General features: G+C 59.1%; 51 protein-coding genes and 2 pseudogenes (1 of these 53 running past the window's edge). 34 read left to right on the top strand and 19 right to left on the bottom strand.

The genetic code is table 11. The features are described from left to right. The 12 genes from FYJ85_RS02270 to FYJ85_RS02215 form a co-directional block, all read right to left on the bottom strand. A protein-coding gene (locus FYJ85_RS02270) for a hypothetical protein (RefSeq protein WP_106055014.1) crosses the window boundary here: on the bottom strand, positions 1-525 show its 5' portion. It extends 21 nt beyond the left edge of the window; 525 of the gene's 546 nt are visible here — the first part of the coding sequence; the start codon lies at positions 523-525; its stop codon lies off the left edge, out of view. Then, positions 518-1339 carry an NAD(+) diphosphatase gene (gene nudC / locus FYJ85_RS02265; protein ID WP_154416862.1) on the bottom strand — a complete coding sequence of 274 codons (822 nt, stop codon included), beginning with the start codon at positions 1337-1339 and terminating at the stop codon, positions 518-520. Before nudC ends, FYJ85_RS02270 begins: the two co-directional genes overlap by 8 nt. Then, complete coding sequence (locus FYJ85_RS02260) at positions 1336-2157, bottom strand: TatD family hydrolase (RefSeq protein WP_106055016.1); 822 nt, start codon at positions 2155-2157, stop codon at positions 1336-1338. Before FYJ85_RS02260 ends, nudC begins: the two co-directional genes overlap by 4 nt. 3 nt (positions 2158-2160) lie before the next feature. Next, the gene (locus FYJ85_RS02255) at positions 2161-5781 is read right to left on the bottom strand and encodes a hypothetical protein (RefSeq protein ID WP_154416861.1); all 3621 of its coding nucleotides are present in this window, start codon (positions 5779-5781) and stop codon (positions 2161-2163) included. A gap of 30 nt (positions 5782-5811) precedes the next feature. After that, a complete protein-coding gene (locus FYJ85_RS02250) occupies positions 5812-6261 on the bottom strand; it encodes a hypothetical protein (protein ID WP_106055018.1) in 450 nt (149 codons plus the stop codon). Continuing rightward, positions 6258-7817 carry a ribosome biogenesis GTPase Der gene (der, locus tag FYJ85_RS02245; protein ID WP_154416860.1) on the bottom strand — a complete coding sequence of 520 codons (1560 nt, stop codon included), beginning with the start codon at positions 7815-7817 and terminating at the stop codon, positions 6258-6260. Before der ends, FYJ85_RS02250 begins: the two co-directional genes overlap by 4 nt. Positions 7818-7832: 15 nt before the next feature. Next, on the bottom strand, positions 7833-8648 hold the full coding sequence (pyrF, locus tag FYJ85_RS02240; RefSeq protein WP_106055020.1) for an orotidine-5'-phosphate decarboxylase: 816 nt from the start codon (positions 8646-8648) through the stop codon (positions 7833-7835). 15 nt (positions 8649-8663) lie between these two features. Beyond that, complete coding sequence (locus tag FYJ85_RS02235) at positions 8664-9662, bottom strand: serine/threonine protein kinase (RefSeq protein ID WP_154416859.1); 999 nt, start codon at positions 9660-9662, stop codon at positions 8664-8666. After that, positions 9659-10264, bottom strand: coding sequence for an HD domain-containing protein (locus tag FYJ85_RS02230; RefSeq protein ID WP_154416858.1), 606 nt, complete (start codon positions 10262-10264; stop codon positions 9659-9661). The genes FYJ85_RS02235 and FYJ85_RS02230 overlap by 4 nt, the downstream gene beginning before the upstream one ends. A gap of 75 nt (positions 10265-10339) precedes the next feature. Then, the gene (locus FYJ85_RS02225; RefSeq protein WP_154416857.1) at positions 10340-12991 is read right to left on the bottom strand and encodes an MGH1-like glycoside hydrolase domain-containing protein; all 2652 of its coding nucleotides are present in this window, start codon (positions 12989-12991) and stop codon (positions 10340-10342) included. Further along, the gene (locus tag FYJ85_RS02220) at positions 12988-13542 is read right to left on the bottom strand and encodes a hypothetical protein (protein ID WP_154416856.1); all 555 of its coding nucleotides are present in this window, start codon (positions 13540-13542) and stop codon (positions 12988-12990) included. Before FYJ85_RS02220 ends, FYJ85_RS02225 begins: the two co-directional genes overlap by 4 nt. 21 nt (positions 13543-13563) lie before the next feature. Next, positions 13564-15552, bottom strand: a complete 1989-nt coding sequence (locus FYJ85_RS02215; RefSeq protein WP_206212931.1) for a ribonuclease R family protein — start codon at positions 15550-15552, stop codon at positions 13564-13566. A gap of 200 nt (positions 15553-15752) precedes the next feature. Between FYJ85_RS02215 and panB the strand changes: the two genes are divergently transcribed. Beyond that, positions 15753-16541 carry a 3-methyl-2-oxobutanoate hydroxymethyltransferase gene (gene panB, locus FYJ85_RS02210; protein ID WP_106055026.1) on the top strand — a complete coding sequence of 263 codons (789 nt, stop codon included), beginning with the start codon at positions 15753-15755 and terminating at the stop codon, positions 16539-16541. An 85-nt stretch (positions 16542-16626) separates the two neighbouring features. Here the strand turns inward: panB and FYJ85_RS02205 are convergent, their stop codons facing one another. The 3 genes from FYJ85_RS02205 to FYJ85_RS02195 form a co-directional block, all read right to left on the bottom strand. Beyond that, on the bottom strand, positions 16627-17511 hold the full coding sequence (locus tag FYJ85_RS02205) for an LD-carboxypeptidase (protein WP_154416854.1): 885 nt from the start codon (positions 17509-17511) through the stop codon (positions 16627-16629). A gap of 10 nt (positions 17512-17521) precedes the next feature. Then, entirely contained in the window at positions 17522-18379 is an 858-nt protein-coding gene (locus FYJ85_RS02200; RefSeq protein WP_106055028.1) for a helix-turn-helix domain-containing protein, read from the bottom strand. A 63-nt stretch (positions 18380-18442) separates the two neighbouring features. Next, positions 18443-19069 (bottom strand): BamJ family beta-barrel-assembly machinery protein, encoded by a 627-nt coding sequence (locus FYJ85_RS02195; protein WP_106055029.1) that lies wholly within the window; start codon positions 19067-19069, stop codon positions 18443-18445. 351 nt (positions 19070-19420) lie between these two features. On the opposite strand from FYJ85_RS02195, the gene FYJ85_RS02190 reads away from it, so the two are divergent. The 4 genes from FYJ85_RS02190 to FYJ85_RS02175 are packed head-to-tail and all read left to right on the top strand — an operon-like array spanning position 19421 to position 24827. Next, complete coding sequence (locus FYJ85_RS02190; RefSeq protein WP_154416853.1) at positions 19421-20146, top strand: pilus assembly FimT family protein; 726 nt, start codon at positions 19421-19423, stop codon at positions 20144-20146. 20 nt (positions 20147-20166) lie between these two features. Beyond that, a complete protein-coding gene (locus tag FYJ85_RS02185; RefSeq protein ID WP_206212930.1) occupies positions 20167-20829 on the top strand; it encodes a type IV pilus modification PilV family protein in 663 nt (220 codons plus the stop codon). Between the two features lies 1 nt (position 20830). Next, on the top strand, positions 20831-21625 hold the full coding sequence (locus tag FYJ85_RS02180) for a PilW family protein (RefSeq protein WP_154416851.1): 795 nt from the start codon (positions 20831-20833) through the stop codon (positions 21623-21625). Positions 21626-21647: 22 nt separating this feature from the next. Then, entirely contained in the window at positions 21648-24827 is a 3180-nt protein-coding gene (locus FYJ85_RS02175; RefSeq protein WP_154416850.1) for a hypothetical protein, read from the top strand. A 683-nt stretch (positions 24828-25510) separates the two neighbouring features. On the opposite strand, the gene nrdG is transcribed toward FYJ85_RS02175, so the two are convergent. Together nrdG and FYJ85_RS02165 are read right to left on the bottom strand one after the other, a co-directional pair. Continuing rightward, positions 25511-26125, bottom strand: coding sequence for an anaerobic ribonucleoside-triphosphate reductase activating protein (gene nrdG, locus FYJ85_RS02170; protein ID WP_106055034.1), 615 nt, complete (start codon positions 26123-26125; stop codon positions 25511-25513). A 1-nt stretch (position 26126) separates the two neighbouring features. After that, positions 26127-28460, bottom strand: a complete 2334-nt coding sequence (locus tag FYJ85_RS02165; RefSeq protein ID WP_106055035.1) for an anaerobic ribonucleoside triphosphate reductase — start codon at positions 28458-28460, stop codon at positions 26127-26129. Between the two features lie 376 nt (positions 28461-28836). Between FYJ85_RS02165 and FYJ85_RS02160 the strand changes: the two genes are divergently transcribed. The 23 genes from FYJ85_RS02160 to FYJ85_RS02050 all read left to right on the top strand — a co-directional run bounded on the left by FYJ85_RS02160 (position 28837) and on the right by FYJ85_RS02050 (position 50892). Then, positions 28837-29814, top strand: a complete 978-nt coding sequence (locus FYJ85_RS02160; protein ID WP_177994603.1) for an RluA family pseudouridine synthase — start codon at positions 28837-28839, stop codon at positions 29812-29814. Positions 29815-29849: 35 nt separating this feature from the next. Further along, positions 29850-30347, top strand: coding sequence for an LA_2272 family surface repeat-containing protein (locus tag FYJ85_RS02155; protein WP_154416848.1), 498 nt, complete (start codon positions 29850-29852; stop codon positions 30345-30347). Positions 30348-30374: 27 nt separating this feature from the next. After that, the gene (locus FYJ85_RS02150) at positions 30375-31109 is read left to right on the top strand and encodes a hypothetical protein (protein ID WP_154416847.1); all 735 of its coding nucleotides are present in this window, start codon (positions 30375-30377) and stop codon (positions 31107-31109) included. Positions 31110-31172: 63 nt separating this feature from the next. Next, complete coding sequence (locus tag FYJ85_RS02145; protein ID WP_154416846.1) at positions 31173-31451, top strand: hypothetical protein; 279 nt, start codon at positions 31173-31175, stop codon at positions 31449-31451. Beyond that, positions 31451-32833 (top strand): DEAD/DEAH box helicase, encoded by a 1383-nt coding sequence (locus FYJ85_RS02140; RefSeq protein ID WP_106055040.1) that lies wholly within the window; start codon positions 31451-31453, stop codon positions 32831-32833. The genes FYJ85_RS02145 and FYJ85_RS02140 overlap by 1 nt, the downstream gene beginning before the upstream one ends. Beyond that, the gene (locus tag FYJ85_RS02135; protein ID WP_154416845.1) at positions 32830-34878 is read left to right on the top strand and encodes a peptidase U32 family protein; all 2049 of its coding nucleotides are present in this window, start codon (positions 32830-32832) and stop codon (positions 34876-34878) included. The genes FYJ85_RS02140 and FYJ85_RS02135 overlap by 4 nt, the downstream gene beginning before the upstream one ends. Before the next feature lie 497 nt (positions 34879-35375). After that, on the top strand, positions 35376-35570 hold the full coding sequence (locus FYJ85_RS02130; protein WP_154416844.1) for a hypothetical protein: 195 nt from the start codon (positions 35376-35378) through the stop codon (positions 35568-35570). 93 nt (positions 35571-35663) lie between these two features. Next, positions 35664-36227, top strand: a complete 564-nt coding sequence (locus FYJ85_RS02125; protein WP_154416843.1) for a hypothetical protein — start codon at positions 35664-35666, stop codon at positions 36225-36227. A 277-nt stretch (positions 36228-36504) separates the two neighbouring features. Beyond that, positions 36505-36690 (top strand): hypothetical protein, encoded by a 186-nt coding sequence (locus FYJ85_RS02120; RefSeq protein WP_154416842.1) that lies wholly within the window; start codon positions 36505-36507, stop codon positions 36688-36690. 55 nt (positions 36691-36745) lie between these two features. Further along, entirely contained in the window at positions 36746-38032 is a 1287-nt protein-coding gene (locus FYJ85_RS02115) for a nucleotide sugar dehydrogenase (protein WP_154416841.1), read from the top strand. A 658-nt stretch (positions 38033-38690) separates the two neighbouring features. Beyond that, positions 38691-39347: an RraA family protein gene (locus FYJ85_RS02110; RefSeq protein ID WP_106055793.1), complete on the top strand. Its 657-nt coding sequence runs from the start codon at positions 38691-38693 to the stop codon at positions 39345-39347. Between the two features lie 2 nt (positions 39348-39349). After that, entirely contained in the window at positions 39350-40576 is a 1227-nt protein-coding gene (locus FYJ85_RS02105; RefSeq protein ID WP_106055046.1) for an ATP-grasp domain-containing protein, read from the top strand. Beyond that, a complete protein-coding gene (locus FYJ85_RS02100; protein WP_106055047.1) occupies positions 40573-41262 on the top strand; it encodes an amidohydrolase family protein in 690 nt (229 codons plus the stop codon). The genes FYJ85_RS02105 and FYJ85_RS02100 overlap by 4 nt, the downstream gene beginning before the upstream one ends. Beyond that, positions 41253-41663 carry a sugar 3,4-ketoisomerase gene (locus tag FYJ85_RS02095; RefSeq protein ID WP_106055048.1) on the top strand — a complete coding sequence of 137 codons (411 nt, stop codon included), beginning with the start codon at positions 41253-41255 and terminating at the stop codon, positions 41661-41663. The genes FYJ85_RS02100 and FYJ85_RS02095 overlap by 10 nt, the downstream gene beginning before the upstream one ends. Beyond that, on the top strand, positions 41660-42769 hold the full coding sequence (locus FYJ85_RS02090) for a DegT/DnrJ/EryC1/StrS family aminotransferase (RefSeq protein ID WP_154416840.1): 1110 nt from the start codon (positions 41660-41662) through the stop codon (positions 42767-42769). The genes FYJ85_RS02095 and FYJ85_RS02090 overlap by 4 nt, the downstream gene beginning before the upstream one ends. 4 nt (positions 42770-42773) lie before the next feature. After that, on the top strand, positions 42774-43373 hold the full coding sequence (locus tag FYJ85_RS24360) for an acyltransferase (protein WP_420856439.1): 600 nt from the start codon (positions 42774-42776) through the stop codon (positions 43371-43373). Between the two features lie 6 nt (positions 43374-43379). Then, the gene (locus FYJ85_RS02080; RefSeq protein WP_154416839.1) at positions 43380-44165 is read left to right on the top strand and encodes a DUF1796 family putative cysteine peptidase; all 786 of its coding nucleotides are present in this window, start codon (positions 43380-43382) and stop codon (positions 44163-44165) included. Positions 44166-44169: 4 nt separating this feature from the next. After that, positions 44170-45660, top strand: coding sequence for an O-antigen translocase (locus tag FYJ85_RS02075; RefSeq protein WP_154416838.1), 1491 nt, complete (start codon positions 44170-44172; stop codon positions 45658-45660). Then, positions 45650-46591, top strand: a complete 942-nt coding sequence (locus FYJ85_RS02070) for a glycosyltransferase (protein ID WP_154416837.1) — start codon at positions 45650-45652, stop codon at positions 46589-46591. Before FYJ85_RS02075 ends, FYJ85_RS02070 begins: the two co-directional genes overlap by 11 nt. After that, on the top strand, positions 46492-47826 hold the full coding sequence (locus FYJ85_RS02065; protein WP_154416836.1) for an O-antigen ligase family protein: 1335 nt from the start codon (positions 46492-46494) through the stop codon (positions 47824-47826). The genes FYJ85_RS02070 and FYJ85_RS02065 overlap by 100 nt, the downstream gene beginning before the upstream one ends. A 35-nt stretch (positions 47827-47861) precedes the next feature. Beyond that, positions 47862-48923, top strand: a complete 1062-nt coding sequence (locus tag FYJ85_RS02060) for a glycosyltransferase family 4 protein (RefSeq protein WP_154416835.1) — start codon at positions 47862-47864, stop codon at positions 48921-48923. Further along, positions 48920-50125 (top strand): CapA family protein, encoded by a 1206-nt coding sequence (locus FYJ85_RS02055; protein ID WP_154416834.1) that lies wholly within the window; start codon positions 48920-48922, stop codon positions 50123-50125. The genes FYJ85_RS02060 and FYJ85_RS02055 overlap by 4 nt, the downstream gene beginning before the upstream one ends. Continuing rightward, a complete protein-coding gene (locus FYJ85_RS02050; protein WP_154416833.1) occupies positions 50125-50892 on the top strand; it encodes a glycosyltransferase family 39 protein in 768 nt (255 codons plus the stop codon). The genes FYJ85_RS02055 and FYJ85_RS02050 overlap by 1 nt, the downstream gene beginning before the upstream one ends. Here FYJ85_RS02050 and FYJ85_RS02045 read toward each other — a convergent pair. Beyond that, entirely contained in the window at positions 50871-51230 is a 360-nt protein-coding gene (locus tag FYJ85_RS02045; RefSeq protein ID WP_154416832.1) for a hypothetical protein, read from the bottom strand. The two genes, FYJ85_RS02050 and FYJ85_RS02045, sit on opposite strands and share 22 nt — an antisense overlap. A gap of 99 nt (positions 51231-51329) precedes the next feature. On the opposite strand from FYJ85_RS02045, the gene FYJ85_RS02040 reads away from it, so the two are divergent. From FYJ85_RS02040 to FYJ85_RS02015, 6 genes and pseudogenes are all read left to right on the top strand, one after another. Next, on the top strand, positions 51330-52142 hold the full coding sequence (locus FYJ85_RS02040) for a hypothetical protein (protein ID WP_154416831.1): 813 nt from the start codon (positions 51330-51332) through the stop codon (positions 52140-52142). Positions 52143-52250: 108 nt separating this feature from the next. Then, positions 52251-53510: a phenylacetate--CoA ligase family protein gene (locus FYJ85_RS02035; protein ID WP_177994636.1), complete on the top strand. Its 1260-nt coding sequence runs from the start codon at positions 52251-52253 to the stop codon at positions 53508-53510. Positions 53511-53514: 4 nt separating this feature from the next. After that, a complete protein-coding gene (locus FYJ85_RS02030; protein WP_154416829.1) occupies positions 53515-54714 on the top strand; it encodes an NAD/NADP octopine/nopaline dehydrogenase family protein in 1200 nt (399 codons plus the stop codon). Between the two features lie 132 nt (positions 54715-54846). Continuing rightward, positions 54847-55983 carry a glycosyltransferase gene (locus FYJ85_RS02025; protein ID WP_154416828.1) on the top strand — a complete coding sequence of 379 codons (1137 nt, stop codon included), beginning with the start codon at positions 54847-54849 and terminating at the stop codon, positions 55981-55983. A gap of 56 nt (positions 55984-56039) precedes the next feature. Then, the gene (locus FYJ85_RS02020) at positions 56040-56951 is read left to right on the top strand and encodes a glycosyltransferase family 2 protein (protein WP_154416827.1); all 912 of its coding nucleotides are present in this window, start codon (positions 56040-56042) and stop codon (positions 56949-56951) included. Positions 56952-56988: 37 nt separating this feature from the next. Beyond that, positions 56989-57579, top strand: a pseudogene (locus tag FYJ85_RS02015) (polysaccharide biosynthesis protein); the annotation flags it as partial. Here the strand turns inward: FYJ85_RS02015 and FYJ85_RS23530 are convergent. Beyond that, positions 57556-57671: pseudogene (locus tag FYJ85_RS23530) on the bottom strand (IS5/IS1182 family transposase); the annotation flags it as partial. The pseudogenes FYJ85_RS02015 and FYJ85_RS23530 overlap by 24 nt on opposite strands.

Raw genomic sequence — 57671 nt, 5'->3', positions numbered from 1 at the left:
GGCGCTCCAGAAGAGCGCCAGCGTCAGGATGCACCAGAACGCGGCACTGACCGAACGCCAGGTTTTCGACCCGGCGCAAAGCCGGATCCAGTCCCGCAGCGCGCACGGCTTGCCCGACACCCAGATTCCGGCGATGCCGAAAATCCACGCCGGCACGACCAGAGCGCCGAGAAGCGGCGTATGCCATTCGAAGCTTTTGTGGATGAAGTAATACGCGCCGAGAATGGAAATTCCGCCGAGCGCCCGCGCCAGCGGATAATCGACGAAAAAGTAGCCGAGGATCGGCACCGCAATCGCCAGCGGCCACAGAAGCGGCACGAGGAAGCCCGGCGAAACCACTTCCGCGTGCGGGACGCAGATCGCCAGCGCCGCCCAGCCGATCAGCATGCCGGGCAGCCGCCGCCGCGGCCATGCTTCGAAACGGGAAAGATTTCCCGGCGACAGCCGGAAGGTCCACGCCGCGAACAGTGCGAAGAGAATCCCCGCGGCGCCGAGTGCGATCCGATAAAACAGAAGTTCATTCATCCGTATGCGTTCTCCCATAAGTTTGCAACCAGTTGTCGATCAAGGTCCGTGAAATCGAGCCGGGCGGCGGGACCGCCGGCATTTCCCGCGGAGTGAAGAAACCGGCGTCGGTGATTTCAACGCCGTCCGGCCGGAGAACTCCCCCGGCATATTCGGCCGTGAAGCCGATCATGAGCGAGTTCGGGAACGGCCAGCTCTGACTGCCCATGTAACGGAGATTTTTCACTTCGACGCCGACCTCCTCGCGGATTTCACGGTGAACCGCCGACTCCATCGATTCGCCCGGCTCGACGAATCCGGCGACCAGGCTGTACAGCCCCTCCCGGAATTTTCCGTTGTGCGCCAGAAGCAGCCTTCCCGCGGCATCGGTCACGGCGACGATCACGGCCGGGGAGATCTGAGGATAGAACACGGTTCCGCAGCCGGGACACTTGCGCGCACATTCGTCGGCAAGATCGACAAGTTCGAGTCCGCACGCTCCGCAGAACCGGCGGTTGCGCCGCCAGTTCGCCAGCGTGCGCGCGCGGCAGACCGCGATCTGCTCCGGTTCGGGCAGGACCGTGAAAGCGAAGCGGACCTCAATCTCCCGGAACGTCTCCGGCACGCGCAAATTTTCTTCGCCGACGAGTGAACAGGCCGCCCCGTCGAGACGGCCGAACTCCAGCCGGTCGCCGTCGACCGGCCACTCGGCGGCACGCGGCAGATGTCCGGTGCCGGAGAGGATCACCCGGTCGCCGGGCAGCGCGATCAGAACCTCGTCCGGAGCGGCCGGGACCGTCCGGACCGCCGCCGCCGCGGGGAAGAAAATGCTCATGGCTCCACCTCGATCCGGAAAAACCGGCGCGCGTTTTCCGTGGTGAGCCGGGCGATCGATTCGAGTTCGCGCCGCCGTTCGGCGGCGACGCGGGCCGCGATCAGCACGAGAAAGCCGGGGTGATTTTCGACGCCGCGGTGCGGCACCGGCGCGAGATACGGCGAATCGGTTTCGATCAGCAGCCGGTCGTCCGGAATCACGGCGAGCGTCTCGCGGATATTGTCCGCACGGTTGAAGGTGACGAGCCCGGTCACGCCGAGACAGGCGCCGAGCGCGAGAAACTTCTCCGCCCACGCCGGCGTGCCGGAGAAGCAGTGGACGACGAAACGGCCTCCCGCCGCCGCGAACGGCGTCAGCAGCGCAAGGCCGTCCTCGTAAGCGGTCCAGACGCCGTCCTTGTCGCGCAGATGGACGATTGCCGGCAGGTCCCAGGCGAGCGCGAGCTCCAGAAAGCGCCTGAACACTTCCATCTGCTCGGCGCGCGACGAGTGTTCATAAAAGTAGTCGAGCCCGAGCTCTCCGATCGCTTTCAGCTTCGGGTGGCCGCGGAAAACGGCGAAATCGTTCGCTTCGGCGAGAAACTTGTCCGCGTTGTGCGGATGCACGCCGGCCGCGAAATAAGCGGTTTCGATGACCTGCGCGAACTCGCGCGACCGGCAGCTTTCGAGGTAGTCGCCGCCGGCCGCCATCAGGTAAAGTTTCTCCGGCACGCCCGCATCGCTCTGCGGCGGAACGGCCGCTTCCGCCATGACGTTGCGGAAATATTCGACCGGCGAGGTTTCGCCGTAATAGTGAAAATGTGAGTCAAACAGTTCCATTTTTCAATTCTTCCAAAGTTCTTTGAATAAGTTCTGAAGCTCGCGGATCGTTCCGGCGCTCGGCAGCTTGTCGATCATGATCACGGGTTCGAGTTTGTCCGGGTCTTCCGGGTCGGCCGAGGTGCCGATCAGATTCAGCTCCTTGATTTTCTTGAGCAGTGCGCCGAGCGAACCGGCAGCGACCGCCTCAAGGCGGACCTCCGGGTCTTCGATCGTTCCTTCGATCGGGATCGTCGTCTGAATGCCGCCGACGGTCAGGACCGAAGTCAGCTCCAGCCGTCGCTCCCCGGCCAGGTCGAACCAGCCGGAGAAGGCGAGGCGGCTCACCCAGTCTCCGAAAAACGCGCACTCGTCGACCTGGACCCGGCCGTCGTTCGCGTGCAGCTTGACCCGCCCCTCCGCGAGCTCGACCGTCCGCAGCTGCCGCTTCAGCGACTCGCTGCTGATCACGCTTTCCTTCCAGGCCGCCAGGTCTTCCGGCAGCAGGGAATTCAGCTGCCCCGCCATCTCGATCGGGAACAGCAGCAGCTTGCCGAACGGACCGTTCGTCACCGTGTTCGGGATCACCATATCGCGCAGCTCCATCGCCAGCGAACCGGACATGGTGTCGAGCCATGAATCCGGCCGGCCGTCTTCGAGGAAGCGCAGCGTTAGATTCAGATCCCGCAGGGTTCCGGCTGCCCCCGCCTGGGAGCTGCCGACGATCAGTTCCATCAGGGGCGGCAGCGAAAGCGGCTCGCTGCCGCGCAGCGCGGTCGAAAACGCGATGCCGCGCGGCGTGTTGATTCCGCGGAACTCCCCGTCATAGCGGGCGTTGTTGACCTGCAGCAGCAGATGGTCGGTCGAAATGGAGTCGGCGCGCAGGCGCAGCCGCGTATCGAGCTCCGCCGTCAGTTCCGGCGTAAACCGGATATTCGAGAGACGACAGCCGAAATCAATCGGGCGGGGCCCGAAATCGAGCTGCGGCTTCTCCGGCGCGGCCGCGGGCGGAGGAGCCGCGCGGTCCGGAATCAGGGCGAGCAGCTTCGGCGCGTCGATCGACGAGGCCGCGAGCTGGGCCGTCACCGCCCCCCCCGGTGAAGAGAGGTCGACCCGGCACTCCCCTTCGAGGTCGAAGAGCGGCTCCTCGCCCTGCTTGAGCCCGGCAACCAGCCGGCGCAGCAGGAGGCGGCGCTCATCACGCTCCAGCGTCAGCGAAAAGCTGCCGGAAAACACATCCGCCGACGACGGCAGAACGAGTTTGGCGAGGTCGAAAGCTGCGGCCGCCTTCACCACACCGAAATTCTCCCGGGCGCTGACCTGGACCTTTCCGGTCAGCTGGGCTTCGGAAAACCGCGACGGGTCGAGCAGCGTGAGAAACTGTTCGTTCAGATAGCGGACCGCCCATTCGCCGGCATAGCTCTCTTTACCGAGATCCCACGAGCCGGGACATTCGAGACGCAGGGCCGGTTTACCCGCGCGCCGCAGATAGAAATTCAGTGTCCGGAACTCGACCAGCCGCATATTCGGCATATAACACGAAAATGCGCATTGGGCGGAGAAATCCCGGTAATCCTTCCCGTATGCCGCCGCCGCAAGCTCGTCGAACGACACTTCCCCCGAAAAAACCGCCGAGCGGAAGTCATGGGCCAGCGAACCGGCCGCCGAAAGCTTTACCTTGCCCGCGTCGAACCGCATCTCTCCGCCGAGATATTCGTTGAAAGCCGATGCGGGCAGCTCGCCGGCGAGCTGCAGCTTCAGCTCGCCGATCCGGTTCTCGCCGGTGTTGCCGAAGCGGTAGGAGCCGGTTTTGAGCTCGAGCGCCGGCTGTCCGCCGCGATCGATCCGGGCCGTCAGCTGCTTCAGGATGACCGGGTCGTCCCCGGTCGGTTTCTCCACGGAAAAGCCGACTTCGGCCGCACCGAGCTTCAGTTTCCGGTACTCCGGCAGAAACGGTCCGAGGGACGGAAAGAGCCAGGCCGCCAGCTCCGGCGTCAGCCGTTCGAGCCGGCCGGTGAGTTTTCCGGCCAGGTCGGTCAGCTCGCCTTCTCCCGAAAAATTTGCGCTTCCGAGATCGGCGTCGCGGCTTTTGAGCGCAAGGGAGAGATTCCGCAGATTCCAGTGGAAATCCCGCCGGATTTCAACATCGAGCCCGGCCAGGATCTCGGCCAGTTCGAATTTCCGCCCTTCCCAGCGGCACGAGCTGTTGTTGATCCGCCCGCTGCCGAGCAGTGAAAACGAGGAGAGGTTGTGCCGCAAGGTCAGCTGCATGCGCGATGTGAAGTAGCCCGAATCGAATTGAAACGCCGAGTCGCCCGGAATCAGGAAACGCAGCAGCTTCAGGTCGAACGCGCTGCATTCGAGGTCGAACGTCGCGCGCTGGTCGGTGGACTCGGCCCCCTCGCGCCAGGAGTAACGGATCGGCCGGCGCAGCCGGAACGAAGCGGATTCGCTCTCCTTCTCGTTCAAGGTCAGCGCAAACTTCCGCAGGTCGATCGAGCTCTCCTCCAGATCGACCGCAAAATCGTATTCGCCCTCCAGCCGCAGCGGCGGCAGCGCGATCCGCTCCAGGTCGAAAATCGCGTCGCCGGTCCGGTCCGCCCGCAGCGTTCCGGTCGCCGCCAGCCGCCGTTTTGCATAGGAAAAATCGCCGCGGTACTGAACGACCGCACGTCCGGGGTTGAAACCGAAACCGAGGTCGAACAGGAGAGACGTGACCTCTTCGGAAAGGCGTCGGATGTCGACATCCGCCCGGATTTCGAACGGCTGGTATCCGACTTCGCCCGACAGCTCGACTTCGCTCTGGACCTTGCCGCCCTGCGATTGCACGAGGGTCAGCTTCTCCAGCGCCAGCCGCCCGTCCCCCTGCCTGCCGTGAAATGCGAGCTCCAGCGCGCCGTCATTGAACGGCTCCCCGCTGATCGAACCGAACAGCCCGGAGAACCGGCAGTCGGCCCGGAAGCTCCCCGGCACGAGATCTTCCCCGAGCCCGGCTTCGAAAACGAACGCCGCCTTGCCCGCGTCGATGTGGTTGGCCCGGCTCGATGCGAGCCGCAGCCTGCCGTTCCCCTCCAGCCGGAACGGTTTCCCGTTCGCGAAGCGGTCGGTCGTGAAATCGAGCCCCGACAATTCAAAGGCGCTCCCCGCCTCGGGATCTCCGAAGATCAGCCGGAGCCTCGAGTCGCGCACCGTGACCCGGCTCAGGTCGATCCGGAACGGCTTGCGCGGCTTTTTCGACGGAGCCGCGGACTTGTCCGGCGGCATCTCCGCCGCTGCCGGAGGAAACACGTTCCAGCTTCCGTTCCCCGTGTGGTAGAGCGTCAGCGCCGCTCCGTCGAGCGTCACATCCTCGAGCTTCGGAGCTCCCCCGGCCAGCATCGCCCAGTCGAAGCCGCCCTCCGCCCGCGCCGCCTGAAAGATCGGGCTTTTTTCCGCGCCGACCCGCAGTTTTTCCATGCGGACCCGGGAGCGGAATACCGACAGCTCGACCCGTTCCGCCGTGATCTCCACCCCGGCCCGGCTGCTCAGGAACGGCAGTGCAACCGTGGTCAGGAAAAAGGAGCCGGTCAGGAAAAAAAACGCAAGGACCAGCACCAGCGCGGCGGGAAACAGCACAAAAAAGGTAAATTTAAGCAGCTTCTTCATCCGCACAGACCGGCTCCTGCTCCGCTTCTCCTACCTGCCGAGCTGTTTCTGCAGCTCGGTCTGGAAGTCGCGCACATCCTCCTCGCCCGGATTTTCGCCCTGGAGGTTTTCGATTCCGAGCCGCCCGTACGAATCGACATACCAGTCGGCCGTCGCTCCGTTCCGGAACCGGACCGTGCCCGAAAGTGCGGTGCCGGGACGCACGAGCTTGCTGATCTCGACCACAGTGCCGCCGTCGCCGGCGGCCGGAGCGGATGCCTCTCCTTCGGCCGGTTCTTTCTTTTCCGGAGCCGGGGCCGGCGCCGGGTCGAGCGCACCCCAGTCGACGTCTTCGAGTTCGGAGGCGAGAATGCGGATATCCATGAAGGTCATCCGGGTCCCGAACGCCTCGTTCACGAGTTTCTGGATGTCGGAGAGCGATTCGCCCTCTTCAAGCTTCTGCGCCATGAAGCGCTTGATTTCGATCTCTTTGCTGCTCATTTTCTCCCTCTCTTTTTCGGTGCGCCCTTACGGGGCGCGGATTTTCCTGCGGCGGGTTTCCCTGACTTTTTCTCCGGCGCGGCGGCGGGCTTGCGGGAACCGCGCTTCCGCGGCATCCCCGGCTCGCTGCGGATGCTCAGGACCTTTTTGGGCCGTTCGCGCAGCTCGATCTCGATCGGGAGCCCCGAGAGGTCGAACGCGTTGCGCACCACATTCCGGAGAAACGTCAGGTAGTTGTCCGCGCAATATTTCGGATTGTTCACGAACAACAGAATCCGGGGCGGCGTCATGCCGATCATCGACGCGTAAAAGAGCTTCAGCGGAGCCGCGCCGACCACCGGCGGCGTATGCCCCTCGAAGGCGTCCGTGATGACCCGGTTCAGCACGCCGGTCGGAATCTTCAGCTCAAGCTGCTCCATGACCCCGGCGATCCGGTCCAGCAGCCCGTCGAGGTTCCAGCGGTCGCGCGCGCTCACGAAAACAAGCGGCGCATAATTCATGCCGGGCAGCGAGTAGCGGACCTCGGACTCCATCTGCTTGACCTTGTACGTCTCCTTGTAGACGTCGAATTTGTTCGCCACCAGGACGCACCCCTTGCCGGACTGCTGGATCAGCCCGGCGATGCGGCGGTCCTGCGCGGTCACGCCGTCGGGACTCGCCTCGACGACGAATAAAATCAAATCCGCCCGCTCGATCGCGCTCTTCGCACGCATCACGCTGAAATATTCGACGACCGTGTCGACCTTGGCGGTTTTGCGCAGCCCGGCCGTATCGACCAGCGTGGCCGGATGCATTGCACCGCGGAAACGCAGCTCGAAGTCGACATCGATTGCATCGCGGGTGGTCCCGGCCACATCACTGACCATGACGCGCTCCTCGCCGAGCAGCGCGTTCACGAGAGAGGATTTGCCGACGTTCGGGCGGCCGACCACGGCGATGTTGAGCTTGCGGGCGATATTTTCGGAGTCAAGCCCGTCCACGCCGCCGTCTTCCCGCGGGCGCTCCGTCTCGGGCAGCAGCCCGATCGCGGATTCGACCAGCGCATTCACGCCGTTCCGGTGCAGACACGACACCGGGTACACTTCGGCGAAACCGAGCCGCATGAACTCCACCGCCTGGTCGGCCAGCGCCGGATTGTCGCACTTGTTGGCGGCCAGCAGCACCGGCTTGCCGGATTCGCGCAGCTTGCGGGCGACCTCCTCGTCGAGGTTCACGACGCCGTCCTGGACGTTCGCGACGAAAATCAGCACGTCGGCGTCCTCCACGGCGACCTTGACCTGGTCGGCGATTCGGCTGTCCCAGACGTCGACCTTGCGGCTTTCGCCCGGCAGCATCCCGAGCCCGCCCGTGTCGATGAGCTGAAAGCGGCGGACGCCGCGCGCAAGCGGCGCCACGACGCGGTCGCGGGTCACGCCGGGCATCTCATGCACGATCGAAACCCGCCGTCCGACGATCGCGTTGAACAGCGACGACTTCCCGACGTTCGGGCGGCCGACGATCGCGATGGTCGGCAGCGCGGCGCTTTTTTTAGTTTCCGGTCCTGATGTGATCGGCATAACGGTTCTTTCTGTTCAGTCGCGGAAGGAGTTCACGAGGTCGCGCAGTTCGCGCGCGGCGTTCCCCGCTCCCGCGGCAAAGTTTTCGGTTTTATCGGCGTAGATGATGCCGCGCGACGAGTTGATCACGATGCCGTGCCCGGTCCGGTCGCAGCCGAACTTCACGACCTTCTCGACGTCGCCGCCCTGCGCGCCGACGCCCGGCACGAGAAACGGCATGTCGGGGCAGAGCTCGCGGACATGCCGCAGCTCTTCCGGATAGGTCGCCCCGATCACCAGCGCCGCGTTGCCGTTGTAGTTCCACCTGTCGCGGGCCAGCAGCGCGACGTGCTCATAAACCATCTTTCCGCCGCAGACCAGGTTCTGCAGGTCGCCCGAATTCGGGTTTGAGGTGCGGCAGAGGATGATGACCCCTTTGTCGGCATGGTCGAGGAACGGTTTCAGGGTATCGAACCCCATGTACGGGTTGACCGTCACGGCGTCGGCGTTGTAGCGCTCGAATGCCTCCTTCGCGTACATCGTCGCGGTCGAACCGATATCGCCGCGCTTCACATCGAGGATCACCGGAATCTCCGGCGCGCGCTCATGGATGTAATCGATGGTCAGCTTCAGATCCTCGTCGGCGTTCTGCCCGGCGTAATAGGCGGCCTGCGGCTTGTAGGCGCAGACCCAGTCGGCGGTCGCGTCGATGATCGCGCGGTTGAACTCAAACAGCGCATGCTCCTTCTCCCGGACGCACTCCGGCAGCTTCGTGCGTTCCGGGTCGAGCCCGACACAGACCAGACTGCGGTTCACCTGCGACGAATGCTTGAGCTTCTCCATGAAAGTCATATTCGGAAATCCTTCTTATTGCGGGGTTATGACCACGGTACGGTCGCTGTCCCCGATCGTTTCGGGGCCGGCCGGCTCGATTCCGAACCGTCCCGGCATCAGCCGGCGCATATAATCGGCCAGCGTGACGATGGTCGGGCCGTAGCCGTCTTTGTAAATGAAATATTCGAGATCGCGCGCCAGAAGCGCCGTATCGGAATAGCGTTCACCGGGGTCCGTCGCCAGCATGCGGCGGAGCATGTCGGCCACCTCTTCCGGCAGCTCCTCCGGCAGCAGCGTCCAGTCGATGCGGTTTTCGCGCGCCAGAGCCAGCTGCTCGTTCGGCGGCAGCGTCACATCGCGCGCCATTTTGCCCGATACCATATAGAAGAGGACGATTCCGAGCGCATAGAGGTCCGCCCGGAAATCCACCTCCTCGAGCCGCGCCTGCTCCGGCGCCATGAATGCGAGCTTGCCGGAGACATGCCGCTCCGCCGCGGACTTCGAAGTGATCCGCGCAATGCCGAAATCCGTGATTTTCGGCACCCCTTCGGTGTTGATGAGGATGTTGTGCGGGCAGACGTCGCAGTGGACGATCCCGAGCGGTTTGCCGTCCGGACCGCGGCGGCTGTGCGCGTAGGCCAGCCCCCGCGCCACCCGCGCCGCGATGAAGATCGCCAGATCCAGCGGCGTGCGCTTTTTCAGCTTGGCGTGGAAATCGATGAATTCGTAAAGCGATACGCCGTCCACATATTCGATCACGAAATAGTAGACGTCGTTGAAGCGGTCGAGATGGTAGATCTGCACGATATTCTCGTGAATCAGGTTCGCGACGAGCTTCGCCTCGCTGATGAAATTCCGGACATAGGCCTCGCTGTCCGAAAATTTGTTCCGCATCATCTTGATTGCGACGACCTTCTCGAACCCGGCCACGCCGATCTTCCTGGCTTTGAAGACCGTCCCCATGCCGCCCTCGGCGATGAGGTGAATGAGTTCATACCGTTCCCGCCCCTCGAGCACCCGCAGCGTATTCATGCTTTCTCCTCGCGTTCCAGCCGGGCCACCTCGTTGAGGACCCAGGCGCGGTTCCGTTCGAGACCGGCGCCGCGGAGTCTCCGGGCGGCGGCTGTGTAAAATTCCGTTTTCCCGAGAAAGCCGGATTCGAATTGCCAGAATTCCAGATCGGTGAACTGCCGGCCGCAATGGGCCAGCTCGCGCCGCAGCAGGAGCGCGGCGCCGACGAAATCCGCCGTGCCGAGCCGGCCGATGTCGGCATCGCGCATGATCCGCTCCGCCAGCTCCGCCGGTTCCCGCTCGAGGCTGGTGGCCCGGATCAGGCCGGTGACGCGCAGGGTTTCCTCCGGGGTGCAGCCGAGCTGCGGCAGAACTTCCTGCGCCTTGCGCGCCGAGGCCTCTTCGTGGTTTGCGGGATCGATCGCATAACCCGTATCGTGCAGCCAGCCGGCAGCGCGCAGCAGCGACAGCTCAGGCTCCGGCAGCCCGGAGAGGCGCCCGAACTCGGCGGCATCGGCCACAACGTCCCGGACGTGCCCGAGGTGATGGTAGCACCAACGGCGCGGATCGAGGTTCTCCCCGATCCACTTCACCGCCCACTCTTCCACGCGCTTTTCGTCCATTCCGCCGCCTTCCGTTTGATCCTGTGGAATATACACCTTCAGACCCGATAACGCAAGGAGGAATGCGCGATTTCTTCAAGCCTGGCGGAGCACCAGCGCTCCCGAACTGCCGCGCGGAAGATCGAATTCGACCGTGCCCGGAACGCGGCCGCGCACCGGATACTCCCGATTGCCGTACCTTGCGCGCCATTCGCCCGGACCGGTCACGGCGAGGAAGGTCGCATTCCCTTCACCCGGATAACCGCCGATCTCGAGCGACGCGCGCCATTCGTTTTCCCCGGCCGAAAACTCCCGGATGGCGGCTTCGAGGCCGCCCGTCAGCCGCCCCGGCACGAAATACGCCCCGAACCAGGCCAGCACCGGACACGAAAGCGCTGAAAAATGGTGCCAGCCGCCGCCGCGCCCGGCCGCGATCGTGAAGTGCTCGTAGCAGCCGCGTGATTCGGCCGTTTCGCGCTCGTATACGGTGAGCGCGGTCCGGGCGATCCGCCACGCGAAGTCGGCCCGGCCGTCGTCGAGCGCCGCCTTCCAGAAGAACCACTGGTGCGGCATCCAGATCGAACCGTTCCAGTAACCGTCCTGCCGGTAGTACGGCGCGCTGCGGTCGACGGTTGAAATTCCGCAGGGCGTCCAGCAGTGGTCCGGGCTTTCAAGCCGCCGCCAGAGCGCCTCCTTCTGTTCCGGCGTGCAGATGCCGGCCAGCAGCGGCGCGGCGCCGTCGAGCCCGAGATTGAAGTTTGCGCCGCTCTCGTGCCGGAGAATCCCGCACGGCCGGTCTCCGGCGTCGTGCCGGACGTAGCTGAAAACGCCGGCAGCCTCGTCCCACGACTCTTTCTGAAGCAGCCCTTCGAGCATCGCGATATCGGCGTTGTACATGCCGATGTCGTCCTCAATGCCGAGCTCGGCGGCCGTGCCGCGCAGGATCTTCGCGGCGCGGATCACGTGCGAGCTGCCGACGGCCGGAGCCGCGTCGTGCAGCTTGTGCGCGTGGATGTAGAGCTGCGGCGGGTAATCGTCCCAGCCGCCCGAATTATAAAAATAGTCCCAGCTGCGGATCAGCGTATTGCGCCCGCTGCCGCGCATGGTCGAAGAGGGCGCGCGGCCCGCCATGAACCGGTAGTAATGACGGAGTTTCGGGTAGAAGTACTTCGCCAGCTCCCGGTCGCCGGTCCGGTTCATCAGCTCGGCGAACAAATAGAACTGCACCGGAACCGGGGAGCCGTGATGGATGAACGCGCATTCGTCATCCTCCGGACCGGTCAGGTAGGCGTTCAGGTTCTCGACCGCGAGCCGGGTTCCGAGCTCAAGCAGCCCGAGCCCGATGAAGCCGGAGTCCCAGGTGTAGAGGCAGTTCCAGCGCCGCCCCGGCGCATGGTGCCTGACATTCTGCCCCTTGAACCAGGTCGGGAAAACCACGTTGGTCAGCGTGACCGCCGCGAGCCGTTCCCGGCTGAACCGATAGGGCGCGCCGGCTTCGGTCGACTCGGCCCGGAAGCTTCTCCGGCGCGACTCCTCCGCCATTTCCGGAAAGCGCGGCTTGTTCTCCGCCGCTTCGCGCAGGGCCGTTTCAACCTCGCCGCGCGAGCCGGAACAGACCACGGCGTAGACCGTCACCGACTGTCCCGGAGGCGCCACGAGCGGCTGCATGACGGCATCGACCCACTCCTCTTCCCCTTCGCGCAGGGCGCTGCCGCCGAAGAACGGCTGGTGAACCTCGTCGTTGTAAAGCAGGACCTCGTTCATCGACCTTGCGCGGTAGTGGCGCACGAAATCCGAATCGAAGCTCCAGAGGATGCCGTAAACCGGGGCGACCGATTGGTACGAAAGAATCCGGCTGTTCGGGACAGGCCCCGGCGCGATTTCAGGCGTTACGCTCATCTCCGCCGGAACGAAAGCGCTCTCCGCGGCCCGGGCGCCGACGGCGATGCCGTCAATCCGCCACGCGGCGCCGCCGGTTGAAACAAGCTCAAGCTCCCCGGCTTCGACGGCGGGAAGTCCCGCCGTGACCAGCTCCCACTCTCCGGTTCCCGCAATCGCGGCCGCAACGCCGTTGATGAGAAGTTCAGCCGTTTTCCCGGCCGGGACGCGGCAGCGGAGCGCCGCGACGGTCGGTCCGGCGACCGGGGACGGCAGCCGGAAGCGCAGCCGGTCGCCCGCCTCTTCCCCCCACTCGATGCAGCCGCCGCGGACCGTGCCGGATATGCGGAGTTCGCCGCGCCGCAGCCCGTCGTAGACCAGATTGTCCTGCGGACGCATCTTTGCCCGGAGAAGCCCGGCGTGGTCGAGCGAGTCGAGCCAGACTACTCCCTCCGGCAGAACCGGGACGACCCGCTTTTCGGGAGGCGCTTCCAGGCTCGAAAGCAGATGGACGCCGAACGCCGCCGCCAGCTCGGAGTTGTTCACGCAGCGGCATTCGACCAGCCGCACCCGGTCCGTGATCCGCGCGAACCGCACGTCCGCATAAATGCGGTCCTTCGATTCGAGCTGCTGGCGGCAGCTGTAATCCTCGAGATCCGCGGAGACGTCCCACGGCAGATAGCCGGAGGGACGCAGCGCGTCCGGCACCCCGAGCTGCCGCCGGTAAATGGCGGGCGCGACCGTGAAATCGAACCGCATGCCGTTTTCCCGGTCGGCGAGGTGGGAGATTCCGAAATATTTTTTCGAGTAAGGGCCCCACTCCGGCAGAGTGAGGTCGTGAAAGCCGTCAAGCCGGTGCAAATCGTTCATTTTTCTATTTCCGCATCAAACATCTTCTTCAAATTTTCCACGCTGTGCTCCTTCTCCCAGGCGGCGCGGGCGGAGGCGAAAGCGGCGTTGTCCGCCGCCTCCGGCAGCCGCCGGGCGAGCTCGATCCGGGCGAAGCAGCATTCTTCGGTGATCCGGAACTGTTCATCCTCGTCCAGCGCAGCGAGGTTATCCTTCCACACCCGGTAGATTTCGTCCCGGAAGTAAGCGGTGACGACCGCGCGGGTGACGGCGCCGTCCCTTCCGGCCGGCGCATCGAGCGCAAAATCGTCGAGCGCCGCGAGCTGGCTGCGGAGCTCCGCCTCCCATACATCACTCAGCGGCAGTGCTCCGGCTTCATACTTCAGCTCGGCGCTCCGGTACAGGGCCGTCATTTTATCGCGGTACTCCCGCACGGCCGCGCGCAGCTCCGGCGTGACGGCCGCTTTCCCGGCCGCGACCGGCGCCGGGCCGTCCCCCTTCGGCCGCAGCAGCGGGGAGATCAGCACGACGACCGCCAGCGAAATCACGATCGTGATTCCGATATGCTTCATCGAATATCCGTGGCTCATCGGCTACCTCGCGTGTCCGGCCGGCACGAAAAGCGCGGTGCCGCGCGCGAAATCGATATGCGACAGCTGCAGATAGATGAAATCGCCCGGCTTGTAGTTCTTGTGCCCGCGCTCCTGCCGGAAGCCGAATTCGCTGCGGCGGAATTCCCCCGGCAGCCGTTCGCGTTCGACGAAGCCGTACATGCCGAGCGCGCGGATATCGACCTGAATTCCGTTCGCGACGACCTTGACGATCACCCCTTCGTAGAAATTGTCGAGCCCGGCGTCGAGGCGCTCCTCCAGATAACGGAGCTTGAGCCGGTCGTTCGCGGCGAAGTAGGCGGCGTCGTTGTTCTCCTCCTTCATCGAACAGTCGGCCGCCACGCGGGTCATGGTCGCCGCGGTGCGGGTGCGCGTTTTCGTGTCGTAATTCCAGAGCTGCTGATGCACGATGAGGTCCGGGTAACGCCGGATCGGGCTCGTGAAATGGGCGTAACGGGTTTTGCCGAGCCCGAAGTGCAGCGCCGGTTTTTCGAGGTAATACGCGCGCGGCATCGACCGCAGCATCAAACTCAGGATCACCGGCCGGCGCGGATCGTCCGGCAGCCCGGCCAGAAAGGCGTTGCACGCCTTGCGCTCGGTCAGGTCGCCCGGAGTGAGCCCGAAAGAGTCCTCCATGATGCCGGTGAATTCTGCGATTTTCTCGGGGTCCGGCTGCGGGTGGACGCGGTAGATTCCGGCGATTCCCTTTTCGCCGAGTTCGGTGCCGACGGCTGAATTGGCAGCGAGCATGCACTCCTCGACCAGCTGTTCCGACTCGCGCGGCATTTTCGAAACCATGCCGAGGATCTTGTTGTCGGCCTCGCTGCAGAGTACGCGGACTTCGGGAAGGTCGAGTTCGATGAAGCCTTCCGCCGCCTTGCGGTATTTCCGCATGTTCCGGGTTACGTCGAGCATGAGCCGGAGCTCCTTTTTGAGCCCGTCCGACCAGTCGGCCGGTGCTTTGCCGTGATCGAGGAACTCCTGCACCTCTTCATAGTTGAGCCGGTGATCGACTTTGACGACCGTGTGGCAGCGGCGGAACGAGACGACCCGCCCCGTCTCCTTCTCGACCGTCAGGAACACCGAGTGCGCATTGGAGTTCACGCCGGCCTGCAGACTGATCTTCGCGGTCAGCGCCTTCGGCAGCATCGGCAGCGTCCGTCCCGGCAGGTAGCAGCTGAACGAACGCTTTTCGGCCTGCTTGTCGAACTTCGACTTCGGCGCGATGAAGGCGGCCACGTCGGAGATATGCACGCCGATCACGACTTCGGACGGCTTTTCGCCGGGCGCAATCGACAGCGCATCGTCGAAATCCTTCGCGTCGAAGGGGTCGATGGTCAGCGTCAGCGCGCCGGTATGATCTTCGCGCGCAATCTCCCGCGGCTCGATTTTCGCGGCCTCCTCGTCATCCTTCGCGGAGTAAACCGGGGCCAGATCGTATTCCGCCATGACGGCGTCGAGGTCGGCGGCGATGACGCCGGCGCGCCCGAGCACCCTACGGACCGCGCCGCGCCAGACACCGTCCTCATGGCTCAGCAGTTTGACCTTCACCCAGTCGCCCCGTTTGGCGCCGTTCCGGGAACCGGATATCTCGATTTCGTCCGGCATGCGCTTGTTGAGCGGCCGGACCCGGTGCCCGGCCAGCAGTTCCCCGACCAGCTCCTCACGGTTCCGGCCGATTACTTCGATGACTTTCCCGGCCGGCCCCCTGTCGCGGTCGCCGGGGTGGTCGTCGCGCGGCGGCAGAAGCGCGACTTTCACGTCGTCGCCGTCCATCGCGTCTCCGACGAACTGCGGCGGAATGAAGACATCCTCCGGCTTTTCGCCCTGCTCGTTCTCCGGCAGCGTCACAAAACCGAACCCGGAGTGCGTGATCGTGATTTTCCCGTTCACCGTCTCGAGTTTCCGTTCGCGGCGCACCTTCGCCCGCTCGGCAATGCGGTGCAGCCGTTTCTTTTTTTCTTTTTTCATAAAAACCCTCCATAATCCGAATTCATCGGTGCATTCCATTCGTTTTCAACATACCACGCCAAGCTCGAAAGTGCAAAAAAAATTTGAAAAAATCCCGTTAACAACGCATATTAATAAAAAGAAAGCGGTCTGCCGGAAGCGGCAGGCTCCCGGAAAGCGGTCTTTTCAACGAATAATTCCGGGCAAAGAGGAGGTTTTTCATGAGCGTAAACAACAAAGTCACCGTCGGGACGTTCCGCAAACGCAAGGCCGCCGGCGAAAAAATTTCCATGCTGACCGTCTACGACGCCCCGGGTGCGGCCATCTGTCACTCCGCCGGGGTCGATTCGCTGCTGGTCGGCGACTCTCTGGCCATGACCGTGCTCGGCTACAAGAACACGCTCCCGCTCACCATGGAGGAGGCGCTGCACCACGCCAAAGCCGTGCGGCGCGGCGCGCCCGATGCATTCGTGATTTTCGATATGCCGTTCATGAGCTATCAGGCCAGCGATGAAGAGGCGCTCCGCAACGCCGGGCGCGCCCTGAAGGAGGCCGGCGCCGACGCAATCAAGCTCGAAGGCGGCGCGGAGGTTGCTCCGCTGATTGCGAAGCTGGTCGGCAGCGGCATCCCGGTGCTGGCGCATCTCGGGCTGCTGCCGCAGCACATCATGACCGCGGGCGGCTACAAGCTGACCGGCAAGACGCCGGAAGACGCGGCGCGGCTGCTCGAAGACGCCAGGAAAGTCGAGGCCGCCGGCGCTTTTGCCACCGTCCTCGAATGCATGCCGTCCGAAGTCGGCAAAATGATCTCGGAAAATATTTCGATTCCGACCATCGGAATCGGTTCCGGTCCGGACTGCGACGGGCAGGTCCAGGTGTTGAACGACCTGCTCGGATTGTTCGAGGAGTTCACGCCGAAGCACGCGCGCCGCTACGCCGAGCTCGGCCGCCTTTTCCGCGAAGCAGTGACCGCCTATGCCGAGGATGTCCGCACCGCGAAATTCCGCTGAACCCGGCCCGTCCGCACGTTCGTCAGGGCGGCCGCGCCGCTGCAGACTTCCTTGCCCGCTTCGATTGCGGGCGGTGAAGCGGGGGTCAGAGTATCGTGATCCGGCCGTTGTCGATGCTGAGTTCGCGATGGAAGTCGAGCGTGGCCATCGGCAGAATGTGGCCGAACGGGAAGTTGGCGATGACCGGCCCGTTCACCTTTGCCGCAAAGCGGCGGAAGAGCTTTCGAAGCTCCGCTTCATCCGCGCAGTCGGTGAATTGCCCGAAAATCACTCCGGCACAGCATTCGAAGAGGCCGTTCTGTTCGAGCATGGTCAGGCAGCGGTCGAGTTTGTAAGCCGGTTCGTTCAGGTCCTCGAGGATCAGGATTCGTCCGGCCGCGTCCGGCAGGAACGGCGTTCCGCAGAGCGTTGCGGCGACGGAGAGGTTGCCGACCAGCGGCAAGCCGGAGGCTCTGCCGCTCCTGAGTTCGGTCAGCGAACCGTATTCGCCGGCCGGCGGCAGCTCATACGCGCCGGGCCGGAAGGCGAGGGCGTGAAACTTCGCCGTATAAGGCGACGCGGCGCTTTCCGCCAGCTTGCCGAGCATCGGCCCGGCGATCGGACGCCCGGCGCCGGCTTTCTCCATCGCCCAGTGCAGCGCCGTGATGTCGCTGAATCCCGCCAGCGGCAGTTCCGGGCGGTTTTTCAGCATCCGCCAGTCGAGCAGCGGCAGCAGGTGGGCCGAGCCGAAACCGCCGCGCACGGCCAGCAGCAGGTCGATCTTCGGGTCGAGCCAGAGTTCGGTCAGGTCCGATGCGCGCGCTTCGGCATCGGCGGAAAGGTAGGCTGTGTCGGAGGGGCCGTTCACATGGGCGCCGAACCTCGGCTCCCTGCCGGTCGCGCGCAGATAGGCGACGCCCGTGTCGAATTTATCCGGCCGGAGCTTTCCGGCCGGGGCGATGATGCCGGGAACGTGGAAGATGTCGTACAACTTGATGCCTCTAGTTCGAATTCCGCTGCCGGAACGAGCGCGGCGTGCAGCCGGTTCGTTTCTTGAACAGCCGTGAAAAGTAGTTGCTGTCGTCGAAACCGCATTCGGCGGCGACTTCGGCGATCGGCAGGGACGGCTTCCGCAGAAGCAGCAGTTCAGCTTCGCTGATCCGCAGATCGTTCAGATAATTCATCGGCGACTTGCCGACGGTCCTCCGGAAAGCGCGGTTCAGGGTGGCCGGCGACATGGCGGCCCGCTCCGCAAGCCCGGCGACCGTCATGGTCTCGGTCAGGTGCTGTTCCAGATAGCTGACGACTTCGCTGAGCCGGAAGAGTTCGTCGTTCTCGCGGAACAGCGTCGAGCTGCTGAATACGCGCGCGATGCGTTCGAACAGCCGCATGAAAAGCGCCACGGCGCGGAACCGGTGTCCGGCCTCTTCCGATTCGGTTTCGAACTTCATGCGTTCGACGAGGAGCGTGAGCTCATCCAACTGGCTTTTCCCGAGCCGGAAATGCTTGCGGAAGCCGAACTGGCGACGCAGTTCCGGCTCAAGCTCGAAAAAGGCCCGGTAGCCGGGTTCGTCGGCCAGGTCGAAAAGCGGGAGATTGAGCCGCTCGGGTTCGTACAGGATGTTGAACAGCGAAAAATCGTGCTCGACCTCGTAGCCGTGCGGATTGCCCGGTTTGATCAGGAAGATGTCGCCGGCCGAAAGCGTGTACTCTTCGGCCGGAGTCACATGACGCCCCTCTCCGGCGACGACCAGGACGAGCTCGTGAAAGACATGCTCATGCACGTCGATGGTGCTCTGATGGTCGAAGTGCAGCACCTTGAGCGGAAAGGAATCCGGCTGGAATCGGGAGAGTCGCATGGCGGGTCGGGGGGCGGGCTCCGGAGGGGGGGCGGTCGTCCGCTCCTCCTCCGGCCCGCTCGGTTATTTGACGATGTCGAGCAGTTCGACTTCGAAAATCAGCGCCGCGTTCGGGGGGATCGCCTGGCCGGCTCCCTGGGCGCCGTAAGCGATGGCAGCCGGGATGTAGAGCTTGTATTTGCTGCCGACCGGCATGAGCTGCAGCGCCTCGGTCCATCCGGCGATGACCTGGTTCACGCCGAATTCGGCCGGTTCTCCGCGGTCGATGGAGCTGTCGAACTTCGTGCCGTCGAGCAGGGTGCCGACATAATGGACGCGGACGGTGTCGCTCGCGGAGGGTTTCGGGCCGCTGCCGGCTTTGATTACTTCATACTGAAGTCCGCTCGGCGTGACGGTGACGCCGGCTTTTCCGGCGTTTTCGGCCATGAAGTTCTTCTCGGCGGTCGCGTTTGCGGCGGCGAGCTGCTCCATCTGGCGGCGCCCGGCCTCCTGCATCTTCTGTTGAAGGAGCTGCATCATGGCGACGTATTCCTCCTGGGAGAGCTTCGGGGCTTTGCTGATGAAATCGGCGATGCCTTCCCGTGCGGCGTCGAGGTTGATTTCGAGCGGGGTACGGGTCAGATACTCGCCCATGTTCATGCCCATGGCGTAGCTCATCCGGTCGATTTCGTTCTTGAACTGGTCGCTCATAATACTCCTTAAGTGTTGAATGTGAAAGAGACGTCCGGATACAGTAGTCGCCGGGACGCAGGTTTTCAAGTCGCAATTGCGGAAAAAACGCACGAAGTCGGGGAAAGCTGCCGGTTTCTTCCGGAATCGGGTGTATCTGAGGGAAGGAGAACGCGATCCGTCATTTCTCCGTTACTTCCCCTCATGGGCAGGAATTGAAAAAACGGATAAGTGACGGGAGTTTTTTGAAAAAAGTTCCGGCCGGGAGATTGAAAAATTATCATCACGCTCCTATAGTAGATTCAGCGGACTGGAAATTTTTTCCAATGGAAAGCGATCAGATATGAAGTCAAATGTAGTGGAACAGGAACCATGAACAAAAGAAAACGCCGAAACTTTACGTTGATCGAACTGTTGGCCGTGATGCTGTTGATGGGAGTTTTGATGCTTCTGATGCTGCCGGCTTTCAACAGGATGATCAAAGGCAACAAGGTCGATCAACTGGCTTCGAATTTGAAGTTGGGATTGGAGCAGGCGCAATCCCTCGCCGCCGCTTCTCGGAAGTATGTCGCTTTGATTCTGCCCAGCAATCGCGCCACTTGGAAAAATGACGAGACCAAATGGTTCTGTTACGGCGGGTTCCGTCTGGCTTATGTGGAGCCGACAGGGGGCTCTGACTATACCTTCGTTAAATGGGTTCCGCAGGGAGAATGGAAGAACAGTCCGAACGGTGCGATGCTGGTCTATGCGGATGATTCCAGTCCCGGCGTTGAATCGGGAGGCGGGTGCAAAGGTGTGTTGGGCAAAACGAGCGGTAGCAACAGTGAGTTCGGCAGCGGCATGTTGAATCTGCTGGTTCCGGATACGACTGAGGCGATGCCGACCGGTACGCTCAATCACTGTGCTGTTGTATTTACCCCGTATGGCGGTTTAAAGAATCAAACAATGTATTTTGTTGTTGCGGAAGCACTTGACGCTCCCTCTGATCAGATAGTCTATCCAGTCCGGGAGTCTGGAGCCAAACTGGATGAGAAGCCGACAAACTTTCTGAAGCTGAGGGTTAATCAATTCACAGGGAAAGTGGAGTATATCCAATGAAGAGCGGAGTATATTCAATCATGAAAAAACGTTATGTGAAACACGGCTTCAATATGGTTGAGGTCGCGTTGGCGCTGGCTGTGATCGGCATCGGTATTACCAGTATTATGGTACTGTTTCCGGTCGGTATCAATGCGAACAAGGCGGCGATTGCAGACAACAACACTGCGGATGTGGCGGAATATTTACTCGGGTATGTTCAGATGCGGATCAATGACGACTTCCGCAAACCGTTGAATATGTCTTCCGGTTTGATCGGAGGTTTGAAGGACACTGACAATCGAAACGAAAAGAATATCGATTCCGATTCATTTGAAAGTATCTCCGGTTTCGACAATCTTCTGCTTTCTCCCAGCGGCGATGTATTCCGGTATGAGCAGAAGAGTTTTGTCAACGATGAGGAAGTTGTTGACTTCAGCGCAGAAGCCAGATTATGGGCCGAGGATGTGAAGATCGAGTACCGTGATTGGGCTCAGGCGGGCGCTCCTTATACGCGGGGAACACTTGCTGTTTCAGACAATTATGAGCGCTTGGTCTACCTTGAATTGAGCTGGCCGGCCGATGTTCCGTACAAGAAGGGCAGCGACTACTTGCGAGAAAGGCGCCTGTTTGTTCTGGATATCTTTAATCCGACCTTCCAACTGACTCCCGCAATCAATTCCACTTATAACGGGGTATTTTAATATGAGCAGGAAAAAATTCGGGAAACAGCGTTTTACGTTGATTGAACTGCTGGTTTCCATGGCGGTTTTTGTTATCATGTTGGCGATGATGTTGCAGTTTTTCGTTGGAGCCCAGCGGGTCTGGACCGGAATGGAAAAGCGAAACGACATCTATGCGAATGGACGTGTGGCGATGGATCTTGTGACGAATCTGCTGCAGTCGCAGGTTTCGACGGAGAAGAACTTGCCGTTTGTCATCACTTACGGCGACTATAGTGATGCAGATAACAACCGCAAGAATGATGCCATCTGTTTTTTTACCAAAACTTCATCGAATGTCGGTGGCGGTGACCGGGTGCGCGCCGTTCGATTTTCAATGGACGGTACAGATAATACGCTGATAGTCCGCACTCTATGCAGCAACGATTTAACTAATAAATACGAAAGCTATTTTCGTGCTTTTGGCTCTACGGGCGGATATGCGAGCATGAATGATTCCGCTACGGATCTGGAGAGTACTGTTCGTAGTGTAGATGGTAGTATTGTGGCGGAACGGGTGACTGGATTCACCATTGCCGATCCAGATAATCGGCGTACTTCACCGTCAGTAAATCCTCCGGATACGACGACGGAGAGGGTTCCCAAGTTGGTGGAAGTTAAGCTCTATATGCTAGATCAGAAGAGCTTCGATATCTGGAAGCAGATGCCGGCGAGCAATGCGGATCAAAAAGAGCGCCGGGCTGAATTTTTGCAGCAGAACGAGCGGACTTTTGTCCGGACGGTATTTTTCGATGATATCACTGAAACGGTCAATTAACATTGTCTGGGGATAATTTGCCATGAACAACCAAACCGACAAACGAATCCGGGAGCGTGGAATTGCCCTGCTTTTCGCTTTGGGGATTCTTTCGCTTCTGATGATTCTGGGACTTGCCTTCGTCACCAATTCGGTGATATCCCGGAAAGTGGCTTATAATAACAGTAGCCGGAGCCAGGCGAAAGTGCTGGCGCTCGGCGCGATCAACCGGGTCGCCGGGGCTGTGATGCTGTACCAGTATAATCTTGGTAATTCCAGAAAAACGAATGATGGTTCTACCGGTACCGATGACATCATTGTGTCGGATCTCTCGACAATCGTCAGTCATTACGAAAAGCGCAGTGATGACGATATTAGTATCAAAGATGACACGGAGACCAAATCAAGCATTGCTGATACCCTTGATGTGGAGTTGCCTGCTTATCAGCGGATTCGTTTCGACCATACCCCCGATGCCGATAAAGTACAGGATTCGGACGATCAGTTTTATGCGGATCTGGAAGGCGTTTCCGGGGATGAGAAGCGTAAACCGGATTGGATTTTTGTTGATAACGGCATGAGCGGGGATGACCGGCGGATCATTGGTCGTTATGCATATCGTGTTTTGCCGCCGCGGTCCGACAGCCGTATCAATCTGCATCAGGTGCTGGACATGAAGAATCCAGCGGCGACGGATCCGCTTTATGGTTCGATCGAAGAAGTTCCGCTCGGTAATACGCCGCTGTCGTTCTGGACGACGAAGCCTGAGACAATCATTGGTTCTCTGGCGCCGACTCTCGATATTTTTCGACAAGGCTGGGCGTCGGAGTGGACAACCGAAGAGATGAAAAAAACGAAGTGGCTGAAGCGTTGGTTTGATGACGGAATTTGGCCGGGCGAGATGGAGGTATTCGAATCGGCTGTTGACGGTACTTCCGGGGAACTGGTGCGCAGATATTATCATCGTTTCAATATGAACAGGGATGATTGGGGTGACTTCGAGGGGACTTCCTTGAATGGTGTCGAGCTGAATTCGGATGCGGCAGTGCAGGAGCTGATGAAGGATCCGGTCGAATTCCGTAACAGTACTACGTTCGATGTTACGGACAAGGATGCGGCCTCGCCGCTGACCTCCGGTCTGCGTTTTCTGAATATGATCGGTTCGGACAAGGGGGGGTTTACGACATTAGAATTCCGGCGCAAGCAGATTGCGGCGAATATCATCGATTATTGTGATAAAGATTCGGTCCCGACTTCGGATGTGCCGGCTTCCGAATGGAAGAACAATGTTATCTCCGGAGGCGCTTTCCCGGAATATACTGGCAATGAGAAGACCCCTTATATCAATGAATTTGCCATCGGGTTGGATATCAATCCGACGTTGACGGGTGCCAATGGCAAGGATTTGAAGGTCAACGTCACGATTACCCCGGAGATGATCGGTGAATTGATCAATATTTATGCGAAGACCAGTTCGGACAATTATAAGCTGCTCATTCATCTGAAAGCGATGACAATCAAACTGAAAATCAAGGGCACGGGAAAAGTTAGTTTCAATCCCCCGGCTGGTTCTTCAGCTGACTTTGAAAAGGAGCAGGAGTTCACATTGGCGACTGTTCCGTTTACCGAAGAAATTGAATGTACCTCAACCCTTTGGAAAGACGGTTACCTGATCGCCAGCAAGACTCTGCCGGAATTGAATGCCACATTGGATTTTGCCCAGGTGCTACAGGAGAAAACGGGAGGTGCCGCCATCACCGGAATCACTGATTTTAAGGCCAATTTTGATATTGTCGAGGCTTCTTTTGAGGTCAATGGAATTGTGCTGACTGGTCCGGACGGCGGTTCTACGGGGGAGCTGACCGGTGCCGATTTTGTCCGTTGGAGTGATGTGATCACATTGCCGGCTAAGCAATTATTTACCAAGAAAGTTACGGATGGAGCCATTCCGATGGCGGATGATTCATTTGCGCTCGAACCGGAATTCCGGAAGCTGGTGATTGCTGGCATGCAGGCGAGGGACCCGCGCCAGAATCTGTTTGCGAAGCTCAATCCTGGAAGTCCGAGCGAAAGCGATTGGAGCCCGTTGGCGGACATTAACTGGGTTGAATATGACCTTTCGGTAGTTGCCGGTTCAAATTCACTCGGGTACGATGAGACGAACTTACTGACGATGAATCTTGACTTGACGAAAGTGACATTTGCCGAATCTCTCGATCATGGGTTGGTCAACAAAGAGGCGGATCCGTCCGGTAAAGCGTCCGACGGAGATGCGGAATTGGTGACGGACCCAGCCTGGCGTGATGATGCCAAGTCCACTACGGACTCCAGCGGTAAAGTGATCGGGCATCTCTCCACTGCCTATATTCGGAATAAGCCGATGCTCTCACTTTGGGAACTCGGGGCGATTCACCGGGCGGCGCAGTGGCAGACGATCAACCTGAAGAATGCTGCTAAAGTCGGGAGTGCATCGGCGACGGCGGATGGGGATACGTTCCCGATTGAAGATCATATGGACCCGCAGTGGAATGCGGGTAATAACGTGGCCGGAACCTCGTACTATGATGGTGACGGAGCGATTCTGGATCAAGTCAAGCTTGGCAATAGAGCGCGGTCCTACGGCAAAATCGACTGGAATATGTTGAAAACCGAAGGAAGCGCATTCCCGATAGAGGATAATGCGTATTGGCTTGGCGCCATGCTGCAGGATACAGAGGCGAATTGGCGCGGTGAATATGACTTGACGATTGCAAGTACGCCGTATACAAATCTCATGGATATTCTAAATGCGGTTGGAGGAATGACAGATACACTTCTGGCCAGATCCGAAATTCTCCGACAGACCCGGGTCGGCGGAGGAAAAGTGCTGATTCCGAGTGATGCGGATACGGATCGTGAGAAAGAGGAAGTCGCTGGTAAGGTCATGAATCTGATGAAAGCCGGTCCCGCACCTCTCACGACGTTTCAGGCGGTCATCATTGCTCAGACGATTCAGGATGTGGACGGCCTGGTGTATCGGCTCGATTCGGACGGTAATTTGGTTAAACATGATGCCAAGTATGGCACATTCGATCTGAATTCCTCGAAAGGAATATATTTCGATGATATTACCGGTGAAATGAAGATTCTCGTTACATTTGACCGGAATCCTGCCACCGGTAAGATCAAGGTAAGGAACATTGAGTTTCTTGAATCCAGGAATTACAACGCTGATCTGTTGTAATTGTTTCCGGAAAAAACGGCAGAGCTGAAAGTTCTGCCGTTTTGTGGTGTGCCCGGCAGGGCGCACGACTAACGGGTGAAAGTTCCGAAGCCGCCCAACAGGGAGAAGGCTACAGCGACTGGGTAAGGGTGTCCGCCGCGAGCCGGAATCTGAAGGAAGTCCATAGCAAAGCATTGGCCCGACGAACAGGAAGCCGATAATAGGCATGAGACATGGATGAGATGGCCACAATCATCAAAGTCCGAAACCTGTCCGGAAACGTTTCATGTAGATCGGACGGGCATAAATGTGAAAGTCGTGCGCATTGTTTGGGGAGATCTGCGCTCTAGCTTAGGCTAATGCGGCAGTGATGTCGTGTGATGAGGGCGCAGAAGTCAGCAGAGGTCATAGTAGTGTGGCAATGCACAAAGGACCGAGCTGAAGGAAAATCAAGACTGTATTTTCGAAGTTGTGGGGAAGCAGAAATTCAGGTGAGGATTCCTGAAGCCGTCGAAAGAGACATGCCCGGCAGGTATGGGGGTATCTATGGTGCATCAAACAACACAGCATTTACAGCAAAGACGATGGAACTTCGGAACCGCCGGATACGGAACCGTACGTCCGGTGGTGTGAGAGGAGGGAAATTTGAGCATCACTCAAATTTCCCTCCTTCTCGATTCAGGGAGAGAGAAGCCGATTAACGGTTATGCGTTTTCGCGCCAGCGGCCGGGAGGCATCAGGATGGCCTGGCCGGCTTTGAGGGAGGCCGGGAGGTTCAGGATGCGCTGGTTCGCGCTGCCGCGGAAGCGCAGCAGAATGTTGCGTTCCCGCTCGCGGTACGGGCCGTCGACCAGGACGTCCGCCTGCTCAAGCAGCCGGCGGACGGCCGGGTTGCGCATCTTCAGCAGCTCCTCGAACCGGTAGCCGGTGTAGATCGCAATCTCGTAGCCGGTCTCCTTCAGCAGTGCCGCCAGTTCCGCAAAGCCGGAGGGCTGTGAAAGCGGCTCGCCGCCGGAAAAAGTCACGCCGCTCACCAGCGGATTGCGGCGGATGCGTTCGAAGAGCTCCCGGGGCGTGCAGTCCCGGCCGGTCCCGAAGGCGTGCGTCTGCGGGTTGTGGCAGCCCGGGCAGCCGTGCGGACACCCCTGCGCGTAAACCACGGCGCGGAGCCCCGGGCCGTTCGTGATCGACTCGTCGTCGAATCCGGCAAGGTTGATGAGGCCGGAGCGGCCGTGAGGCGCGGCGGAAAAAACGGAGGCTGCTTCAGCGGCCTCCGGCTCCTCTTCCGACGGGCGGAATATTTTCTCCTCCGGCGTCATTTCAATTGAAGCCCACTCCGTGCTTGACGCGGGAGCGCTCCTCCGCCTGTTTCGCGTTGTTGAAGCGTTCGAGCGTTCCGACCAGATAGCCGGTGATCCGGCGGATCCGCTCGAATTTCGGCATGCCCGGCTCCTCGTGGCGGTGACACTTCGGACAGGTTTCGCCGATGATGCCGTTGTAGCCGCAGACCGGGTCGCGGTCGACCGGATGGTTGATCGAGCCGTAGCCGATTCCGGCATCGTGCATGGCGCGGACGATCGCTTCGAACGCCTCGAGGTTTTCCGCCGTGTCGCCGTCGAGTTCCACATACGAGATGTGCCCGGCGTTGGTCAGCGCGTGGTACGGCGCCTCCTTGCGGATCTTGTCGAACGCCGAAATCTTGTACCAGACCGGAATGTGGAAGCTGTTCGTGTAATACTCCTTGTCGGTCACGCCCTTGATCTCGCCGTACTTCTTGCGGTCGATCCGGATGAAGCGGCCCGAGAGCCCCTCGGCCGGCGTCGCCAGCAGCGTGTAGTTCATGCCGGTCTGCGCCGACAGGTCGTCGACGAACTTGCGCATTTTCCCGATGATCTCGAGTCCCTTGGCCTGCATTTCGTCGCTTTCGCCGTGATGATGGCCGTAGAGAGCGGTCAGCGCTTCGGCCAGCCCGATGAAGCCGATCGAAAGCGTGCCGTGCTTCAGCACTTCGCGCACTTCATCGTCCATGCCGAGCTTCTCGGAGTCGATCCAGACACCCTGGCCCATCAGAAACGGGAAGTTGCGGACCTTTTTCCGCGCCTGGATTTCGAAGCGGTCGTTCAGCTGGCCGACCACGAGGCGCATCATGTCGTACAGGCTGTCGAAGAACTTCTTTTCGTCGCCTTTCGCCTCGATCGCGAGGCGCGGCAGGTTGATCGACGTGAACGAGAGGTTGCCGCGGCCGTTCGTAATCTGCCGCTCCGGATCGTAGACGTTGCCGATCACGCGGGTCCGGCAGCCCATGTAGGCGATCTCCGTTTCGGGGTGGCCGGGCTTGTAATACTGTTTGTTGAACGGAGCATCCACGAACGAGAAGTTCGGGAAGAGCCGCTTCGCCGAGACCCGGCAGGCAAGCTTGAACAGGTCGTAGTTCGGCTCGCCCGGATTGTAGTTGATTCCCTCCTTGACCCGGAAAATGTGGATCGGGAAGATCGGGGTCTCGCCGTGGCCGAGCCCGGCTTCGGTGGCCAGCAGGACGTTCTTGATGACCATGCGCCCCTCCGGCGTGGTGTCCATGCCGTAATTGATCGAACTGAACGGCGTCTGGGCGCCGGCGCGGGAGTGCATCGTATTCAGATTGTGGATCAGCGCCTCCATCGCCTGATAGGTCGCCTTGTCGGTTTCGGGCTCGGAATCGCGCAGCGCGAACTCCTGCGCCTTTGCCGCGCGTTCGCCGCTGCCGAGCATTTCGGTCAGCCGCGCGAGTTCGCGTTCCTCATAGTCGCGGTTGCCGCCGAGCTGCGGGCCGAAATCGCTCTCTTCCCTGATTGCGGCGGCCATTTTCTTGAAGTCCTCGAGCTTGAGCTCCTTCTCGGGGGCGAGGATCTGCGCCGCCTTGAAGAGGTTCATGAGATAGAACTTCCGGTAGCTTTTCGCCACGCCCGGGGCGAGGCCGTAGTCGAAATTCACGATCGACTGCCCGCCGTGCTGGTCGTTCTGGTTGGACTGAATGGCGATGCAGGCCAGCGCCGAGTAGCTCTGAATGTCGTTCGGTTCGCGCAGAAAGCCGTGACCGGTCGAGAAGCCGCCCTTGAACAGTTTCAGCAAATCGATCTGGCAGCAGGTCGTGGTCAGGGCGTAGAAATCGAAATCATGGATGTGGATGTCGCCGGAGCGGTGAGCCTGAGCCTGCTCCGGAGTCAGCAGGTACTTCTCATAGTAGTCCTTGGCGCCTTCGCAGCCGTATTTGAGCATGACGCCCATCGCGGTGTCGCCGTCGATGTTCGCATTGTCGCGCTTCATGTCCGAGGCGTTGGCGGAGGCGTTGGTCAGCTCGTCGTAAATCTTCATGAGCCCGGTTTTCATCTCGCGGGTGCGGGTGCGCCCGGCGCGGTAAAGAATGTACTGCTTGGCGACCGATTCGTAACCGTTGCGCATCAGGGCGACTTCCACCGCATCCTGAATCTCCTCCACCTGCGGAATCCGGTCGGAGAGCCGTTCTTCGATGACCCGGCCGACCTCTTCGGCGATCCGCGGCGCATCGGCGGGATTGCCTTCGCTCGATGCGGCCATCGCCTTTAAAATTGCGCCGGCGATCTTTGATTCGTCGTACAAAGCGATTCGTCCGTCGCGTTTTACGATATTTTTCAGCATGGTGGCTCCTCCTCAAAATGGTTATCTATATCTTGTGTTGTCCCCATAAGATATCACTATGGATAGTGTCTTTCAAGTGATTTTGATAGCTATTCTTGAAAATATTTTTCCTGAAAAATGCTTGACTTTTCCGGAAAACGGGCTCCCGGAACGGCTCGAATTCCGTAAGTATTGGATGTGCAAAGCGTTTGCGGGAATTTTCGTTTTTAAGGGAATAACCGGCCGGTTAAAAATGCGGAAATTCATTTTGCTTTCCGGAGTTGACCGGCGGGGGGCGAGGGTGTATAGTAAGCAAAGCGACGCGGAAATCCATATTTTTCTGAAGAAAACGTGTGCCGGACCGCCGCGGCGCCGTCCGGCAGGGAGCGCAGGGAAGATGAAAAATCAGTTTGAGGATCTGACCCGTCGGGTCATCCGCAGTTCGATCGACTGGAGCGGCGTCGGGCTGCGGCTCGACGATTATCTGGCCGCGCGCTTCACTTACCGCAGCGCGGACGAGTGGCGCGAGCGCATTGCGCGGCGCGAGATTCTGGTCAACGACCTTCCGGCGGAGCCGGAGCGGATTCTCGCGCTGCACGACAGGCTCGAATATTTTCCGGGGGACCTTCCGGAGCCGGAAGCCGAGCTGTCGTACCGGATCGCTTACGAGGACGACGAGCTTCTGATCGTGGATAAGCCCGGCAACCTTTGCGTGCACCCTTCCGGCCCGTTCTTCCGGCATACGCTCTGGCATATGCTGTGTTCGGTTTACGGGAAAATCCATCTGGTGAACCGGCTTGACCGCGAAACCTCCGGGCTGCTGATCGCCGCGAAGAACCCGAAGGTCGCGGCGAAGCTCGGCAAACCCTCCTGGCCGGTCCGGAAGGAGTATCTCGCGCTTGTTTTCGGCTCCTTCCCGGAGCCGGTCGAGGCGTACGGCTTTCTGGTGCGGGATACGGCGAGCCCGGTCCGCAAGAAGCGCCGGTTCGTCGCCGGGGAACGTCCTCCCGCCGGAGCTGTGGAGATCGAGTCGGCAAGGACGCTTCTCTGCCCGGAGAAGCCGGGCCGGAAGTTCAGCATGGTGCGGGCCGTTCCCGAAACCGGGCGGCTCCACCAGATTCGCGCCACGCTGTTCTCGCTCGGGTTTCCGCTGCTGGGAGACAAGTTGTACGGGCCGGACGACTCGATCTATCTGAAGATCCGTTCCAACGCCATTACGGACGAAGACCGGGCCAGGCTCGTGCTGCCGCGCCAGGCGCTGCATTCGGCCCGTCTTGAGCTGCGCCATCCGCTTTCCGGAGAGACCGTCGTCGCGGAATCTCCGCTCCCCGCGGATCTTTCTGCTTGCAATCTCGGAGATATCGGCTTATATTAACCCATCCTTTAACTAAAACAGGAGGAGAAGAGAGTATGAAAAATTTTTTTCTGATGTCGATGTTCGCGCTGCTGGCGTTCGGCGCGGCGGCGGCCGAACCGGCGGCTCCGGCGGAAGCCGTCAAGGCTGAGCCGGTCAAGGCTTACACGCTGCCGCCGCCGGTCTACCCGTGGACGTTCATCAATCTGCAGTTCTTTCCGGGCGTCCCGACCGACGCCGGGTATATGCAGACCAACGGCGTCAAGGTCGGCGCCCCGGTCAGCGCGGGCGAAGCTCCGGTCTACGGCGTCGAGGCATCGGTGCTCTGGGCCGGCACCGACGAAGTGAACGGTCTGCAGTGCAGCCTCATCGCCTGCGATGCGCAGGAGGTGACCGGCATTCAGTTCTCACTGGTCAACATGTCGGTCAAGGTCTGCGGGCTTCAGCTCGGAATCGTGAACTTCGCCGATGACGAGACGTTCCAGATCGGTCTCCTGAATTTCATCGAGAACGGCCCGGTCTTCTGTCTGCCGATCGTCAATTTCAATTTCTGAAGCGTTACGAAAGAGGAGTAAACCATCATGAAAAAATATCTGTTGTCCGCATTGATGCTCGGCTGCACCGTCGGGATGTTCTCCGCCGCGGCGGCTCCGGTTCCGGAACCGCGCGTTCAGGCGAAGGAACTCTATTACAATGATCCGGATGTCCCGCAGCCGCTGGACAAATGGACGATTTTCCAGCTCGTTTTCCTGCCGAACGTGCCGAATTCGACCTGGAATTCGAATGTTTTCGGCCTCAAGACCGGCTGGGTCGCCTCCGGTGGCATCGGTTCCGTCTACGGTCTGGAGGTGTCGTGGGTCTATTCGGGCACCGACACGATCAACGGCGCGCAGGCCAGCTGGGTCATCGTCAAGAGCAAGGACCTGAACGGCGTTCAGGCCGCGTTCGTGACGACCCTGAATACCGGCTCCCTGAACGGTCTTCAGGCGACCGGGCCGTATGCGCTGGCCGGTGATGTGCAGGGCGCCCAGTTCGCGCTGATTTCGCAGGCCGGGAACTTCACCGGCATTCAGGGCGGTCTCGCGCTCGCGCTGTCGAAGGGCTTCACCGGCTTCCAGGCCGGCGCGGTCAGCATTGCCGACGGTCCGTTCACCGGCATCCAGTGCGGCTTTGTGAACATGGCCGGAGAAAAGGGCGGCTCGCTGCAGCTCGGCCTCTTCAATATGACGGACGGCAAGGGAATGCAGTTCGGATTCATCAATTACAGCAAGGATGCGTGGATTCCGGTATTCCCGATCCTGAACTTCAACTTCTGATCGACCCGTCCGGCCGGAGGAGTTCCGTCTTCCGGCCGGAGAACAGGAAGGAGAGCGGCTTGAATGCGTGACCCGGAAGACGATCCCCGGCTGAAGGAGTTGCTCCGGCAGGTCGAGGCGGTGGATATCCCGGACTATCCCGACTGGAAGAAGGGGCGGCGCTGGGGGCTCACCGCCGGCGTCGCCGTCGGAATCCTGATCGTGCTGTTCCTTCTGGTCTGCGGCCGCCTGGAGCATTTCGGCCGGCGGCTGGCGCAGTACGGCTGGACTGCGGCGATCATCGCAATTACGGTGTTTCTGGTCGTCTGGGCGATCGGGTCGTTCCGTCCGCAGAAGCTGTGATGAAGCCGGTCCTTTCGTTCGAAGCCGGAACCCTGGCGCTCTCCGGCGTCAGCCGCGATGCTTTGCCGGATAAGTTGCTCCGGCTTTTCCGTTATGATGACAGAACCCGGAATTTCCGCGGCAGAGGCTGCGATTACGCCCCGATCGTCATCGCTTTTCAGGAGTCCGGCATCGAGATCGACGACCGGGCCCGCGCCTTTGCTCCCATCGAAGATCTTTCGCTCGCCGTCGAGCTTGTCCCGCGCCCTCACCAGACGACGGCGTTCAACGCCTGGCGTTCCGGGCTCTACCGGGGCGTGGCCGCGCTGCCGACCGGCAGCGGCAAGACCGTGCTGGCCGTCATGGCCACCGCATACCTGAAGCGTCCGGCGATCTATCTCGTGCCGACGCTCGATCTGCTCGGGCAGTGGGTCGGCGTGCTCGAACACTTCTTTCAGCGTGAAATCGGCATGCTCGGGGGAGGGGAGCACACGATTCGCGAACTGACCGTCAGCACTTATGATTCGGCTGTGCTGAACATGGAGTTCATCGGCGGCCGTTTCGCGCTGCTGGTGGCGGACGAATGCCACCATCTGCCGGGTCCCGAAACACGTCTGGCCGCCGCCATGTCGATCGCACCGTACCGGCTCGGATTGTCGGCAACGCCCGAATTGCCGGACGATCGCGCCGCCGTGCTGGAGGACCTGCTCGGCCCGATCGTCTGCCGGATCGAGATCGGCGACCTTGAGGGCAAGGTGCTCTCCCGTTACCGGACGATTCCGGTGCCGGTGGAACTCGACCCGGACGAGGCGGAGGCGTATGAGCGCAACCGCAGAATCTATACCGATTTTCTGGCCGCGAACCGGTTGAATTTCCGTTTCAAATCGGAGTGGGGCCGGTTCCTCGGGCTCTGCGCCCGGCTGCCGGGCGGCCGCGATGTGTTCCGCGCCTTTCTCGAACAGCGCCGCATCGCGCGCGGCGGGGAGGCGAAGATCCGCATGGTCTGGGAGATCGTGAACCGCCACGCCGGGGAGCGGATCATCATCTTCACCGCCGACAATGCGGCCGCTTACGACCTCGGGCGCCGCTTCTGCTGGCCTGTGATCACCCACCGGACGAAGCCGGGCGAGCGCAAGGAGTTCCTCGATCTGTTCCGCGCCGGAACCTATACCGTGCTTGTGACGAGCAAGGTGCTGAATGAAGGTGTTGACGTTCCGGCCGTGGCGGTCGGGATCATTCTCTCCGGTTCGGCGAGCGTCCGGGAGCATGTGCAGCGGCTGGGCCGCATCCTGCGTCCGGCTCCCGGCAAGGAACAGGCGCTGCTGTATGAGCTGGTCAGCGCCGGAACCAGCGAAGAGGGAGTCAGCGCCCGCCGCCGCGAACACAAGGCATACCGGAAATGAAACCGGCGGCAACTCCCGAACTGCTGGCTCCGGCCGGAAACCTCGAGACGGCGCTCGCCGCCTACGATGCCGGGGCCGACGCCGTTTATTGCGGGCTCGGCAAGTTCAACGCGCGCGAACGGGCGCAGAACTTCACTCCGGATTCGCTCGCCCGGCTGCTTGATTACGCCCACGGCCGCGGACGGAAGCTCTACCTGACGCTGAATACGCTGGTGAAGGAGACGGAACTTTCCGAGGTTGCGGCGTATCTGGCCGAACTTGCGAAGCTGCGGCCGGATGCGCTGATCGTGCAGGATCTCGGTGTGCTCAACCTGGCGCGGGAGTATTTTCCGTCGCTCGTGCTTCACGCTTCGACGCAGATGGGAATTCACAACTCGGCCGGAGTCGCGGCGGCGGCCCGGCTCGGAATCCGCCGCGTGATCCTCGAGCGGCAGGTTACGCTCGACGAGCTGCGGAAAATCGCGGCGCGTTCCACGCTCGAACTTGAGGTGTTCATTCACGGGTCGCTCTGCTGTTCGCTTTCCGGGCAGTGTCTGCTCTCGTCGGCACTGGGGGGCTGGAGCGGCAACCGCGGCAAGTGCAAGCAGCCGTGCCGCAGAATATATGATGCGGCCGGCCGTTCCGGATTCCTGCTCTCCCCGCGCGATCTGTACGGTGTGCCGCTGCTGCCGGAGCTGAGGCGGATCGGGGTCGCTTCGCTGAAGATCGAAGGGCGGCTCCGTTCGCCGGATTATGTCTGGAAAACCGTGAAGGCCTACCGGCTGCTGCTGGACGGACCGGTCGATTCCCCGCCGGAACTGCTGCTGGAAGCGGAGAAGCTTCTGCGGTCGACGGCGACGCGGCGGCCGTCGAACGGTTTTTATTTTGCGAACGAATACAGCTCCCTGATCGATGCCGGGCGGCTTGGTTCCTTCGGTGTGGCGGCGGCGAAAGTCGGGAAGTACGCGCGTGCCGGGCTGTCTGTTACGGCGTTGGAACGGCTCCATCTCGGCGACCGGCTCCGGCTGGTGCCGCCCGAGGGCGGGGAAGGGGAGAGCTTTACGCTGATCGACCTGCGGTTTCAGGGAAAAAGCGCGGTGAAGGTCCGGGCCGGGGCGAACTGTTTCATCCCGGGGGAGTTCCGGGCAGAACCGGGCTGGCTGCTCTACAAGATCGGGGAGAACGGTTACGATTTCAGCCGCCAGGCCGCGGCGCTTCCTCCCGGGCGTCATCCGCTCGCCGTTTCGCTGCGCCTGACGGCGGCGGAGTGGACGGGAACGATTGCGGAGCTGCCCGGGGAATGCTGGCGTCGCGCCGTCGATTTCGCTCCGGCCGGAAAGCGGCCGTTCACTGCCGGAATCGCGGCGGCGGAATTTGCTTCGGCTGTCCCGGAGCCGTGGTCGGCGCCGGAGGTCGAAGCCGTGGTGGAGGGCGCGTTCTTCGTCCCGGCGAGCCTCCTCAAGACGCTGCGGCGTGAATTCTGGGAGTGGGCGGCGCAGAGGTTGCGGCCGGAAAACCTGCGCCCCGAGCTGGCCGAAGCGCTGTACCGTTTTTACCGCGACAGCCGTGCGTTGCCGGGGGAGGTTCCTCCTGCTCCGGAAGGGGAGCGGATGATCCTGCCCGGATTCACGCCTGAGGCGGAACTTCCGGCGCTGCGGAAAAGGCTCCGGGCGGCCTGCGATTCGGGCGTCCGCGTGTTTCAGATCGGAGCGCTGCACGGGCTGGAGCTTCTGCGGGAATTTCCCGATGTGCGGATTATCGCGGGTTTTCCGCTGCCGGTCTGCAATTCGGAGGCGGTGCGTGAGCTGAAATGCCGGGGCGTGTGTGCGGTCGAACCGTTTGCTGAGCTGGATGAAGAAGCGCTTGCCGCCTTCCGGGAAAAGTCTCCGCTGCCGCTGGTCGAATCGGACCGTTCCGGCGCGGCGCTGCTCGTCACCAGGCTTGAGCTGCCGGGTTCTGCATGGACGGACGGGCGCGGCAGGCGCTTCCGGGTTGTGCGGGGAAACGGCCTTTCGAAGCTTTACGTCGCGGAGCCGGTCGATTTCAGGAAGAATGAGTGGAAATGATGCGCATGCCGGCGTGCCGCTCCGCGAAAAACAGCGCGGCAGGCGCCCCGCGGCGGATCGTTTCCATGCTTTGCGGAGCCTGAAGAACGCCATGCGTCCGTGCGGTTTCGGATTTCGACGCCGTCCGCGATGATGAAGCCGGTGCTGGAACCTGTGTTTCCTGTGAGGTCGACCGATTTGGCGGAGAGGACCTGGCCGATTACTTCCGATTGTCTGCGTTAAACGAGCCGGATAACAGGCTGCTGCCCGGCAGCATGAACGGTTGCCGTGAGAGCTGCGGCGGAATGATTCAGAGAGAGGAAAAACGTTGACGGCAGTGAAGAAAGCCGTATTTTTCAGTGCTGCATATGTTGACATTACGGGAAATTACGCTATAATATTAATCTGAAGAAAATTAACAGGGACAAGGGAACAGCGAAGTGATGATTTCAGCAGCGATGCCGGCTACGGTATTTTTGTGTTCCCGCTCCCGGAAAACAGTTGCGGAGGAGTCCGCAATGCTTGATGGCGCCGGTCATCGGATCGGATTTTCTGCAGGCAGGTTGCATGCCGGGATTCAGGCAGGGGCTTCGCCCTGTTCCGATTCCCGGAACGAATATAAAAAAATCCAGCTTTGTGTCGTTGAGAGGTTTTTTGTCTCTCCGGCGGCATTTTGCCATTCAGAAAAAGACAGCCGCGAATTCCAGTTCTGAACGGAATGCGGCTGTCTTTCGTATTTGCGATAGCTTTAGAACCCCTAAAAGCTATCGCTTCGCGCTGCCCGGATTACTTGTTTTGAGGTGACAATGGAAGAACACTTGGATGATGATATCTACAGCGATTTACTCAGGGTTCATGAAGGAAGCGCTTGGATGTATTTCAAATCCAAGTCTCTTTGCGAGATAAAGTTATACGAGGCATTAAAAGCACAGAACGTCATCTGTTATTTGCCGTTGATTAAAAAGACAACCGAATACCAGCATCGCATCTATACGAGAATGGTTCCCATGTTCGGGGGAGGATACGTTTTTGCTTCCATTGTTCGTCACGGCTTCGATTTAACACGAATTAACAGAAACCTTCTGAAGGTTTTCTATCTGAATGATTATGATTCTGCAAGTCTGTTGAAAGATTTGCGAACGGTCCGGAAATATGAAATTTTAGCGCAGACTCACAAAGTGGAAGTTATGACGAACCTGCAAATCAATGATCCGGTCGTCATAACGAAAGGTTATTTGAAAGGTGAGGTCGCCCAAATTAAACGGTTTAAAAATCATGAGACCGTTGTTGTGCAGCTTGCCGCCATACCGGTTGTTATGACGGTTGAGCTGCCGGTCGATTTTGTAAACCGCAAAGATTTCTGTTTGTGAATCGTTCTGTCTTTCGGAGAACGCGGTTCGGCAGCCGCTTACGGATCGATATCATGGAAGCTGCGTTTCTGCGGCCTGTGGCCGGGAAGGCAATTCCATTGCCGAATGCTGCCTGAATGCGTTCCGTTCTATTGATTCCCTCCCGGTTGCGGCGGCGGAATCATCAGACAGACGGAAGCGCTTTGCCGGCGGGAACGGCTTTCTGAAACGCGCGATGCGAATCGGCAAAACCTCCTCCGGCTTCCGGCAATCGGTTCCGGAGAGCTGATCGCCGGGCATGAAGTTCGCGCGGTCAGGCGGTCCTCTCGTTTTGCGCGGTCAAGCCGGCAATGGACATCTGCAGGCTGAATTCGACGGCGCTTTCGTAACGCTGTTTTTTCAACAGGTTGAAAATAATCTCCTTTCTGGTATCTCGAGAATAGTTTCTGAGGTGATGAAACGGATTGTTGACGCCATAAAATGAAATTTGCAAAGAACATTGAAACCAAAACATACTTATTTTCAGGGGAGCCGGAAGTATGCTGTTGAAAATTAAGAGTGGAGAGATAAAAATCGGCTTGATCGGGCTCGGTTACGTGGGGTTGCCGCTGGCGGTCGAATTCGGCCGGAAGTATGACACCGTCGGTTTCGATGTGAAACCGGAACGCCTGGAAGCATTGCGCCGGGGGGAAGATACGACGCTCGAAACCTCATCGGAGGACTTGAAAGCCGCGATTCGCCTGAAATACTCCGGCGACCCGGCCGACCTGAAAGACCGGGATATTTTTATCGTGACCGTGCCGACGCCGGTGGATCAGTACAACCGCCCGGATTTGACGCCGTTGTATAAAGCGAGCGAAACCGTCGGCAAGGTGATGAAGCCGGGAGCGATCGTCGTTTACGAGAGCACGGTATATCCGGGCTGCACCGAAGAGGAGTGCGTGCCGGTTCTGGAAAAATTCAGCGGCCTGAAATTCAACACCGACTTCTTCTGCGGATACAGCCCGGAACGGATCAATCCCGGCGACAAGGAACATACTCTGACGAAGATTCAGAAGATCACCTCCGGTTCGACGCCGGAGACTGCCGATATCGTCGATGCGCTTTACGGCAGCATTCTGAAGAACGGGACGCACCGGGCCAGTTCAATGAAGGTCGCGGAAGCCGCGAAAGTGATTGAAAATTCGCAGCGGGATTTGAATATCGCTTTTGTGAACGAGCTGGCGAAGATCTTCCGCCTGATCGGAATCGATACGAACGATGTGCTGGCCGCGGCGGGAACGAAATGGAACTTCCTGAAATTCAAACCGGGTTTAGTCGGGGGACACTGCATCGGCGTCGATCCGTATTATCTGACCCATAAGGCGCAGGCGCTGGGCTACCTGCCCGAAGTGATTCTCGCCGGCCGCCGCATCAACGACGGCATGGGCAAATACATCGTAGCCGAGATCGTTAAACTGATGATCAGGAAAGAGCGCAAGATACTTGGAGCGAAAGTGCTCCAGCTTGGAATCACCTTCAAGGAAAACTGTCCGGACATTCGCAACAGCCATGCGGTTGACGTCGTCAGGGGGCTGCGGGAGTTCGGTTGCGATGTGGATATTTTCGATCCGTGGGCGGAACCGGAGGAGGTTGAGAAATTCTACGGTCTGAAATCCGTGAAGAATGCGGATGTATTGCGCTTCGGCGTTTACGATGCGGTTGTGCTCGCCGTGGCACACCGCGAATTTACGGACATGGATGTGACGAAGTTTTGCGATGGCAACGCGGTGGTGTTCGACATCAAAGGGAGCCTGCCGCGGGAAGTTGTGGACGGCAGGCTGTAGGCAGCCGTTCCGGTGTGACGCAGCGTTTCCGCCGGGAAACGAAAAATAGTCACCGCCGTGTCCGGATTCCGAATTGATTGAAGAGGCATTTGCAGCATTGCCGGCGGCACGGAGATCTGTATGATAACGGCATCCTGTTCCTCGGGTGTTATGGCTGTCTGACCGATTCATCGGGGAAGGCTCCTCCACTGTAAAATCTGCATTTCCGGTGCCTCGAGCCGCGTTCCGGCGAGTTTCGAGGCACCGGAATTGTTGCGGAAACTGATGCGCCGCGGCTGCAGGACGTGATTTGGGAAACCGGCACCCGCACGGGAAGGGGGCCTGTTGTTTCCGGCCTGCGCCAGACAAGGCATTTTTAAGCGATTATTCATTCAAAGCTTATCAGCTGATAAGTTCTTAAACTCCTTTTTACTTTAAGCCGGCGGCATCGGGTGATTCCGGTCATGCCCGCTTTGTGCTTGAGGTGAAAGAACGGCAGCGGTTCCGTTCCCGCTGCGGATTGTTTTCTGATCGTGAACCAGGGACCGTATGATGACGCGGGAATTCCGGCGTTGGATTGCTTCGCCTGAAATCTGACATACAGCCGCCGGCAGCTGCGATGGCCGGCAGCCGGGAACAAGAGAGCCGTTTTGCGGAATCGACACAGAGGATATCGAAAATGAGTGAAATACAAAAACAGATTTTAGACTTTCTGAAACGGAATCGGGTATCTACCACGGAAGTCGCCGATTGTCTGGGGAAAACGGGAGTGCTGGACGATATTCATCCGGTCAACTCCGGCATGTACAGCGTGGGAGTCATCCACTACATCTACGGCCACAGCGAAAGCAACTGGAGCATCCACGAGCAGGCCCGGGACGTTCGGGAAGGCGAGGTCGTCCTGATGGACGGAATCCATGTCAACAAGCGTGCGCTGGCCGGGGAACTGATCTGCAAGTTCCTCATCTACTACAGGATGGCGGCGGCGGTCGTGGGGATGGGACACATGCGAGACGCCAACGACCTCATCAAAAACCGGTTCCCCGTCTGGTGCCGGGGCGTGACGCCGGTCGGTTGTTTCAACAACCATGTTGAGGAGTCGGAGGACGTGAAGCGGATTGTCGCTGAGCGCCGTGCAAAATACGACGGCGGCATCGCCGTTTGCGACGACACGGGCGTCGTTGTGATTCCCCGCGATATGATCGGACCGGAATTTTTAACCCGGCTTGAGAATATTGAGAAGCAGGAAGATATCTGGTTCAACTGCATCGATTTTAAGAAGTGGGACACATATGACACCGTATGCCTTAAGCGTTATCTTGAAGAGGACGAATAGTTATGGGCAAACCGATATTTTTGCTGTTCGGCGGCAATCAGTTGAACTTCGGAGTTCTGAACAAGTTTCAGAAAAAGGGATATCTGGTATATGTGATCGATTGGAATGAACATCCCCAGATGACCGGCGACCGGCATTACCGCCTTGACGTCAAATACGCCGGGCCGATTATTGAAGCCCTGAAACGGGATGGAAGCTGGCCGGATGTGAAATTCGGTTACACCTCCATCGATCTGGCGGTTCCCGCGCTGGCGGAAGTTCACCGGGCCCTCGGGCTGAAGACCATTTCCGACTCCGGGCTGGAAAATTCCAGCTCAAAATGCCGGATGACCGCCCGCTGGCGGGAACTCGGATTGCTGAACCGGGAGGCGCGGCAGTATCGGCACTGTGAAGATTCCGTGTTTGAGCTTTCGAAGCGGATGGATATCATCATCAAGCCGGACAACTCCGCTTCTTCGCGCGGAATAACCATCATCACCCGGGGAACCGCCGGGGATGAGGTGCGCCGTGCCTTCGAAAAGGCGCAGGCGGAAGCCTCCGACCGGCTGGTGACGGTCGAGGAGTTTGTGGTCGGCCGGGAGTATACCGTGGAAATGCTTGGCGATGCCGACGGGCATGTCAGTGTATATGCCGTCTCCCGCAAAACGCACACGGAAAACGCGGTTCGCAATAAAATCGCGGTCAAGCTCCATTACAACTGCGAGCCTGATGATTTGCAGCGGAAGATTGCGGATTATGCCGTTCGCTGTTACAAGGCGCTCGGTTTTTCCTGTTCGCTGGGGCATCTGGAAATTCTGCTGAAACCGGACGGGACGCTCTCTCCGGTGGAAATCGGAGCGCGTTCCAGCGGCTGTATCGCTTCGGACCTGGTGGATATTGTTTCGGGCCGGGATTTTCTCAAGGATTGGTTCGATGTGTTGAACGGCGGGTCCGTGCCGGATGGGCTGAGGCCGCAGAGCACGCGAAGTTCCATGTTTTTCTTCTATGACCTGCCGGCCGGGGCCCGCATTGTACGGAGATGCAATCTGCTGGATTTTACCGATGAAGCTGTGTCCTCGCGGTTCTGGGATCGTTCCAGATTGACGGAAGGCTATCAGGTGCCGTTGATCGGCAGCGACAATGAGCGGATCGGCTATGAAATTCTGGAAGGTCCCAAGTCGCTGATGACGGTGGAATATATCAAAGAGGCCGAGCAGAAGATGCTTGAGGCGATGGTTGGCCGTCAATGATTTTTTACGATGCCCATCTGCATTGCCGGGGCAATGAGGCCGGCGGCTTTTTCGTCGGACTGGAAGGCGTGCCTGTTGTCGCGGGAACGCTGGACAACCGGCAGGTTCTCGCGCTGCACCGTCCGGAGGAGCGGTATCTCGGTTTCCATTACGTTGCTGCGGGAGAGCTTCAGGAGAAATTTTCGCACCGGCTGCTGAAGTACCACCCGCGGCGGGAGAAGTATTCTCCGGCGGAAGTGGAGGCGTCCATCCGGCTGAACCGTCCGGCTGCGGTCATGCTTGACACGCTGAACGAGCCGTACTGGCAGCCGGGCGACTACTGGAGAATCGCCCGGGCGTTTCCGGAAATCCTTTTCATCTTCGCCCATTCCGGAGGATATCTGATTCAGGATTTCATCAAGATTTGCCATTTTCAGCCGAATATCTATATCGATTTTGCACTGACCCATACCATGCTGGCGTGTTATGGCCGCAGGCCGGAGGGGCTGCCGTATATCGACGAGGCGATTGTCTACAGTCTGCATGCGCCGTTTCGCAGGCGGGTTCTGCTCTCTTCCGACACGCCGTTTTTCGATCAGGCCGGGGTGGTCGAATATTACCGTAATCTGGATGCGCTGGATTTGTTGAACGAGAATTTCATAACGTGTTTTACGCAAGTGATGGAGAAATTGCAAGAATGTCATTAGAGGAGTGCCGGATCATTGAAATTCCCAGTTTCAGCGACAGTCGAGGCGATCTTTGCGTGCTGGAAAAGGGCGATGTGCTTCCGTTTGAGATCAAGCGGATTTTTTATACTTACAATGTTCCGCCGTCGGAATCGCGGGGAGCGCATGCCCACAAAAAATGCCATCAGTTCCTGATTGCGGTTTCCGGTGCGGTACGGGTGATTGCCGAAGACGGGCGTTCGCGCAAAGAGTTCTGCCTGGATGAGCCGACCCGGGGCGTATTGCTTCCGGCCGGAGTATGGGGCATTCAATACGGGCATACTCCGGGAGCGGTACTGCTCGTGCTGGCGTCGGAACGTTATGACGCCGCGGATTATATCCGGCGGTATGAAGATTATATGGAGTATGTGAACGCACAATGAAAGTCCCGTTTTTAGACTATCGCGTGGTCAATGAGCCTCATTTTGCCGCGTATCAGGACGCCATCCGCAGGGTATTGGAATCCGGATGGTACATCCTGGGAAAAGAGGTGGAGGCATTCGAGGCAGAATATGCCGCCTATGTCGGAACCCCGTACTGTGTCGGAGTCGCCAACGGGCTTGACGCCCTGATTCTAATTCTGGAAGGCTACAAGGCAATGGGGCTCATGCGCGACGGCGATGAGGTGATCGTTCCGTCGAATACTTACATCGCATCGATTCTCGCCGTTTCGCGGGCCGGACTGACGCCGGTGCCCGTGGAGCCGGATCTCTCAACATATGAACTTGATCCGGCCCGGATCGAAGAGGCCGTTACCCCCAGAACCAGGGCGATTCTGCCGGTTCATCTCTACGGGCAGTGCGCCGACATGAGCGGCATCGTGCCGATTGCCCGCAAATACGGCCTCAAGGTCATTGAGGACGGAGCCCAGTCGCATGGCGCTGCGCATGGCGGTGTAAAATCCGGCGCCCTGGGGGATGCCGCGGCACATAGTTTTTATCCCGGAAAAAACCTCGGGGCGGTCGGCGGCGATGCCGGTGCCGTCACCACCGGCGATGCGGAATTGGCCGGGGCGATCCGGGCCCTGCGGAATTACGGTTCCGATTACAAGTATCACAACCTCTATAAAGGCTATAACAGCCGTCTGGACGAAATTCAGGCGGCGATGCTGCGGGTGAAGCTTTCCCATCTGGATGAGGAAAACGGCAGGCGCCGGGAAGCGGCGGCGGATTATCTGGCGGGAATTCATAATTCCGCAGTCGTTCTGCCGGTGGTTGGCAAGGCGAATGAACATGTCTGGCATATTTTTGCCGTCAGGGTCCGGCGGCGTGACGCTTTCCAGGCTTATCTGAGCGAAAACGGGATTGGCACGGTCATCCACTATCCCATTCCTCCGCATCGCCAGCCCGCTTATGCCGAGTGGCGGGACCGCCGCTATCCGATCAGTGAAAAGATTCATGCCGAAGTGATCTCCCTGCCGATGGGGCCGGCGCTGACCCGCATGGAACGCGAGGCGGTGATTGCCGCCGTCAACGCCTGGCAGGAGTAAATCAATGATACGACGATTATTGCTGCGCTGTTTTTTTGTGTGGCTGCGGTGCCGCGGATATTGTTACCGGCTGCGGTTCCGGAGCACATTATGGATCTGGGGGGGGAGGCTCAATTCCGGCCGGAGGAACCGGCTGCTGGTCCCCCTGCGCTGTACCGGGAATCGCGGAACGGTGACGATCGGTTCCGACAATATCTTCGGTTTCTGGGGCGCCCGGCGTTCCGGGAACGGTGAAATCCGCCTGGCGGCCTGGAATCAGGAGGCCCGGATCGTAATTGGAAATCATTGCCGGTTTTCCAATAACGTAACCTTGGGCGCTATGACGGAAATTACCGTCGGGGATTTGCTCTTATGCGGTGACCATGTCAATATCATGGATGCCGATTTCCATGACTTGTCGCCGGAAACGCGGTTTCGCGGGCACGGTCAAACCCGCCCGGTTCATATCGGAAATAATGTGTGGCTCGGGAGCTCGGTGACGATTCTGAAAGGCGTGACGATCGGTGACGGGGCGGTCATCGCGGCCGGCAGCGTTGTCACCCGGGATGTCCCGGCGCGAACGCTGGCTGCCGGGGTTCCCGCTGAAGTTATCAGGACATTGTAGGCAAAAATGGATTATGATTTTTTCTGCTCGCTGGGCGGCAGTTGTGCTGTTTCGCATCAGTTGAAGGAGCGGCGGCTGCGGGTGGCGAGCCTGCCTTTTGACTGGTTGTTCTGCGTTTCGGACCGGACCATTGAGGCGCTGACGGAATGTTTCCGCAATGATTTTGCCGACTGGATGCGCCGGGGAAACCTGCGTGAGCTTGCCGCGCAGGAACGGGGGCAGTCCACCATCTTTCAATGTGAGGACACGGCGACCGGATATCGTTTCATCCATGATTTCCATGCAGATCCCGCATCCGGGAACGAATATGATTCCGTGCTGGCCAAATATCGCCGCCGGATTGAGCGGCTGTATGAGTATTTGAAGAAATCACAACGGATCGCATTGCTTTTTGATGCGGATTTTGAGCTGGAGCCGGCAAAGTTCGCCCGGCTGCGGCAGGTGCTGCTGGATAAATTCGGCCCTAAAACGGCTTTGGATTTGCACATCGTGCACTTCGGCGCACCCCGGCTCGAAGTGGAATGTCTCGACGGCATGACGATTTATCATTTTCCCACATCCAAACATTCCTATCTTTATAAGTATAAATGCATGGAATTTTCTTTTCTGGACGACATGCGGTTGACTGGCGCAATTCCTCAGCCCCGGGGGCGCGGACGCCGGCTGGAAATCAACCGTTTACCGCACGGCTTCCGCCTGATCCTGTTTCGCAGCAGGCCGCTGCGTTTCAAGGCGGCGGTGCGGATATTCCGCAATTGGTTTGAAGTCGTGATCGGAAATCTGTGGGAATGACGGCATGAGCAGTTCATACCGGCAGATATTCAAGGCAACTTCGCTGATTGGCGGAGCATCGCTCATCAGCGGCAGCGTGCATCTGGTTCAAAACAAGGTTGTGGCGGTACTGCTGGGGGCCGAGGGCTTCGCTTTGCTGGAGATCTACAACAGCATCATCGCACTGATTTCCAGTATTGTCAATTTCGGCCTGGGAAACAGCGGGGTCCGGCAGATCGCGGAGGCCGCGGGTCAGGACGGCCCCGGCGGTAAGACGTCCATCAGTGCCGTCGTCACGGCCTACCGCCATATCATCTGGATTACAGGCGCTCTGGGGGTCGTTCTGACCGTGGGCATGGCTCCCGTGCTGTCCCGCTGGTTCTTCAAATCCCCGGAATACGCCTGGAGCATTGCGCTGCTGAGCATACCGCTGCTGCTGGGAATTCTCTGTTCCGGCCAGCAATGTGTCATCCAGGGGCTGCGGCGGATTGCCGATTTGAGCAAGATCCGTGTCTGGGCCGCCCTGGGGGGAGCGATGGGAGCGATACCCTGTTATTTCCTGTGGGGAAAAAACGGGATTGTGATTGCGCTGACTGTCATTGCCGGAATCATGCTGGGGGTAACGTGGCTATATGCGCGCAGGATCAATCTGGAGCAGGTCAGGCTGAATGCGGCGGAACACCGCCGTATTCTGACGCCGATGCTGCAGCTGGGTATCTGTTTCATGTCTTCATCGGTGATTATGGCGGCGTCGCAGTTCGTTCACAAGCTGCTGCTGACCCGAATGCTGGGGGTCGATGCCTGCGGCCTGTACCAGGCGGCTTATGCGTTGTCCGCGTTTTTGATCGGCTTTGTTCTGAACGCAATGGGTACCGATTATTATCCGCGCCTGGTGGGTTTGGTGACGCGTCCGGCGGAGATGGCGCGCGCGATCAACGAACAGTTGGAGATTTCGCTCCTGCTGGCGATTCCGGCGCTGCTGGGGATGATGGCGCTGGCGCCGTGGCTGGTCGCCGTTTTCTACTCCGCAAGTTTTACGGAGGCGGCGGATTTGATCCGGCTGTTTCTGTTTGGAATTCTCGGGCAGGTATTTGTCTGGCCGCTGGGATATGCGGTGATTGCTCACGGCGACGGGAAGTTGTTTGTGATGCTGCAGCTGATTCCGCACAGCACGCATGTTCTGCTGCTGTTCCTGGGAATCAGATATTGGGGCGTCCAGGGCGCGGCATTGTCGTTGTTCGTCAATTATCTGCTGTCCGGCGGGATGATGGTTGGTTTACTGCGCTGTTATTATCATATCCGGTTCGCCTGGCCGGTTCCGGTTTTGACCGGCGCCGCGCTGATCGGGTTGTGCGGCACGTTGCTTCTCGCCCGCAGTCTGACTCCGTGGACGCAATTGTGGGTGAATTGCGGACTTGCCGGGGCGGGAGGACTGCTTTGCCTGTATGTATTGATCCGCCGCCTGAATTTCTCGCCGCGCCGTTTATTGGAAAAAAGGATGAAGCATGGACGCTGAAGAAAAACCTCTGTTGACCTATTGTCTGGTGACCTACAACCAGGAGAAATATGTCCGGGAATCGGTTTTGAGCGCATTTGCCCAGACCTACTCGCCTTTGGAAATCGTGCTCTCCGATGATTGTTCGACCGACCGGACGTTTGAAATCATGCGGGAGCTGGCCGCCGGTTATCGCGGACCGCACCGGATTATCCTGAACCGCAATGAACGGAATCTGGGATTGGGAATGCACGCCAGCAAGGTGTGGGGAGAGTTGTCCAGCGGCCGGTGGCTGATCGGCGCCGCGGGCGATGACATATCCCTGCCCGAACGTGCGGAGGCCGTCGCGCGTGCCGCGCAGCAATATCCGGAGGCCGCCTGCATTTGGTCCGGATGCGATTTTATCGACGGGGAAGGAGCCGTACTGCCGCGTTCCGCATCGGCGGAGCATGGCGGAATCTATACGTACAGGAATACGATTCCGGCCATTCTCGGAGCAACCGTGGCTTACCGGCGGGATGTTTACAGCGAGTTCGGGCCGTTGGGAGGAGAAGTCCGCAACGAGGATATTGTAATGAGCCTGCGCTCGCTGCTGCTGGGGGAATTTGTCCGGATTGACGCGCCGCTGGTCAAATACCGCAAGCACGATTCCAATTTGAGCGGTAAATTCACCGATGGACGGGATAAAATTGAACGGATGCGTTTCCGGCTGGGATATGCGCACCTGCAGCAGCTGGCCGACCTGCAGAAATATCTGGAAAAACATCCGGAGCAATATCGGCGGATCGCCCGGCTCCGCCGCCGGGTATCGGATAATTACATCGTGTCGCAATTCTGCAGCGCCTTCCGCTTTTGCCCGTCCTGCCGCCTGCATCTGGTCATCGAGGCGTTGACCTCGCCGCGGTACTGGCGGATCGCGGCGGCACGGATCTGGAAAAGGCTCTGGCGATGACGCAAAGTGATGTTATCGGCGGCATCGCCGCCGTTCCGGCGCAGGACGAAACGGAGTGCTGGTCCAAAGGTGACGTATTCATTGTCTGGCTGATCGGATGCGTCACGATTCTGCGCAATACCACGCTCGGAATTCCCGTCCCGCTGCCGGTTTATTACGGGATCTGGGGCGTCGGCGCGGGATGGACGCTGCTGCGAATGCCGGGCAAAGCATTGCAGGTCAATCCTGCCGCGGCAGTACTGGGGCTGGCGGCGGTCTGTTCGATCATAGCCAACGACATTCCGGAGTTCTTTCACCCGTGGCTGCGGCTGCTGGGATGGGGAATGGTTATGTTTTTGACTTCCAATCTGCTCGATTCCGGATATTTGCGGCAATTCCGCCTGCACCTGAGCCGGACATTCGACTGGCTTCTGGCCGCAGGCGTCGGAGTGTCTTTGCTGTCATGCGCAATTCCTTTCCTGCCGCAATATTATGGAAGCCAGCTGCATGGGATATTCAGCCAGCCGATGCTGTGCGGTCCGTTTGCCGCGATCACCGCAATCTGGGCGCTGTATCAGGCGAGGCTTCACGGAAACAGGCGCTGGCTGTGGCTGGGGGCGGCTTGCATGGCGACGGCCGCCGCCATGTTGTCCGGATCGCGCGGCGCGGTGGCGGGGCTGATCTGCGGCGTATTGTTTTTTATTTTTTTCAATACGCGCAAGCATCTCGCAATGCTTCAGATTGCAGTGTTGATCGGCATTGCTGCGGCCACCTTTTCCCGCTGGGACGATGCGGCCGAAACGTTATGGGAAAAAACGCAAGCCGGTCTGGAGCGTTCCAACAGCATATTTGACTCCCGTGCATCCAAGTGGGAGGTCCAATGGGAAGATTTCACGGAGCATCCCGTTCTCGGCAACGGCTTTGCGAACAGCTCGGATTATTTCTTCCTCAGCATGGACAATGCCGGGGTGGAGCCCGGCTCCGGCTGGATATATGTGCTGGCCTCCACCGGGATTTTCGGCGGAGTGTGCGTTGCGGCCATGATATTTCGGTTGTGGGCGGTATTTCTGCATAAATCGCACGATGTGAATCTGGAGACGGTGTTCCGGATGGCAGTGCTGGCATTCTTTATGATCCACCTCTGCATTGAAGGATACATTTTTTTTGCAGGAAGCCCGTTATGTGTGCTGTTCTGGCTGACCCAGGGACGTTGCAGTGATCTTCTGTCTTCGCCTTCCCGCAGTCCGGAACCATAAGAACTTATTCGTTGATAAGCTCTGAGGATGATATCATGAAAATTGCGATTTGCTGGACCGGGTATTCCGGGTATATGGCTGCCTGCTGGCAGGCGTTATGCGCCTGTCGCGGACTCCAGGTGCGGATTTATTCTCCGGAAACCCGTTACCACTATGCGCCGGAGATTCTGGAGAAGCTGCCCATTCAGATTTTCACGGCGGAGGAGTTGTCGGCGGGGAAGCTGGTCCGGGCTGTGGTCCAGCAGGGTCCGGATCTCATTTTTGTCTCCGGCTTCTCCTACAAACCGTTCCGGCAGCTGCTGCGGGTCAGGGAACTGAAAACGGCAAAGGTCGTCATGTGCATGGATGCGGCGTGGCGCGGTCAGCTGCGGCAGTTTGCGGCCAGAGTGGTCTACGCCCCCTATGTCCGCCGAACCAGTGCCGTGGTGGTGGCCGGGGAACGCGGACGGCAGTATGCCCGTTATCTCGGGTATGCCGCCAACCGGATTTTCGGCAGCACTTACGGCTGCGACTATGCGCGATTCAGTCCGGCGATGGCGGTGCGCCGCAAGGCCCCGGAAGGCTGGCCGCGCAGTTTCGTCTACATCGGCCGCTATGCGAAAATCAAAGGACTGGATACCCTGCTGGAAGCATACCGGCGTTATCGCCGGGCGCGTCAGGATGCCTGGCCCCTTCATTGCTTCGGCAATGGTGATTTGCGGGATCAGCTGCTGCAGACCGAAGGAGTTGTCGATCATGGATTCCTTCAGCCGCAGGAGCTTCAGGAAGAGCTGAGCCGGCATGGCGCGATGATTCTGCCCAGCAAACATGAACCGTGGGGTGTGGCGCTGGCGGAAGCTGCGGCTTCGGGGCTGCCGATCATCTGTTCCGACGCATGCTGTTCCGGATTGGATATTGTCCGCCAGCTGTATGACGGGCTGGTTTTTGCCGCTGGCGACGCCGGGCAGCTGACCCGGGCGATGCTCTATCTGCACGATCACCGGGATTCCCTGCCGGAGTTCGGAGCGCGGGCGCAGGTGTATGCCCAGGCATATTCCGCGGAAAACTGGGCCCGGCGCTGGGAATGGATCATTGAAAATGTGATGGAGTCAGAATGATTCTGGCCGGCGATTATATTCCGAAAGGCTGCCGGGTTGACTGGCGGCTTCCTTCCGGCACGGTATTGTGCAATCTGGAGGCTCCGGTGCTGGGAGACGCGCCGGAAAGATTCCGGCCGAGTCCGAAGGCAGGTCCCAACCTTTACAACGTTACCCTGGGTAATGAACGGCGGGAGTTCGCATTCAATCTGGCCAATAATCATATGATGGATTACGGCCCGGAGGGAATGCGGGCGACCCTGGCGATGCTCTCGGCGCGGGGAATCCCCTGCTGCGGCGCGGGGGAGACGCGGGAGGCGGCGCGAATGCCGATGTTTCTTCAGGAATCCGGCCGGGAAATTGCGGTGATCGGATGCTGTGAACATCAGTTCGGCGTCAGTTACGGCGGCAGGCCGGGCGTTGCGGCGCTCGGGGGATGGGTCTTCGATGCGGTCAGGGCTGCGCGGAAACGGGCCGATTTTGTTGTCGTATCCTGCCATGCCGCCCTGGAGAGTTCGCCGTTTCCGGATCCGGAGTTGCGGCTATTCTATCATCGGCTGATCGACGAAGGCGCGTCGGTGATTCACGGTCACCACGCCCATGTCCCGCAGGGCTGGGAGCAATATGGCGAAGGAGTGATCTTTTACGGAATGGGGAATTTCGTTGTCGACCCGGCCTGCTGGGGAAATGTGGAACCATATTGCTGGTCTGTGGCGGCGGCAGTGGATTTTTCGGGGAAGAAATTGCAGTGGAGAACATTTCTGACCCGGGTGGAAAAATCCGGTCCGCAAACGATTCTGATTCGGGAATGCACGCCGGAGGAACAGGCGGAACGTCAGGAGTATCTGGCCATTTGCGCCAGAGCGCTGCGGGACGAAGATGCGGTGATCGGCTATTTTCAGGAAGGGGTGCTGCGGCACTTCGACCGTCTGTATGGCATTCCGCTGCGTCTGCCTGCGGCACAGCCGGTCCGGCTGACGCTGCGCAACCGGATTCGTTATGCCGTGGAGCTGCTGGCGGATGCCTGGGCTGTCGTCAGCGGCCGCAAGCTTTGCAGCCGGCGCACGCGGAACCGCGCCCGGATTCCATTCAACTTCTTCCAGTGTGAGAGTCACAGCCGCGCGGTTGCCGTGGCGTTGGGCGTTCAAATCGGCGAATATCCGGATCTGCGGACAGCCCGCACCGCGGAGGATGCGGCACGCATTATGGTAGAGCTGTTGTGATGCGGATCGATTTTTGCGGCGACGGTACGGGCCGGAAGATATCGCTCTGGTACTTCGGAGCGTTTCTCGTGCTTTTTTCCTTTCTGGTGCGTTATTTCTCCTACGTCTGGGACCCGGTCATCTCGCGGGACGGGATTTTATATTTGCAGGCCGCCCGCCAATTGGCGGATGGCGTTCTGCCGGAAAACCGTCCGGAGCTTTTTTATATTTCCCCGCTTTTCATCCGGCTGCTGGGGCAGTATGCCGCATGGGGCTGGAAAGTCGAAACGGCGGGAGCCCTGACCAATATCATTGCCGGGGCGGTGATTCCGGTAATTATCTGGGCAATCGCCAGAGCGTTCGGGATGAAAAACAAGTGGGCCGTATGGTGCGGAGTACTGGCCGCCGTTCATCCGACGCTGGTGGCGGTTTCATATGAGCTGCAGCGGGAATCATTATATCTGCTGTTTTGTCTGCTTGCGATTCTGTGCGCGGCGATGGCCTGCGGCAGGAGAGCTGCGTGGCTGTGGGGAGGGGCCGGCATATTGACGGCGGCCGGAACATTATGCCGTTATGAGGCGTTGGAATTGGTGATATTGTTTTGCGCGGGAATCGGTTGTGCCTGTTTCCTGAAATGCTGTTCATTGCGGGAAGCGTTGAAAAATCTGTCGTTTTATTTTCTCGGATGCGTTTTCGGAGGAATCCTTTTCTTCTGTCTGCTGGATTTGTCCGCCGGTGATTTTTTGAATTATATCACAGGGAAGGTTCAGGCGGTTTTCCGGATATGATCGTGCATTTTACACCAGTCATCAAAAGCGGATTTGAGCCTTTTTTCTATGCTTCGCTGGCGGGTTTGGTTGTATTGGCCATGTACCGCAGAAAATATCGCCTGTGGTTCTGGGGCGCGCTCTTTTTTGCGGGGATGCTGTTGTGGCGGATTCGATATATCGGCAGTCATCGCTATGCCGTATTGCTGATTCTCCCCATGATTTTCTTTTCCGTTTTTCTGATGATGCAGTCGGAAACCGCGTTTCCCCGCCTCCTTCCGGAAACAAAATGGAGAAAGCGGCTGCCGCATCTGCTCGGCGCCGCATTGTTTCTGGGGTGTGTCGGGCAAGTCCTGCATATCAATCCGTATGGGGACTTCCCGATACGCTGCGGACAGGCCGTCGCACGGGACGCAGCGGGAAATCCGAATGCCGTGCTCCTGGTTTACAATAAGCGAATGGCGCAATTCGGGTATTATGCCGGAGTGGAAAGCATCCGGCAGCCGGTAAACAGCACCGGGGAGCAGATGGGGATGACGGCGGAAAACTATCTTCCCTTTTATGACGCAGTCTACCTGATCCTCGATGAGCCCGCCGGCAGGGATTCGCCGGTTCGGCGTTTCGGCCCCGTGGAATGCAGACGGATTTTCAGCAGCTATAAGAATATTCGGAAAAAAGAGCAGTGTACTGTTTGGCGCTGCTCCGCTTCCGATTCCCGGCCGCCGGAGAACGACGGTCTGGAAGAGAAGAACATCTGGACGGAGCAGGCCTGTGAATTGCCGGAGTTCCTTGCCGCCTCCTTTGGCACTCCTCCCGGGGAATTGACATTTTTCCGGAGAAAAAATCTGAAGCTTCCCCTCGGCTGGGGAGCGAATTTCGCGCATGGCGGCTATGCGCCGGACAGCGGGGCCGAGGTGGAATGGCTGCCGGGGGACAAGGCATCGGAACAAGCCGAAATCCGGATGAAAAGCGTTTCCCCGATTCTGATCAGCACGCAGGAGAGTTTTCCCTGCGGAAAACGGGGACTTCTGCAATTTTCCTACCGCGGAGTTGCCGGTTCCGAATTTCAGCCCGGCATATATCTCTACGACGAAAAGGATCAATATATCGGGTATCGCCTCTTCCCGAGCTTTACGATTCCGAAGGAAGGGACGGCTCGTTATTCGCAGCAGCTTGTCTTCTCTCCGGCGGAGGAAAAGATGAAATTCCGGGTGTGTCTTTCGCTGCTGCGGGGAGAGGTATGGTATTGGGATTTACAATTGCGTCAATGATGTCATGGAGAATCGGAAACGATGTATTTTTTGCAATGTTCTGCTAAATTGTTTTTTTTGAAGGAGTTGTTGACCCATCCGCATATCTGCCGGGATTGGCGGCGATGCATGGCGGTGGAACATATGACGCGCGGGGAGCTCGAACGGCTTCAGCAGCGGAAATTGCAGAAGCTGCTGCGTTATGCGGTGCTTCATGTGCCGTTTTACCGGAACTATGCACAGGAGCATCACTGGGATATCGATGCATTGTCCCTGGAACAGTTTCCCGTTCTGGACAAGGCGGCCTTTCGCTCGCACGAAGCGGAATTTATCTCGGATGAATATGACCGGAGCAGGCTTGAATGCTGCCATACCAGCGGAAGTACCGGGGAGCCGTTCTGTTTCTATTCCGACCCGAAGGAACGCACTTACACCTACGCAACGTTTTGGCGGGGGCTGGCACGGGCCGGAATCCGTCCGGGAGACAAGCGGGTCTGGGTCAAAGGGATTGACGAGACGGCACAGCTGCCGCCCGTGGCCCGGTGCCGCCGCAAACTCTGGAGCATGATCAACCGCTGTCTGCTGGTGGATGCTCATTTTCTTACGGTTTCTCCCGAACACCTGGCCCGTACAGTGGAAAACATCCGCCGTTACAACCCGGTATATTTTCACGGTTATGCCGCCTCCATTGCGGAGATTGCGCGGTGGGTGAAAGAGTCGGGCAGGGACGCGCGCAGCCTGTTCCCCTCGCTTCGCGCGGTGGTTTCGGAATCGGAGAAACTCTATCCGGAACAGCGGGAACTGTTTGAAGAGGTGTTCCGGGTCCCGGTATATGAGAATTACGGTTCAGTTGAATTTGGAATGATCGCCCAGCCGGATACCGACGGCAACCTGCTGCTCAACGAAGACCATATCGTCGCCGAATCGACGGGCGGCGACGAAGAAGCGGTAATCACCAATCTTGACAGCTTCGCCTTTCCGTTTATCCGTTATAAGAACGGCGACCGCATTCGCCTGGGCGGGGATCAGGGCCATGCGCTGCCGTTCCGCCGGCTGAACATGGTTCTGGGACGCATGACCGAATGCCTGAAACTGTCGTCCGGCGGGACGCTGCAGGCGTTTGCGATCACATCGGCGGTATACAACCTGTCGGAATGGATACGCAGCTATCAGTTCATTCAGACTGATCTGGAACATCTGAAGCTGCTGGTTGTTCCCTGCCGGGAGAAGCTTCCGGAAGATGTCGTCCGAAAGATATCTGCATATATCCATGACGTCAGCGGAGGCACGCTTCAGACCGACATTGAATATGTGACTCGGATTCCCCTGACGAAAAACGGGAAACGATTGTTCGTGATTTCGCAAATAGACCATCAGTCGGGGAGATGAAAGGATGAAAATTACAATTGTCGGCGGCGGCAGCAGTGCCCATACACTGATTCCGATGCTTTCTCATTGCGGGCATGAAGTATCGCTTCTGACCCAACGGCCGAACAGCTGGGGCTCCACCGTGACCATGCAGGTTCGGGATGTGGACAATGTCACGGTTCAGAGTTTGACCGGCCGTCTGGCCCGGGCGGCTGCTGACCCCGCGGCGGTGATTCCGGAGGCGGACATCATTGTCTTATGCCTGCCGGTCCACCAGTATCGCAATATGCTGCATCAGATCGCCCCCCATGTCTCCAGGCGGAAGAAGCAATGGATCGGCTGCATTTACGGCCAGGCCGGAGTCAACTGGATGATACGGGAAATCATCCGTAAATTCCGGCTGGAAATGACCGGTTATTTTGCTTTCGGGCTGCTGCCCTGGATCTGCCGCATTGAAGCTTACGGACATTGCGGCATCAACTATGGGCCGAAGACGACCAATGTTGCCGCCGTATATCCCCGCTCCGATTTCGCCTGGCTGAATGAGTGCTTTTTTCAGGATATATGCTTTCGCTATTTTGGCCGGGGGGCAGTGAGACAGGCGGAGAATTTTCTTTCCCTGACATTATCGGCGGATAATCAGATCATACACCCCGCCCGGTGTTACGGATTGTTCCGGCGGTATGGGGATCACTGGAATTCAGAGGAGGCCATCCCTTATTTTTACCGGGATTTCGATGAGGAATCCGCAGACATTCTTCAGCGTCTTGACGATGAATATTCTCTGGTGAGAAACCGGATCATCGCCCGGTTCCCCGGCAGTGATTTTCAATATATGCTTAATTATCTTGAATTGGAAAAGTTGAGCTATCACTCATGCAATACCGATATCCGGCAATCTTTTGTGGAATCGAAAACGCTGCATCACATCAAACCCCCGGTGGTATTTGAGAAAAACCGGTGGACTCTGGATAAAAACCATAGATTTTTCCGTGATGATATCAACTACGGCCTGTGCATTGCCAAATGGTTTGCCGATCAGCTGGACATCCCGACTCCGATGATTGATATCATTCTGCAATGGGCCAAAACGATTCGCAGCGAAAGCTACTCTTTGGAAAAAGGGCTTGCGATTCCGGAAGCCGACAGGAACGGTTTCTCGTACGGTATTCCGCCGGTGTACGGTTTGGAATCAATCGATCAGGTGATCGCCGAAGAACAATAGAATGGCCGTTCCGGCAAAGAGTTCCGGCCGGGATTACCGGAGCATGCGGCTGAGTATGAACCGCCCGGTGAATAAGGATTATTTATTTTCGCCGATTCCATGTGATATGAATTGCGAAGTTTACAGCTGATCATGAAAATTCTGAATATTGTGCCATATGTCGGCAACGTTTCGGCGGGGCCGTCCTACTCGGTTCCGCGGCTTTGCGGGGCTGTCGCCGCGGTTCCCGGCATGAAGTTGACTCTGCACACGCTTGCACCATTGCCCGCGGCGCGGGAAGAGTGGAATTTCGCGGTTCAGGCCTGGCCGAGACACAGGTTCCCGCATCCCGCTCTGGGACGTTCGCCTGAAATGCGGCGTGGTCTGCAGGAAGCGTGCCAAACTGCGGATATCATTCACAATCACAGCCTTTGGATGCTGCCGAACATTTACCCGGAATTCGTGCGGCGGGGAACCCGCTGCAAGCTGGTGATCAGCCCGCGGGGCTGCCTGGCTCCCTGGGCGCTGAACCGGTCGCGGTGGAAGAAGTGCGTCAGCCGGATGCTGGGGCAATATGCCAACCTTTTCCGGGCCGATATGCTGCATGCCACCTGTGAAAAAGAGTATCGTGAAATCCGGGCGTTCGGCCTGAAGCAGCCGGTGTTGATTCTGCCGAATGGCGTGGATCTGCCGCCGGAGATTCCCCGGACCTCCGGAGTGCGGCGGAAACTGCTGTTCCTGGGCAGGCTGCATCCCGTCAAGGGGATCGAAAATCTTTTGGCGGCATGGCGGGCGCTGGCTGAAGATCATCCGGATTGGGAACTGCATATCGTCGGTCCCGGGGAGCCGGCCTACACCGCGGGTCTGAAGGCCCGGGCGGCCCGTCTGCCGCGGGTCGAATTCCACGGCGAAGCCAGGGGGGATATGCGGAACGCGGAATATTCCGGAGCGGATCTGTATGTTCTGCCGTCATATACCGAGAATTTCGGGATGACTGTGGCCGAAGCTCTGAGCTGTAAAACTCCGGTTGTCACCACCGACGGCACGCCGTGGACGGAACTGCCGGCGCATCATGCCGGATGGTGCGTCCCGGTCGGGGCGGAAACGCTGATTCCCGCTCTGCGGGAGGCGCTGGACACCCCCCGGGAAGAACTCGCAGCCATGGGCGAGGCCGGACGCCGCTGGATGGAACAGGATTTCAACTGGAACGTGATCGGCCGGAGAACCGCGGCCGCATATCGCTGGCTGGTCGATGGCGGGGAAAAACCTGCATGGATAAGGGTGGATTGAGATTTCCCCCCGGGTTGAAGGAAGACGGTCCGGGCGGATATGTTGAAAGGGAAAACATGACGCAGCATTCAATTCCGATTCCGCAAGTTTCGGCAATCATTCTTACGTTCAATGAGGAACGGCACATTGTCAGGTGCATTCGGAATATCGGCAGGATTGCACGGGAGATTTTCGTTGTCGACAGCTTTTCCTCCGACCGGACCTGTGAACTGGCCGAAGCAGAGGGAGCGCATGTCGTTCAGCATCCATATATCAACCAGGCGCAGCAGTTCCAGTGGGCGTTGGAGAATCTTCCCTGTTCGGGAGAGTGGGTGATGCGTATGGATGCCGATGAATATCTTACGGATGGACTGATCGCGGAAATCCGGCGGAAGCTCCCGGATATGCCGCAGGATGTTACCGGATGTTATTTGCCGCGGGATGTTATCTTTCTGGGGAAGAATATGCGTCACGGACGGATTGCGCCGCCGAAAATCCTGCGCCTGTGGCGACGCGGCATGGCGTATGTGGAACAGCGCTGGATGGATGAGCGCTGCGTGGTGAAGTCGGGCCGCACCATTGTTTTGAACCAGCGTTTCGTGGACCATAATCTGAACGGGCTCAGCTGGTGGACGGACAAGCACAACAATTATTCCAACCGGGAACTGGCGGTGGAAGTCGGGGGGCGCTGCGGTCTGTTTCCGGGGGCCGGCGGGAATGGACTGGCCGGGCGTGACCGGAAGAAAAGCCGCTATTATCGTCTGCCGCCGTTCCTGCGGGCATTCGGGTATTTTTTTATGCGTTATGTTTGCCTGGGGGGATTTCTCGACGGATGTCCCGGCCTGATCTGGGCCGTGCTTCAGGCGTTCTGGTACCGCTTTTTAATCGACGCTAAAATGTACGAACTGGAGTTGAATCTGGGACGGAAGCCGTCGGCCGGAGAGCTTAAGCAATATATGCGCAGCGATCTGAATTTGAAAGTCAATTGAGTGGAATTATTTCACAAGCAGAAGGATTCGAAAACCAATGTCATTATTCAAAGACAAAGTTTTGCTGATTACCGGCGGCACCGGCAGTTTCGGCAACGCCGTACTGCGGCGTTTTCTCAACAGCGAGGTCAGGGAGATCCGCATTTTTTCGCGTGACGAAAAAAAGCAGGACGACATGCGGCACGAGCTGCAGAACCCCAAAGTCAAATTTTACATCGGCAATATCCGGGACCGGCAGGCGGTTGACGGCGTGATGGGAGGCGTCGATTACGTGTTCAGCGCCGCTGCGCTGAAGCAGGTGCCGAGCTGCGAGTTTTTCCCGCTTGAAGCGGTGCAGACCAATGTGCTCGGAACCAGCAATGTTCTGGAGTCGGCGATCGCCCACGGCGTGCGCAACGTCGTCGTGCTTTCGACGGATAAGGCAGCTTATCCGATCAACTCCATGGGGATTTCCAAAGCGATGATGGAGAAGGTTGCCATCGCCAGGGGACGGGCGCTCGGAATCGGGGCGCCGACTACGATCTGCTGCACCCGCTACGGCAATGTCATGGGGTCACGCGGTTCGGTCATTCCCCTCTGGGTCGAACAGATTAAGAGCCTATCCCTAAATAACCCCAATTTTTCGAAATGCAATGATGCTTGCTGCCAGTTGAAGCAATGCCTCATATGAAGCGTTTGTCTTTTCATAGCGAACCAGTAGCTTTCGAAAGCGGTTGAGCC

The organism is Victivallis lenta, from assembly GCF_009695545.1.
GTDB classification, from domain to species: domain Bacteria; phylum Verrucomicrobiota; class Lentisphaeria; order Victivallales; family Victivallaceae; genus Victivallis; species Victivallis lenta.
This window is presented reverse-complemented; position numbering and strand designations above follow the sequence as displayed.

Bases quoted from the DNA above. Each gene is read 5' to 3' on its own strand.
- nudC (WP_154416862.1), bottom strand. From the start codon at position 1,339: ATGAGCATTTTCTTCCCCGCGGCGGCGGCGGTCCGGACGGTCCCGGCC.
- FYJ85_RS02260 (WP_106055016.1), bottom strand. From the start codon at position 2,157: ATGGAACTGTTTGACTCACATTTTCACTATTACGGCGAAACCTCGCCG.
- FYJ85_RS02255 (WP_154416861.1), bottom strand. From the start codon at position 5,781: ATGAAGAAGCTGCTTAAATTTACCTTTTTTGTGCTGTTTCCCGCCGCG.
- FYJ85_RS02250 (WP_106055018.1), bottom strand. From the start codon at position 6,261: ATGAGCAGCAAAGAGATCGAAATCAAGCGCTTCATGGCGCAGAAGCTT.
- der (WP_154416860.1), bottom strand. From the start codon at position 7,817: ATGCCGATCACATCAGGACCGGAAACTAAAAAAAGCGCCGCGCTGCCG.
- pyrF (WP_106055020.1), bottom strand. From the start codon at position 8,648: ATGACTTTCATGGAGAAGCTCAAGCATTCGTCGCAGGTGAACCGCAGT.
- FYJ85_RS02235 (WP_154416859.1), bottom strand. From the start codon at position 9,662: ATGAATACGCTGCGGGTGCTCGAGGGGCGGGAACGGTATGAACTCATT.
- FYJ85_RS02230 (WP_154416858.1), bottom strand. From the start codon at position 10,264: ATGGACGAAAAGCGCGTGGAAGAGTGGGCGGTGAAGTGGATCGGGGAG.
- FYJ85_RS02225 (WP_154416857.1), bottom strand. From the start codon at position 12,991: ATGAACGATTTGCACCGGCTTGACGGCTTTCACGACCTCACTCTGCCG.
- FYJ85_RS02220 (WP_154416856.1), bottom strand. From the start codon at position 13,542: ATGAAGCATATCGGAATCACGATCGTGATTTCGCTGGCGGTCGTCGTG.
- FYJ85_RS02215 (WP_206212931.1), bottom strand. From the start codon at position 15,552: ATGAAAAAAGAAAAAAAGAAACGGCTGCACCGCATTGCCGAGCGGGCG.
- panB (WP_106055026.1), top strand. From the start codon at position 15,753: ATGAGCGTAAACAACAAAGTCACCGTCGGGACGTTCCGCAAACGCAAG.
- FYJ85_RS02200 (WP_106055028.1), bottom strand. From the start codon at position 18,379: ATGCGACTCTCCCGATTCCAGCCGGATTCCTTTCCGCTCAAGGTGCTG.
- FYJ85_RS02195 (WP_106055029.1), bottom strand. From the start codon at position 19,069: ATGAGCGACCAGTTCAAGAACGAAATCGACCGGATGAGCTACGCCATG.
- FYJ85_RS02190 (WP_154416853.1), top strand. From the start codon at position 19,421: ATGAACAAAAGAAAACGCCGAAACTTTACGTTGATCGAACTGTTGGCC.
- FYJ85_RS02185 (WP_206212930.1), top strand. From the start codon at position 20,167: ATGAAAAAACGTTATGTGAAACACGGCTTCAATATGGTTGAGGTCGCG.
- FYJ85_RS02180 (WP_154416851.1), top strand. From the start codon at position 20,831: ATGAGCAGGAAAAAATTCGGGAAACAGCGTTTTACGTTGATTGAACTG.
- FYJ85_RS02175 (WP_154416850.1), top strand. From the start codon at position 21,648: ATGAACAACCAAACCGACAAACGAATCCGGGAGCGTGGAATTGCCCTG.
- nrdG (WP_106055034.1), bottom strand. From the start codon at position 26,125: ATGACGCCGGAGGAGAAAATATTCCGCCCGTCGGAAGAGGAGCCGGAG.
- FYJ85_RS02165 (WP_106055035.1), bottom strand. From the start codon at position 28,460: ATGCTGAAAAATATCGTAAAACGCGACGGACGAATCGCTTTGTACGAC.
- FYJ85_RS02160 (WP_177994603.1), top strand. From the start codon at position 28,837: ATGAAAAATCAGTTTGAGGATCTGACCCGTCGGGTCATCCGCAGTTCG.
- FYJ85_RS02155 (WP_154416848.1), top strand. From the start codon at position 29,850: ATGAAAAATTTTTTTCTGATGTCGATGTTCGCGCTGCTGGCGTTCGGC.
- FYJ85_RS02150 (WP_154416847.1), top strand. From the start codon at position 30,375: ATGAAAAAATATCTGTTGTCCGCATTGATGCTCGGCTGCACCGTCGGG.
- FYJ85_RS02145 (WP_154416846.1), top strand. From the start codon at position 31,173: ATGCGTGACCCGGAAGACGATCCCCGGCTGAAGGAGTTGCTCCGGCAG.
- FYJ85_RS02140 (WP_106055040.1), top strand. From the start codon at position 31,451: ATGAAGCCGGTCCTTTCGTTCGAAGCCGGAACCCTGGCGCTCTCCGGC.
- FYJ85_RS02135 (WP_154416845.1), top strand. From the start codon at position 32,830: ATGAAACCGGCGGCAACTCCCGAACTGCTGGCTCCGGCCGGAAACCTC.
- FYJ85_RS02130 (WP_154416844.1), top strand. From the start codon at position 35,376: ATGCTTGATGGCGCCGGTCATCGGATCGGATTTTCTGCAGGCAGGTTG.
- FYJ85_RS02125 (WP_154416843.1), top strand. From the start codon at position 35,664: ATGGAAGAACACTTGGATGATGATATCTACAGCGATTTACTCAGGGTT.
- FYJ85_RS02120 (WP_154416842.1), top strand. From the start codon at position 36,505: ATGAAGTTCGCGCGGTCAGGCGGTCCTCTCGTTTTGCGCGGTCAAGCC.
- FYJ85_RS02115 (WP_154416841.1), top strand. From the start codon at position 36,746: ATGCTGTTGAAAATTAAGAGTGGAGAGATAAAAATCGGCTTGATCGGG.
- FYJ85_RS02110 (WP_106055793.1), top strand. From the start codon at position 38,691: ATGAGTGAAATACAAAAACAGATTTTAGACTTTCTGAAACGGAATCGG.
- FYJ85_RS02105 (WP_106055046.1), top strand. From the start codon at position 39,350: ATGGGCAAACCGATATTTTTGCTGTTCGGCGGCAATCAGTTGAACTTC.
- FYJ85_RS02100 (WP_106055047.1), top strand. From the start codon at position 40,573: ATGATTTTTTACGATGCCCATCTGCATTGCCGGGGCAATGAGGCCGGC.
- FYJ85_RS02095 (WP_106055048.1), top strand. From the start codon at position 41,253: ATGTCATTAGAGGAGTGCCGGATCATTGAAATTCCCAGTTTCAGCGAC.
- FYJ85_RS02090 (WP_154416840.1), top strand. From the start codon at position 41,660: ATGAAAGTCCCGTTTTTAGACTATCGCGTGGTCAATGAGCCTCATTTT.
- FYJ85_RS24360 (WP_420856439.1), top strand. From the start codon at position 42,774: ATGATACGACGATTATTGCTGCGCTGTTTTTTTGTGTGGCTGCGGTGC.
- FYJ85_RS02080 (WP_154416839.1), top strand. From the start codon at position 43,380: ATGGATTATGATTTTTTCTGCTCGCTGGGCGGCAGTTGTGCTGTTTCG.
- FYJ85_RS02075 (WP_154416838.1), top strand. From the start codon at position 44,170: ATGAGCAGTTCATACCGGCAGATATTCAAGGCAACTTCGCTGATTGGC.
- FYJ85_RS02070 (WP_154416837.1), top strand. From the start codon at position 45,650: ATGGACGCTGAAGAAAAACCTCTGTTGACCTATTGTCTGGTGACCTAC.
- FYJ85_RS02060 (WP_154416835.1), top strand. From the start codon at position 47,862: ATGAAAATTGCGATTTGCTGGACCGGGTATTCCGGGTATATGGCTGCC.
- FYJ85_RS02055 (WP_154416834.1), top strand. From the start codon at position 48,920: ATGATTCTGGCCGGCGATTATATTCCGAAAGGCTGCCGGGTTGACTGG.
- FYJ85_RS02050 (WP_154416833.1), top strand. From the start codon at position 50,125: ATGCGGATCGATTTTTGCGGCGACGGTACGGGCCGGAAGATATCGCTC.
- FYJ85_RS02045 (WP_154416832.1), bottom strand. From the start codon at position 51,230: ATGCAGGACTTGCCCGACACACCCCAGAAACAATGCGGCGCCGAGCAG.
- FYJ85_RS02040 (WP_154416831.1), top strand. From the start codon at position 51,330: ATGGCGCAATTCGGGTATTATGCCGGAGTGGAAAGCATCCGGCAGCCG.
- FYJ85_RS02035 (WP_177994636.1), top strand. From the start codon at position 52,251: ATGGCGGTGGAACATATGACGCGCGGGGAGCTCGAACGGCTTCAGCAG.
- FYJ85_RS02030 (WP_154416829.1), top strand. From the start codon at position 53,515: ATGAAAATTACAATTGTCGGCGGCGGCAGCAGTGCCCATACACTGATT.
- FYJ85_RS02025 (WP_154416828.1), top strand. From the start codon at position 54,847: ATGAAAATTCTGAATATTGTGCCATATGTCGGCAACGTTTCGGCGGGG.
- FYJ85_RS02020 (WP_154416827.1), top strand. From the start codon at position 56,040: ATGACGCAGCATTCAATTCCGATTCCGCAAGTTTCGGCAATCATTCTT.